At 64.9% G+C, this 57426-nt stretch carries 48 protein-coding genes and 4 pseudogenes (2 of these 52 cut by a window edge); 33 read left to right on the top strand and 19 right to left on the bottom strand.

Features of this window, described 5'->3' with window-relative positions; translation table 11 throughout:
• Positions 1-605, top strand: the 3' portion of a protein-coding gene (locus tag ACAM57_RS34505; RefSeq protein WP_369662681.1) for an acyl-CoA dehydrogenase family protein. 562 nt of this gene lie to the left of the window's left edge; 605 of the gene's 1167 nt are visible here — the last part of the coding sequence; its start codon lies off the left edge, out of view; it ends in the stop codon at positions 603-605.
• A gap of 63 nt (positions 606-668) precedes the next feature.
• On the opposite strand, the gene ACAM57_RS34500 is transcribed toward ACAM57_RS34505, so the two are convergent.
• Together ACAM57_RS34500 and ACAM57_RS34495 are read right to left on the bottom strand one after the other, a co-directional pair.
• A complete protein-coding gene (locus ACAM57_RS34500) occupies positions 669-1877 on the bottom strand; it encodes a CaiB/BaiF CoA transferase family protein (protein WP_369662680.1) in 1209 nt (402 codons plus the stop codon).
• A gap of 20 nt (positions 1878-1897) precedes the next feature.
• A complete protein-coding gene (locus ACAM57_RS34495; RefSeq protein WP_369662679.1) occupies positions 1898-2854 on the bottom strand; it encodes a Bug family tripartite tricarboxylate transporter substrate binding protein in 957 nt (318 codons plus the stop codon).
• Between the two features lie 138 nt (positions 2855-2992).
• On the opposite strand from ACAM57_RS34495, the gene ACAM57_RS34490 reads away from it, so the two are divergent.
• Positions 2993-3874: an SMP-30/gluconolactonase/LRE family protein gene (locus ACAM57_RS34490; RefSeq protein ID WP_369662678.1), complete on the top strand. Its 882-nt coding sequence runs from the start codon at positions 2993-2995 to the stop codon at positions 3872-3874.
• A gap of 19 nt (positions 3875-3893) precedes the next feature.
• Here the strand turns inward: ACAM57_RS34490 and ACAM57_RS34485 are convergent, their stop codons facing one another.
• Positions 3894-4805 carry a LysR family transcriptional regulator gene (locus ACAM57_RS34485; RefSeq protein ID WP_369662677.1) on the bottom strand — a complete coding sequence of 304 codons (912 nt, stop codon included), beginning with the start codon at positions 4803-4805 and terminating at the stop codon, positions 3894-3896.
• A gap of 102 nt (positions 4806-4907) precedes the next feature.
• On the opposite strand from ACAM57_RS34485, the gene ACAM57_RS34480 reads away from it, so the two are divergent.
• The 10 genes and pseudogenes from ACAM57_RS34480 to ACAM57_RS34435 all read left to right on the top strand — a co-directional run bounded on the left by ACAM57_RS34480 (position 4908) and on the right by ACAM57_RS34435 (position 15314).
• Positions 4908-5999 carry an LLM class flavin-dependent oxidoreductase gene (locus tag ACAM57_RS34480; protein WP_369662676.1) on the top strand — a complete coding sequence of 364 codons (1092 nt, stop codon included), beginning with the start codon at positions 4908-4910 and terminating at the stop codon, positions 5997-5999.
• 25 nt (positions 6000-6024) lie between these two features.
• Complete coding sequence (locus ACAM57_RS34475; protein WP_369662675.1) at positions 6025-6963, top strand: flavin reductase; 939 nt, start codon at positions 6025-6027, stop codon at positions 6961-6963.
• Between the two features lie 38 nt (positions 6964-7001).
• Complete coding sequence (locus ACAM57_RS34470) at positions 7002-8162, top strand: acyl-CoA dehydrogenase family protein (protein ID WP_369662674.1); 1161 nt, start codon at positions 7002-7004, stop codon at positions 8160-8162.
• A 5-nt stretch (positions 8163-8167) separates the two neighbouring features.
• Positions 8168-9280: an acyl-CoA dehydrogenase family protein gene (locus ACAM57_RS34465; RefSeq protein WP_369662673.1), complete on the top strand. Its 1113-nt coding sequence runs from the start codon at positions 8168-8170 to the stop codon at positions 9278-9280.
• Positions 9277-10038: an enoyl-CoA hydratase/isomerase family protein gene (locus ACAM57_RS34460; protein ID WP_369662672.1), complete on the top strand. Its 762-nt coding sequence runs from the start codon at positions 9277-9279 to the stop codon at positions 10036-10038. Before ACAM57_RS34465 ends, ACAM57_RS34460 begins: the two co-directional genes overlap by 4 nt.
• Position 10039: 1 nt before the next feature.
• On the top strand, positions 10040-12172 hold the full coding sequence (locus ACAM57_RS34455) for an acetate--CoA ligase family protein (protein ID WP_369662671.1): 2133 nt from the start codon (positions 10040-10042) through the stop codon (positions 12170-12172).
• Positions 12169-12927 carry an SDR family NAD(P)-dependent oxidoreductase gene (locus ACAM57_RS34450; protein ID WP_369662670.1) on the top strand — a complete coding sequence of 253 codons (759 nt, stop codon included), beginning with the start codon at positions 12169-12171 and terminating at the stop codon, positions 12925-12927. Before ACAM57_RS34455 ends, ACAM57_RS34450 begins: the two co-directional genes overlap by 4 nt.
• Positions 12924-13307 carry a VOC family protein gene (locus ACAM57_RS34445; protein ID WP_184642367.1) on the top strand — a complete coding sequence of 128 codons (384 nt, stop codon included), beginning with the start codon at positions 12924-12926 and terminating at the stop codon, positions 13305-13307. Before ACAM57_RS34450 ends, ACAM57_RS34445 begins: the two co-directional genes overlap by 4 nt.
• A pseudogene (locus ACAM57_RS34440) lies at positions 13304-13858 on the top strand (nuclear transport factor 2 family protein). The gene ACAM57_RS34445 and the pseudogene ACAM57_RS34440 overlap by 4 nt, the downstream one beginning before the upstream one ends.
• A 148-nt stretch (positions 13859-14006) precedes the next feature.
• The gene (locus ACAM57_RS34435; RefSeq protein WP_369662669.1) at positions 14007-15314 is read left to right on the top strand and encodes a M20 family metallopeptidase; all 1308 of its coding nucleotides are present in this window, start codon (positions 14007-14009) and stop codon (positions 15312-15314) included.
• A 174-nt stretch (positions 15315-15488) separates the two neighbouring features.
• Here ACAM57_RS34435 and pilQ read toward each other — a convergent pair whose 3' ends face one another.
• Positions 15489-17633 (bottom strand): type IV pilus secretin PilQ, encoded by a 2145-nt coding sequence (pilQ, locus tag ACAM57_RS34430; RefSeq protein WP_369662668.1) that lies wholly within the window; start codon positions 17631-17633, stop codon positions 15489-15491.
• A gap of 162 nt (positions 17634-17795) precedes the next feature.
• The gene (locus tag ACAM57_RS34425; RefSeq protein WP_369662667.1) at positions 17796-18425 is read right to left on the bottom strand and encodes an ABC transporter ATP-binding protein; all 630 of its coding nucleotides are present in this window, start codon (positions 18423-18425) and stop codon (positions 17796-17798) included.
• A 793-nt stretch (positions 18426-19218) separates the two neighbouring features.
• On the opposite strand from ACAM57_RS34425, the gene ACAM57_RS34420 reads away from it, so the two are divergent.
• The 3 genes from ACAM57_RS34420 to ACAM57_RS34410 all read left to right on the top strand — a co-directional run bounded on the left by ACAM57_RS34420 (position 19219) and on the right by ACAM57_RS34410 (position 22961).
• The gene (locus ACAM57_RS34420) at positions 19219-20778 is read left to right on the top strand and encodes an ArnT family glycosyltransferase (RefSeq protein ID WP_369662666.1); all 1560 of its coding nucleotides are present in this window, start codon (positions 19219-19221) and stop codon (positions 20776-20778) included.
• Positions 20765-21850 (top strand): glycosyltransferase family 2 protein, encoded by a 1086-nt coding sequence (locus ACAM57_RS34415; RefSeq protein WP_369662665.1) that lies wholly within the window; start codon positions 20765-20767, stop codon positions 21848-21850. The genes ACAM57_RS34420 and ACAM57_RS34415 overlap by 14 nt, the downstream gene beginning before the upstream one ends.
• 157 nt (positions 21851-22007) lie before the next feature.
• The gene (locus ACAM57_RS34410; RefSeq protein ID WP_369662664.1) at positions 22008-22961 is read left to right on the top strand and encodes a ChbG/HpnK family deacetylase; all 954 of its coding nucleotides are present in this window, start codon (positions 22008-22010) and stop codon (positions 22959-22961) included.
• A 442-nt stretch (positions 22962-23403) separates the two neighbouring features.
• Here ACAM57_RS34410 and ACAM57_RS34405 read toward each other — a convergent pair whose 3' ends face one another.
• The 4 genes from ACAM57_RS34405 to ACAM57_RS34390 form a co-directional block, all read right to left on the bottom strand.
• Positions 23404-24828, bottom strand: a complete 1425-nt coding sequence (locus ACAM57_RS34405; protein ID WP_369662663.1) for an efflux transporter outer membrane subunit — start codon at positions 24826-24828, stop codon at positions 23404-23406.
• A 35-nt stretch (positions 24829-24863) separates the two neighbouring features.
• Entirely contained in the window at positions 24864-26813 is a 1950-nt protein-coding gene (locus ACAM57_RS34400) for a MacB family efflux pump subunit (RefSeq protein ID WP_369662662.1), read from the bottom strand.
• 2 nt (positions 26814-26815) lie between these two features.
• The gene (locus ACAM57_RS34395; RefSeq protein ID WP_369662661.1) at positions 26816-28018 is read right to left on the bottom strand and encodes an efflux RND transporter periplasmic adaptor subunit; all 1203 of its coding nucleotides are present in this window, start codon (positions 28016-28018) and stop codon (positions 26816-26818) included.
• 345 nt (positions 28019-28363) lie between these two features.
• On the bottom strand, positions 28364-29401 hold the full coding sequence (locus ACAM57_RS34390; protein ID WP_369662660.1) for a tyrosine-type recombinase/integrase: 1038 nt from the start codon (positions 29399-29401) through the stop codon (positions 28364-28366).
• Between the two features lie 585 nt (positions 29402-29986).
• Between ACAM57_RS34390 and ACAM57_RS34385 the strand changes: the two genes are divergently transcribed.
• Positions 29987-30637: a YkgJ family cysteine cluster protein gene (locus ACAM57_RS34385; protein WP_369662659.1), complete on the top strand. Its 651-nt coding sequence runs from the start codon at positions 29987-29989 to the stop codon at positions 30635-30637.
• Between the two features lie 123 nt (positions 30638-30760).
• Here the strand turns inward: ACAM57_RS34385 and norR are convergent, their stop codons facing one another.
• Positions 30761-32365: a nitric oxide reductase transcriptional regulator NorR gene (gene norR, locus ACAM57_RS34380; protein ID WP_369662658.1), complete on the bottom strand. Its 1605-nt coding sequence runs from the start codon at positions 32363-32365 to the stop codon at positions 30761-30763.
• A gap of 132 nt (positions 32366-32497) precedes the next feature.
• Here norR and hmpA point away from each other — a divergent pair, with 132 nt between their 5' ends.
• Positions 32498-33682, top strand: coding sequence for an NO-inducible flavohemoprotein (hmpA, locus tag ACAM57_RS34375; protein ID WP_369662657.1), 1185 nt, complete (start codon positions 32498-32500; stop codon positions 33680-33682).
• Between the two features lie 112 nt (positions 33683-33794).
• Here hmpA and ACAM57_RS34370 read toward each other — a convergent pair whose 3' ends face one another.
• The 4 genes from ACAM57_RS34370 to ACAM57_RS34355 all read right to left on the bottom strand — a co-directional run bounded on the left by ACAM57_RS34370 (position 33795) and on the right by ACAM57_RS34355 (position 36390).
• Positions 33795-34052 (bottom strand): hypothetical protein, encoded by a 258-nt coding sequence (locus tag ACAM57_RS34370; RefSeq protein ID WP_369662656.1) that lies wholly within the window; start codon positions 34050-34052, stop codon positions 33795-33797.
• Entirely contained in the window at positions 34030-34344 is a 315-nt protein-coding gene (locus ACAM57_RS34365; RefSeq protein ID WP_369662655.1) for a hypothetical protein, read from the bottom strand. The genes ACAM57_RS34370 and ACAM57_RS34365 overlap by 23 nt, the downstream gene beginning before the upstream one ends.
• A 157-nt stretch (positions 34345-34501) precedes the next feature.
• The gene (locus ACAM57_RS34360) at positions 34502-35647 is read right to left on the bottom strand and encodes an ATP-binding protein (protein ID WP_369662654.1); all 1146 of its coding nucleotides are present in this window, start codon (positions 35645-35647) and stop codon (positions 34502-34504) included.
• Positions 35648-35700: 53 nt separating this feature from the next.
• Positions 35701-36390, bottom strand: coding sequence for a response regulator (locus tag ACAM57_RS34355; protein ID WP_369662653.1), 690 nt, complete (start codon positions 36388-36390; stop codon positions 35701-35703).
• A 127-nt stretch (positions 36391-36517) separates the two neighbouring features.
• Here ACAM57_RS34355 and ACAM57_RS34350 point away from each other — a divergent pair, with 127 nt between their 5' ends.
• Both ACAM57_RS34350 and ACAM57_RS34345 read left to right on the top strand, forming a co-directional pair.
• Positions 36518-36718, top strand: coding sequence for a hypothetical protein (locus ACAM57_RS34350; protein WP_369662652.1), 201 nt, complete (start codon positions 36518-36520; stop codon positions 36716-36718).
• Between the two features lie 164 nt (positions 36719-36882).
• Entirely contained in the window at positions 36883-38022 is a 1140-nt protein-coding gene (locus ACAM57_RS34345) for an ABC transporter substrate-binding protein (RefSeq protein ID WP_369662651.1), read from the top strand.
• A 46-nt stretch (positions 38023-38068) separates the two neighbouring features.
• Here ACAM57_RS34345 and ACAM57_RS34340 read toward each other — a convergent pair.
• A pseudogene (locus tag ACAM57_RS34340) lies at positions 38069-38370 on the bottom strand (MarR family winged helix-turn-helix transcriptional regulator); the annotation flags it as partial.
• Between ACAM57_RS34340 and ACAM57_RS34335 the strand changes: the two are divergent.
• The 7 genes from ACAM57_RS34335 to ACAM57_RS34305 all read left to right on the top strand — a co-directional run bounded on the left by ACAM57_RS34335 (position 38269) and on the right by ACAM57_RS34305 (position 47837).
• Positions 38269-38487, top strand: coding sequence for a hypothetical protein (locus tag ACAM57_RS34335; protein WP_369662920.1), 219 nt, complete (start codon positions 38269-38271; stop codon positions 38485-38487). The pseudogene ACAM57_RS34340 and the gene ACAM57_RS34335 sit on opposite strands and share 102 nt — an antisense overlap.
• Before the next feature lie 166 nt (positions 38488-38653).
• Positions 38654-39994, top strand: coding sequence for a S41 family peptidase (locus tag ACAM57_RS34330; RefSeq protein WP_369662650.1), 1341 nt, complete (start codon positions 38654-38656; stop codon positions 39992-39994).
• Between the two features lie 540 nt (positions 39995-40534).
• Entirely contained in the window at positions 40535-41239 is a 705-nt protein-coding gene (locus tag ACAM57_RS34325) for a response regulator transcription factor (RefSeq protein WP_369662649.1), read from the top strand.
• Positions 41224-43368, top strand: coding sequence for a sensor histidine kinase (locus ACAM57_RS34320; protein ID WP_369662648.1), 2145 nt, complete (start codon positions 41224-41226; stop codon positions 43366-43368). Before ACAM57_RS34325 ends, ACAM57_RS34320 begins: the two co-directional genes overlap by 16 nt.
• A 132-nt stretch (positions 43369-43500) precedes the next feature.
• Positions 43501-44679 (top strand): hypothetical protein, encoded by a 1179-nt coding sequence (locus ACAM57_RS34315; protein WP_369662647.1) that lies wholly within the window; start codon positions 43501-43503, stop codon positions 44677-44679.
• 1 nt (position 44680) lies between these two features.
• The gene (locus tag ACAM57_RS34310; RefSeq protein ID WP_369662646.1) at positions 44681-46936 is read left to right on the top strand and encodes a ThiF family adenylyltransferase; all 2256 of its coding nucleotides are present in this window, start codon (positions 44681-44683) and stop codon (positions 46934-46936) included.
• A gap of 91 nt (positions 46937-47027) precedes the next feature.
• Positions 47028-47837 carry a hypothetical protein gene (locus ACAM57_RS34305; protein ID WP_369662645.1) on the top strand — a complete coding sequence of 270 codons (810 nt, stop codon included), beginning with the start codon at positions 47028-47030 and terminating at the stop codon, positions 47835-47837.
• A 90-nt stretch (positions 47838-47927) separates the two neighbouring features.
• On the opposite strand, the gene ACAM57_RS34300 is transcribed toward ACAM57_RS34305, so the two are convergent.
• Positions 47928-48260: a DUF2845 domain-containing protein gene (locus ACAM57_RS34300; protein WP_369662644.1), complete on the bottom strand. Its 333-nt coding sequence runs from the start codon at positions 48258-48260 to the stop codon at positions 47928-47930.
• 877 nt (positions 48261-49137) lie between these two features.
• On the opposite strand from ACAM57_RS34300, the gene ACAM57_RS34295 reads away from it, so the two are divergent.
• Positions 49138-49317, top strand: a complete 180-nt coding sequence (locus tag ACAM57_RS34295) for a hypothetical protein (RefSeq protein WP_369662643.1) — start codon at positions 49138-49140, stop codon at positions 49315-49317.
• Positions 49318-49380: 63 nt separating this feature from the next.
• On the opposite strand, the gene ACAM57_RS34290 is transcribed toward ACAM57_RS34295, so the two are convergent.
• From ACAM57_RS34290 to ACAM57_RS34280, 3 genes and pseudogenes are all read right to left on the bottom strand, one after another.
• A complete protein-coding gene (locus ACAM57_RS34290) occupies positions 49381-49656 on the bottom strand; it encodes a hypothetical protein (RefSeq protein ID WP_369662642.1) in 276 nt (91 codons plus the stop codon).
• A 153-nt stretch (positions 49657-49809) separates the two neighbouring features.
• Positions 49810-50507, bottom strand: a pseudogene (locus ACAM57_RS34285) (ISNCY family transposase); the annotation flags it as partial.
• Positions 50508-50777: 270 nt separating this feature from the next.
• Positions 50778-51377 (bottom strand): hypothetical protein, encoded by a 600-nt coding sequence (locus tag ACAM57_RS34280; protein ID WP_369662919.1) that lies wholly within the window; start codon positions 51375-51377, stop codon positions 50778-50780.
• A gap of 23 nt (positions 51378-51400) precedes the next feature.
• On the opposite strand from ACAM57_RS34280, the pseudogene ACAM57_RS34275 reads away from it, so the two are divergent.
• The 6 genes and pseudogenes from ACAM57_RS34275 to ACAM57_RS34250 form a co-directional block, all read left to right on the top strand.
• A pseudogene (locus ACAM57_RS34275) lies at positions 51401-52126 on the top strand (IS3 family transposase); the annotation flags it as partial.
• Between the two features lie 307 nt (positions 52127-52433).
• Positions 52434-52838 (top strand): hypothetical protein, encoded by a 405-nt coding sequence (locus ACAM57_RS34270; protein ID WP_369662641.1) that lies wholly within the window; start codon positions 52434-52436, stop codon positions 52836-52838.
• Positions 52839-52901: 63 nt separating this feature from the next.
• The gene (locus ACAM57_RS34265) at positions 52902-53960 is read left to right on the top strand and encodes a glycosyltransferase family 4 protein (protein WP_369662640.1); all 1059 of its coding nucleotides are present in this window, start codon (positions 52902-52904) and stop codon (positions 53958-53960) included.
• Between the two features lie 56 nt (positions 53961-54016).
• Positions 54017-56119, top strand: a complete 2103-nt coding sequence (locus tag ACAM57_RS34260; RefSeq protein WP_369662639.1) for a glycogen debranching N-terminal domain-containing protein — start codon at positions 54017-54019, stop codon at positions 56117-56119.
• Between the two features lie 179 nt (positions 56120-56298).
• Positions 56299-56646 (top strand): hypothetical protein, encoded by a 348-nt coding sequence (locus ACAM57_RS34255; protein WP_369662638.1) that lies wholly within the window; start codon positions 56299-56301, stop codon positions 56644-56646.
• A gap of 225 nt (positions 56647-56871) precedes the next feature.
• Positions 56872-57426, top strand: partial view of a putative zinc-binding metallopeptidase gene (locus tag ACAM57_RS34250; RefSeq protein ID WP_369662915.1) — the 5' portion only. 507 nt of this gene lie beyond the right edge of the window; the window shows 555 of its 1062 coding nt (coding positions 1-555); it begins with the start codon at positions 56872-56874; the stop codon falls past the right edge of the window.

Raw genomic sequence — 57426 nt, 5'->3', positions numbered from 1 at the left:
GTGGCACGCCGGGGCTGTCCACCGGCGAGCCCTACCGCAAGATGGGGCAGTCCGGCTCGCCGGTGTCGGAAGTGCACCTGCGGAACTGCCGCGTGCCGGCTGACAACCTCATCGGCGGGCGCGAGGGCATGGGCTTCAAGACCGCGATGAAGGTGCTGAACAAGCAGCGCATCCATCTGGCGGCGCTGTGCACCGGCCCGGCCATCCGCATGCTGGACGAAGCGGTCGCATGGACCTGCCAGCGGCGCCAGTTCGGTCAGCCGGTGGCCGGCTTCCAGCTGGTGCAGGCGCTGATCGCCGATTGCCAGACCGAGATCCAGGCCGCCCGCGCGCTGATCCTGCAGACCGCGCGCCAGCGCGACGACGGCGAGGACGTGGCGATGCAGGCCTCGATCTGCAAGTACTTCGCCTCCGAGATGTGCGGGCGCGTGGCCGACCGCTGCGTGCAGATGCTGGGCGGCACGGGGTTCATCCAGGGCCATGCGATCGAACGCTTCTACCGGGACGTCCGGTTGTTCCGCCTCTACGAGGGCACCAGCCAGATCCACCAGCTCAACATCGCCAAGCGCACCATCGCCGCGGCGGGCTACCGGCTGGACGACTGAGGCGGGTATCGCAAGCCTGCGTGCGTTCGCGCGTGCCAGTGCGCGGGACGATGCGGTACCGCGCTACCGGATGACGTGCTTCTCGCCGAGGGCCTGCAGCCGCTCCTGCGGCAGCCCGAGCAGCTCGCCCAGCACCTCGGCCGTGTGCTCGCCCAGGTGCGGCGGCGGGTGGCGCACGCCCGTGCGCGTGCCATCGATGACATAGGGCGGCGCATGCACGGCCTGCGGGCCCGCCTCGGCATCCTCGAAGCGGTGCCATACCTGCGCCTGCTGCGTGCGCTGCGACTGCAGGGCTTCGTACAGCCCCAGCACCTCGCCGCAGGGAATGCCCGCGCGGTCCATGCGTTCGATGAGCTCGGCCCGCGTGTGCCGCCGGATCTGCGCCAGCAGGATGGGCAGCAGCTCGCCGCGGTTCTTCGAGCGCTCGGTGTTCTTCTCGAAGCGCGGGTCGCGCGCAAGCTCGGCGCAGAAGATGACTTCCTCGCAGAACTTGCGGAACTGGCTGTTATTGCCCACCGCGATCACCACCGGTCCGTCCGCGGCGTCGAACACGCCGTAGGGGACGATCGAGGGATGCGAGTTGCCGAACTTGGCGGGGTCGCCCTTGTTCAGCCAGGCGGTCAGGCCATAGTAGGAGGTGATCATCATGCCGCTGTCGTACAGCGACATCTGGACATGGCGTCCCACGCCGGTGCGCGTGCGCGCGTACAGCACGGCCAGGATTGCCTGCGCCGCGTACATGCCGGTGAACATGTCGACCGCGGCGACGCCGAACTTCAGCGGCCCCTGGCCTTCCTCGCCGTTCATCGCCATCAGTCCGGTCTCGCCCTGGACCACGAGGTCGTAGCCGGGGCGGGCCTTCTCGGGCCCGAGGACCGGATAGCCGGAGATCGAGCAGTACACGATACCGGGGTTGACCTTCTTCAGGTCGTCGTAGCCCAGGCCCATCTTCTGCGCGCCGCCGTACTTGAAGTTCTGGATCACCACGTCGCAGCGCTCGGCCAGCTCGCGCACGAGGTCGCGGCCTTCCTCGGCTTGCAGGTCCACGCAGATGGAGCGCTTGTTGCGGTTGCAGCTGTTGAAGTAGGAGGTGTTGTGGCTGCCGATGCGAACGCCCCAGTCCCGCGTGTCGTCGCCGCGCTCGGGATGCTCCACCTTGATGACCTCGGCGCCGAGGTCCGCCAGCGCCATCGCGCACAGCGGCCCTGCCATGACCCGGGACAGGTCCAGGACGCGAACACCGGACAGGGGCAGCGGGTTGGGATGGTTCATGTGCGGGGCGGGGCCTTCTTTCATTGCGACTGCTTGGGCAGGTTCAGGCTTTGCAGCACCGGCAGCCAGCGGTCCGACTCGGCCTTGATGAACCTGTCGAGGTCCTCGGGGCTACCGCCGCGCGGCTCCATGCCGATGGCGCGGGCCCGCGCCACGAAGTCGGGATCGGCGATCACCTGGTTGACGGCCTTGTTGAGGCGCTCGATCGCGGGCTTGGGTGTGCCGGCCGGCACGGACAGCGAATACCACAGCGTGGCTTCCATGTCGAAGCCTTGCTCCTTGAAGGTCGGCACGTCGGGCACTTGCGGCAGGCGCCGCGAATCCATCACGCCCAGCACGCGCAGCTTGCCTGCCTTGACGTAGGGCAGCGCCCCGGTGATGGATGTGCCGTGGATATCGATCTGGCTGCCGAGCAACGCCTGCAAGGCCGGCGCGTCACCGTTGAACGGGATGTGGGTGGTGCTGAAACCTTGGGCCTTCTCGAAGGCGATTGGTGCCAGGTTGGTGAGGATCGCCGCGCCCGGCGAGGCCCGGTTGATCTTGCCCGGATGCTGCTTGGCGTAGGCGACCATCTCCTTGATGTTCTTGTACGGCAGGTCGGTGCGTCCCACGATGATGGCCGGCTGGTAGGCGATCTGCGTGACCGGCGCGAAATCCTTCGCCGCGTCGTAGGGCAATTTATCGTAGAGCACGCTGTTGTTCGCCAGCGTGCCCAGAGAGGACACGAGCACGGTCTGCCCGTCGGGCTTCGCGCGGGCGACGTGGTCGGCCGCGAGGATGCCGCTGGCGCCGGGCTTGTTCTCGATGATGACGTTCAGCCCGTGCTTGTTGAGCTCCTGCGCGAGGATGCGGCAGTACTGGTCGGTGCCGCCGCCGGCGGCGAACGGCACGACGATGCGCGTGACCTGCTGCGCGAAGGCGCTGCCGAGGGCGCACGCGCCGATCACCAGCCCGACGATGGTGTTGCGAAAGCTCACGTTGTCTCCTTGTTCTGATCCGGAATCGGATTCGCGAATCAGTCTAGATGGCCGCCGTCGGGCCGGTGCTGCAGGGAGTGAAAAGATGCTTTGCACGCCGCGTCGCGACCGGCTAGGACCGGTCGGCACACTTCATCCATGGACGCACGGATTCGCCGAATCGGAAAAACCAGGGACCGGCTTGGAGAAAGCCCCTGCTGGGATGCCGATGCACAGGCCGTATGCTGGATCGATGCGCTGGCAGGCATCCTCTGGCGCCTGCGTCCGCAGTCCGGCGTGCTCGAGCAGCACAGCCTCCCGGCGCCCGTGGGGGCCATCGCGCCATGCCGCGGCGACGCCGTCGTGGTCGCGCTGCGCAACAGCTTCGCCCTCTACGACTTCGCCACGCGCGGGCTGGAGATCCTGGCGCACATCACGGTGGATCATCCCCGCGTGCGCTTCAACGACGGCAAGTGCGATCCGGCCGGCAACTTCATTGCCGGGACGATGCACATGGAGCGCCAACCCGGCGAGGCTGTCCTGGGCGGGCTGTACCGGCTGCGACCCGACGCCCGGGTGGAGCAACTGGCCGACGACATCGGCTTCGCCAACGGCCCCTGCTTCAGTCCCGACGGCCACACGCTCTATCTGGCCGACAGCCTGGAGCGCACGATCTGGGCCTACGACTACGACCCGTGCGGGCCGCTGCGCCACAAGCGCAAGTTCGTGGACACCGGACGCTTCGAGTCCGGACCGGACGGCGCGACGGTGGACGCGCAGGGCTTTTTCTGGACGGTGCTGACCCGCGCGGGCCAACTCGCGCGCTTTGCACCGGACGGCGAGCTCGAGCGCCTCGTGGCGCTGCCTGCGACCTACCCGACCAGCCTGTGCTTCGGGGGCGCGCGCCTCGACCGGATCTACCTGACGTCGATATCGCGCAGCGCCCGCCTCGAAGGCCCGAAGCCGCACGATGGCGGGCTGTTCGTGATCGAAGGCCTGCCCGCCTCAGGACGCCTGCCGCATCGCTTCGCCCGAGGCTAGAGGACCCGGCCGGCAGGCTCTAGCGCTGATCCTCGTCCTTCAGCGCTTCGGCCACGAAATCGACGAAGGCGCGGACTTTCAGCGGCAGGGTGCGGTTTTGGCGGAAGACGGCGAAGATGCCGTTGGAGTACGCCCGCACCGCGAAGCGGTAGTCCGGCAGCAGCCGCACCAGCGTGCCCGAGCGCAGGTCGCCGCGCACCGTGGCCTCCGACAGCAGCGCGATGCCCATGCCCCCGATGGCCGCCAGCCGCAGCAGTTCGCCGTTGTTGGCGCTGAGCACGCCCTGGATCGCCAACTCCTGCTGCTCGCCGGCCTCGTCGATGTACTTCCAGATGGTGGCCTCGCGCTCGCGCTTGTAGGTCAGGCAGCGCACCTGCGGCAAGTCGGTGGGGTGCTTGATGCGCGAGTAGGTCTTCACGAAGGTGGGGCTGGCCACCAGCACCTCGTCGCTGGACAGCAGCCGCTTGATCACGAAGCCGGAGTCGTTCGACTCGCCGGTGCGGATGTCGACGTCGAAGTCGTGCTCCACGAGGTTGACCGGATGCTCCGACAGCTCGACTTCCACGTGGATGTCCGGGTAGAGCTGGGCGAAGCGCGGCAGCAGCGGCGCCACCACCCGCAGCCCGATGTGGGTGCGCGAATGCACCCGCAAACGACCTTCGGGCCGCTGGCGGGCGTCGCGTGCGGCCTGCTCCGCCTCCGCCATGGACTCGAGCACGACCTCGGCGCGTTCCAGGAAGGCCTGTCCCGCCTCGGTCATGCGGAGGTTGCGGCTGGTGCGGTCCACCAGCTGCACGCCCAGCTCCTCTTCGAGCGCACTGATGCGCCGCGAAATGGTCGCAGGTGACAGGCTCAGGCTGCGCGCCGCGGCCGAGAGGCTGCCCTTCCTCTGGGTGGTGACGAAGATGCGCAGCGAATCGAGGGCCTTCATTTCAAAAGATGCAAACAAGCTGTGCGCACGTTGGCGATCCGCAGGCGGCTCCCGTTCCTACGATTCGTGCACATAGGCACCAACCACACAGGAGCACCGGCAATGGATTTCGGAATCTTCATTCTGATGCAGCAGCGAAACAAGCACAAAACCTCCCACCAGATCCTGCGCGACGCCGTGGAGCAGACGCGCCTGGCGGACGAGCTGGGGTTCGGCGCGGCATGGTTCGCGGAGCATCATTTCAGCAACTACGGCATGTGCTCGTCGCCGCTGACCATGATCGCGCACTGCGCCGCAGCCACCCGCAGGATCCGGCTGGGTACCGGCATTGTCGTCGCACCGCTGTACACGCCCGCGCGGCTGATCGCCGACGTGGCCATGGTGGACCAATTGTCCAACGGCCGCCTCAACCTGGGCATCGGCTCGGGCTACCAGCACTTCGAGTTCGAGCGCTTCGGCGTCTCGCTGGAGTCGGCCAAGGCCCGCACCTTCGAGATGCTCGACATGCTCGAGCTGGGCCTGAAGCAGCCCAAGTTCAGCTACGAGGGCGAGTACTACCGCCAGCCCATGAGCGCGATCAGCCAGCGCGCGGTCCAGCAGCCGATGCCGCCGATGTGGATCACCAGCGTGGACCCGGCCTTCGTCTCGCGCGCGGTGAAGTCGGACCACCACGTGTTCGTCTCCGGCGGCGATGGTGGCGTGGAGAAGATGCATGCCCATCGCGTGCTGATCGACAAGGTGGCGAGAGCCGAAGGCAAGGATCCGACCGGCGTGAAGGTGGGCCTGCTGCGCGCCGCCTATGCCAGCAATGACAAGGCCGAGGTCGACGCCTACTTGGACTGCGCCCGCTACCAGCGCCGCGTGGCCTTGAGCCTGAAGCGCCGCACCGCGCAGATCGCCGACGACTACCAGGTCGAAGAGGGCATCGTCGAGGGCGAGCCCACGCTCGAGGAGATGCGCGCGCTGCTGCCCGTGGGCAGCATCGACACCGTGATCGAACGCGTGGTCAGGGAGATCCGCGCCCTGAAGCCGGTGCACTACTGCTTCCAGACGCAGATGGGCGATTTCGACCATCCCACCATGCTGCGCCAACTGCAGACCTGGTCGAAGGTGATCATTCCTGCGGTGCAGCAGGAGATCGCCAACGACCCGCCGCACGCCAGCACAGCCGAGCGCGAGGTCGCTGCCGCCTGAGGCGCCGCAGCGAAGGAGAACGCCCATGTCCGAGGTCGCCGAAGAACGCACCCGCCCCGTTGTCGAACCCGCGCTGTTTCGCCAGCTGCTGGGCTGCTTTCCGACCGGCGTGGCGGTCATCACGACGCGCACGCCCGACGGACGGCCCGCGGGGCTGACCTGCAACTCGTTCAGCTCGGTGTCGCTCGAGCCGCCGCTGGTGCTGTTCAGCCTGCGCAACGCCAGCCGGTTGCGCGACACCTTCCTGGGGGCCGAGAGCTTCGCCATCAACATCCTGGCCGAGCGCCAGGACGCGCTGTCGGGACGTTTCGCCTCCAGCAAGATCGAGGACAAGTTCGAAGGCGTGGGCTGGCAGCCTGGCTTGCTGGGCATGCCGCTGATCGACGATTGCCTGGCGAGCTTCGAGTGCAGCGTGTTCGCCCGCCACGAGGCGGGCGATCACACCGTCTTCATCGGCGAGGTGCGGCACATGGCGGCCGGCGGTGGCGACCATGCGCTGGTCTTCTACAAGGGCGCCTACATGATGCTGGCCGAGTCGCTGCGCAAGCTGGTGGTGCAAGGCCAGCTGGGCGACGCGGACGTCGACGAGGCCTACCGCACGCTCTACGGCACCTTGCTGCGCCTGGCCTGCGAGCGTGCCGACGATGCCGAACTGGCAGCAGTGGAGGACGCCGTGGACGCCATCGAGGCCCACCCCGGCGACGCCTCGCGCCAGGACCGCATCGAATCGGCCAGCCGCTTCTTCCGCGCCATTGCCGCCGCCGGCCATAACCAGGCGCTGATGCTGATGGCACAGACCATGACCGGCGTGCTGCGCGAGCGCATGACGCACGTGCTGCCGGTGCGCGCGCGCCCGGACCTTTATCCCCTGCGCCGCAACGTCGCGCGCGGCCTGCGCCGGCGCGATGCCGACGCCGCCGTCGCGGCGCTCGACGAGCTGATTGCCCAGCTGCGCAAGGGCTGAAAAAACCCCATCGAATCGAATCCCTGGAGACAACGAGAATGTCCATCGACTACGCCGGCTTTCGGCGCGAACTGGAGGAGTTCGCCCGCAAGTCCTGCCCTTCCGAGATCCGTGCCGTCGTCGCCGCGGGCCAGAAGATCACCAAGCGCGAATACCAGGCGTGGCAGAAGATCCTCAACGCCCAGGGCTGGGGCGCGCCGAGCTGGCCCGCCGAGGTCGGCGGCACCGGCTGGGACATCCGCCAGCGCCTGATCTTCGAGGAGGTGATGGCCGACAACGACTGCCCGCCGCTGTACCACCATGGCCTGGGTCACATCGGGCCGGTCATCATCCGCTTCGGCACGCCTGAGCAGAAGGCGCGCTTTCTCCCGCGCATCCTGGACGGCTCCGACTGGTGGTGCCAGGGCTATTCCGAGCCAGGCTCGGGCTCGGACCTGGCTTCGCTGTCCACCAGTGCGCGCCTGGATGGGGGCGAGTGGGTCATCAATGGCCAGAAGATCTGGACCTCGCATGCGCACGAGGCCAGCATGATCTACATGCTGGTGCGCACCTCCAGGGAGGCGAAGAAACAGGAAGGCATCTCGCTGATCCTGGTGCCGATGGATGCGCCGGGCGTCACCGTGCGCCCGATCCGCACCATCGACGGATGGCACCACCTCAACGAGGTCTTCTTCGAAGAGGTGCGCGTGCGCGCCGACAACCTGGTCGGCGAGGTGGGCAAGGGCTGGACCTGCGCGAAGTACCTGCTGGAGCGCGAGCGCCTGCCGCCGGCCAATGTGGCCCGTCTGGAGCTGCTGCGTCGCCAGGTGGTGCGGCTGGTCGAGGAGGCCGCAACGGCCGCGCACGGGCGACGCGATTTCAGCGGCCTGCACCACAAGCTGCTGCTGTGCGAAGCCGAAGCAAAGGGCGCGCGCGTGATGATGGCGCAGGCGACCGACGATCTGATCCACCAGCGTGGGCTGGGCGTGCAGCCGTCCGCGATCAAGATGACGTGCGCCGATGTCGCCCAGCGGCTGACCACGATCGCGCTCGATGCCGTCGGGCCCGAGGCCGCGCATCGCTTCCTCGCCGATGCGGATCCCGAGGTGCCCGCCGCCACCTGGATCCAGAACTACATGTTCACACGCGCCCGCACGATCGCCGGCGGCACTTCCGAAGTGCAGCGCAACGTGATCGCCAACGAACTTCTGGGAGCCTGACAAGCATGTCCACCTCTTTCCCGTCCCTCTTTCCGGGCATGCTGCTCGACGCGGCGAGCCGCTATGCGCAGGACCACGCCGCCGTGCCGGAACTGCCCGGCGACCCGGTGCGCGAGCTGGGCTGGACCGCCACCCTGGTGCCCGAGGAAGCCGGCGGCGTGGGCGGCAGCCTGGCCGACCTGGCATCGATCGTCGAAGGACTCGCCACGCATGGCATGCACCTTCCGGTGGTCGAGACCTGCGCGGTCGTGCCTCTGCTGCTGCAGGCGGCCGCGCCCGAGGTCGGAAACCGTTGGCTCGGGGCCGTGGCCGAGGGCTCGGCGCAGCTCGCGCCGCTGATCGCCCTGTCCGCCATGCCTGAGGAGATGGCGCTGCGGGCGCGTCACCTCGGCATCGGCTACGAGTTGAATGGCTTCGTGCAGGGTGTCGATGTCTCGCTGCCCGCGACGCATTGGCTTGTTCCAGCCGAGGTGGACGGCGAGGCGGCGATCTTCCTCGTCGACGCCGAGCGCGTCGGTGTGCCCGTGGCGCGCTACCGCACGATGGAAGGCCGACGCGGTGCCGACTTCGCACTCGCCCGGCTCACCGTGCCGCAGGGCAGCTGCATCGCGCGCGGCGGCCAGGCCCGCAATGCACTGGCTGCCGCCAGCGATGCCGCGCTGCTGCTCACTGCCGTCGACACGGTGGCCGCGCTTGCCGCGCTGACCCAGCAGACGCTCGGCCACCTCAAGGAGCGGCGGCAGTTCGGTGTGGCGCTTTCCACTTTCCAGGTGCTGCGCCACCGCGTGGCCGACATGTACGTGAAGTACCTCGGCGCCAAGGGGCTGACGATCCACTGCTTCCATGCGCACGAACAGAAGGGCTCCGACCTGCGCCGGAGCCTGCGACTGGCCAAGGTGTCGCTCGCCGAGACGGCGCGCGGCTGCGCCGAAGCCGCGATCCAGATGCATGGCGGCATGGGCCTGAGCGAAGAGGTGCTCGCCACGCGCCTCGCGCAGCGCCTGATCGCCTCCGAGTTCCGCTACGGCGACCGCCTCTTGCATGCCGCCCACCTGAAGGCATCGCAGGGCGATGCCGGTCCCTCATCCCTTTCCAACCTCGCCAGGAGTGCGCAATGAGCGTCAGCCTTGAAGTTTCCGAATATGTCGCGGTCGTCCGCCTGGACAAGCCGCCGGTCAATGCGCTCGATCGCGAGACGCGTCGCGGCCTCATCGAAGCCTTCGACGAAATCTCCGAGCGCACCGACATCCGGGTTGCGATCCTCACCGGGATCGGCAAGCACTTCTGCGCCGGTGCCGACCTCAAGGACCGGCCTGACCCTGGCAAGGCCGGCGACTTCCTCGGCCACAACCGCCTGACGCGCGAGACCGGCAATGCGATCCGCGAGTGCGCCAAGCCGGTGATCGCTGCCATCAACGGTCCGGCGCTCGGCGCCGGCTTCGGGCTCATGGCCGCCTGCGACATCTTCCTGGCCAGCGAGGACGCGACCTTCGCCATGCCGGAGATCAACGTGGGCCTGGCCGGCGGCGTCTCGATGCTGCGCACCATGTTTGGCCGTTCCTTCACACGCCGCCTGTTCTTCACCGGCATGCGCGCGTCGGCAGCAGAGCTGTATCGCCGCGGCGTGCTCGACGAGGTGGTGCCGGCCGACCAGCTGATGCCGGTGGCCTTGCAGCTCGCGCAGGAGATCGCGGCGAAGGCGCCGCTGGCCATGGCCTATGCCAAGCAGGCGGCCAACATGATGGATCTGATGCCGCAGCGCGATGGCTACCGCTTCGAGCAGAACTTCACCATGGCGCTGTCGAAGACCGAGGATGCGCAGGAAGCGCGCCGCGCCTTCCTCGAGAAGCGCTCGCCTGTCTACAAGGGGCGCTGAGATGCAGGCGCTGGTGGAAGTGGGATGCGGCCTCGAGGCGCTGTTCAGTCCGCGCTCGATCGCGATACTCGGTGCCTCTGACGATGTCACCAAGATCGGCGGACGCCCGCTGCAGTTCCTTCGCAAGTACGGCTATGCGGGCCGGATCTACCCCGTCAATCGCAAGGCCGGCGTCGTGCAGACGCTGCAGGCTCATGCGAGCGTCGCCGACCTGCCGGAGGCGCCCGAGCTCGCCGTGATCGCCGTGCCGCCGGAGGGTGTGCTCGACGCCGTGGAGGACTGCGCCGGGCGCGGCGTGCGCGCGGCGGTGGTGCTCTCCGCCGGCTTCTCCGAGATGGGCGAGGAGGGCGGCAGGCTGCAGGCCCGGATCGCACAGGTGGCCAGGCGCAGCGGGATGCGCATCGTTGGGCCGAACTGCCTCGGTGCGATCGGCGTGCCGGACAGGAGCATCGCGACCTTTTCGGTGGCGCTGGAAGATACCTTCCCCGCCGCGGGCCCGGTGGGCATCGTCTCCCAGAGCGGCAATCTCGGCAGCTACACGCTGCGCCTCGCATCCGAGCGGGGCCTTGGCATCAGCCGGATGCTGACCACCGGCAACGAGTGCGATGTCGACATCGCCGATGCGATCGCCTCGCTGGCAACGGATCCGGGCACCTCGGTCATCCTTTGCTGCATGGAGACCTGCCGCGATGGCGCCAGGCTGCACAAAGCCATGGCAATGGCCCGCAAGGCGGGCAAGCCGCTGGTGGTTCTGAAGGTGGGTGTGTCCGAAGCGGGCAGTGCCGCCGCCGCTTCTCACACGGGCGCGCTCTCCGGCTCGGACGCCGTGTTCGACGTGGTGCTGCGCAATGGCGGCGCGATCCGCGTGCCGAGCATCGAACAGCTCCTGGAGGTGGGTCATGCGCTCGCCGTGCTCGGGCCGGATCGCTTGCCCCGTGGCAACAAGGTGGCGGTGCTCACGGCCTCTGGTGGTTTCGGCGTGCTGCTGGCGGATGCCGCCAGTGCGCAGGGTCTGGCGCTGCCCAGGCTGGCTGCGCAGACCCGCGAGCGGATCCTGCAGGTGGTGCCCTTCGCATCACCGTCGAATCCGGTGGACATGACGGCGCAGGTGTCCAGCCGCCCGGAGGTGTTGGCCAAGGTGCTGGCCGCCGTGGCCGAGGACGACAGTTGCGATGCGCTGATGCTCCAGTCGGCCAATGCCTTCCATGTACCTCGGCTGCGAGAAGTGTTCCTGACGGCCCTCGCGCAGGTGCGCAAGGAACACCCGTCGCGCCTGATCGTCCTGTGCGCACGCGCGCCGCAGGAGGTGCGCGCGCGGCTCAATGCGATGGGTTTCCCGGTGGTGGAGGGCATCGATGCGGCCTGCGCGACGCTCGCGGCACTGGTGCACTTCGGTGCGCGCGCCGAACCGGCCCCCGCGGGCGCGCTCGTCGAGCGGGAAACCCTGCCTGCGGAGGCCTTCGCGACCGAAGCCAGCGCCAAGGCAGCGCTCGCCCGTGCCGGGCTGCCGGTGCTCAAGGAGGCCATCGCGGCCAGCCGCGACGAGGCACTGGCCGCCGCGCGCGACATCGGCTTTCCGCTGGTGCTCAAGATCGTCTCGCCCGACATCGCGCACAAGACCGAGGTCGGCGGCGTGGTGGTGGATGTGCGCTCCGAAGGCCAGCTGATCGAGGCTTACGAGAGCCTGCTCGCCCGCGTGGCGCACAAGGCGCCCCAGGCCCGCGTCACCGGCGTGCTGGTGGCGCAGATGGCGCAAGGCGGCGTCGAGCTGATCCTCGGGACCCGGAAGGATCCGGTGTTCGGCCCGATGGTCATGGTGGGGCTGGGCGGCATCTTTGCCGAGGTCCTCAAGGACGTGGCGCTGCAGAGCGCGCCGGTCGACGAGGCGCAGGCCACGGCAATGCTGCGTTCGCTCAAGGCATTCCCGCTGCTCGACGGTGCGCGCGGTCGGCCGAAGGCCGACGTGCAGGCGGCCGCACGTGCCGTTGCAGCGCTGTCGTGCTTTGCCGCGCGGCATGCCGGCGAAGTGGCCGAGATCGACATCAATCCGCTGGTGGTGCTGGAGGCGGGAAAGGGCGCCTTCGCGCTCGATGCGCTGCTCATTCCCGAACAGGCAGAGAAAGGCAAGCAATGAATGCATCCCTCGAAGGCCGCGTGGCCTTCATCAGCGGTGCCGGCCATGGCATCGGCCGGGCCACTGCGCTGGCGATGGCCCGGCTGGGCGCCACCGTCGGCGTCAACGACCTCAAGCAGGAGTTCGTCGAGGAGGCCTGCGCACAGATCCGTGCGCTCGGCGGCAAGGCCATTGCACTGCCGCGGGACGTGTCCAGCCGCGAGGGCATGCGCGAGGCCGTCATGCAACTGGCGCGCGAGGCGGGGCGGCTCGACATCATGGTCAACAATGCCGCCTGGGTGCGCTACCAGCCCCTGGCCGAGATCACGCCCGAGGTCATGGACCGGATGGTGGAAATCGGCTTCAAGTCGGTGATCTGGGGCATCCAGGCCGCGGCCGAGGCAATGGATGCCGAGCGCGGGGGGACCATCGTCAATGTGGCGTCCATCGCGGGCTTCAAGTCACCGACGCGCTCGGTGGTCTACAGCGGCATCAAGGCGGGGGTGCTGGGCATCACGCGCGCGGCGGCCGCCGACCTCGGTGGACGCAACATCCGGGTGAATGCGGTTGCGCCGGGTGCAGTACCCACCGAGGGAACGGCCAAGCACCGCAATGCGGAGCTCGATGCCAGGCGCATCGCGCGCACGCCGCTGCGGCGCCTGGGCACGGTGGAGGAGATCGCCGATGCCATCTGCTTCCTGGCGGGCGATGCGGCGCGCTTCCTCAACGCGGAAGTGCTGCGCCTGGACGGCGGCGCCTCGGAGACCTCGCTGTGAGCGCCGCGCAGCCAGCGGCCCCGCGACGACTGCAGAACGTCTATGTCGCCGCGAAGCAGCCGCGGCAACTGCACGCCTTCTACGCATCGGCGCTCGGCCTGCCTTTGAAGTTCAACGACGGGGACCGCTGGTTCCAGTATGGCGTGGGCAACACCAACGTTTCGCTGGCCTGCCTCGAGGAGGCGGCACCCGCTGCCTCTGGCCTGGTGATGGTGTTCGAGGTCGATGATTTCGACGGTGCGCAGGAGCGGATCGCCGACGCGGGCGGCGAGGTGCTCGGCATGCGCGACATGGGCGACCACGGCATGGTGCTGTCGTTGCGCGACCCCGAGGGCAACATCGTGCAGTTGTTCCGGCGGTCACCGCCCGGCGCCACATGAGCGGCCAGGCATCGTTGGAGGCACTGCTGGATCGCGAAGCGATCCGGGACTGCCTGTACCGCTACTGCCGCGGCATCGACCGCTGCGACGAGGCCGCCCTGCGCTCGGCCTATTGGGAGGATGCCACCGACTGCCACGGCGCCTGGAAGGGCAGCGCCGAGGGTTTCATCGCCCAGGCCCTGGACAAGCTGCGCCAGGGCGGGTGACGCGTGCACCAGATCACGAACGTGCTGATCGAGTTGCATGGCGACGCGGCCGCGGTGGAGAGCAGCTTCTTCGCGTTGCAGTCCACGGCCGCGCTGCCGCAAGGACAGACCTTTCTCTGCGGGCGCTATGTCGACCGCTTCGAGCGCCGGGCAGGGCAGTGGCGTGTGGCTGCGCGCACCGTGGTCTACGACTGGATCGAGGAGCGCGCGCGGCCCGAGCTTGCGCAGGACGACGCGGCCCTGTTCGGGCCGCGGCAGCCGAATGGACGCGCGGCGCCGGACGACCTGGTCTATCGATTGCTAGAGGACATTCACCGCGACGAATCCGCTGCGTCGCGCCGGTGACTCTGCAAGGCGCTCGACGCGAGGCAGCGCACTGCCGGGCGATAGAGTGCGACAACGCACGCTTCATTCAACTCCTTTTTCCGCAACGCTTGCGATCACCATGAACCTTCGACGCCATTTTTGCGCTTTCCTTCTCGGAGCCTCTTTCATGGGGGCGCACGCGCAGAGCGCCGCGCCTGCCACGGCGGCCTCTCTGCTCTCGCAGGCTCTGGCCCTGTCCGATGGCGCGCAGCCTCAGGTGGTCGAATGGCGCCGGCACATCCACCAGAACCCCGAACTGGCCTACCAGGAGGTCGGCACCGCGAAGTACATCGCCCAGGCCCTGGCTGGCATGCCGGGTCTGGAGGTGCGCACCGGCATCGCCGGCACGGGCATCAAGGCCGTGCTTCGCGGTGGACGGCCCGGACCCGTGGTGGCGCTGCGCGCGGACATGGATGCCTTGCCCGTGGAAGAGCGCAACGACCTGCCCTTCAAGTCCGTGGCCAAGGCCGACTGGCTCGGCAAGCCGGTCGCGGTCTCGCACGTCTGCGGACATGACGCGCACATCGCCATGCTGCTGGGGGCGGCCAAGGTGCTGTCCTCGCTGCGCGAGCAACTGGCGGGCACGGTGGTCTTCATCTTCCAGCCGGCCGAGGAGATCGGCCCGGGCCTGGGCAAGTCCAGCGGCGCCATGGCCATGGTGCGCGAGGGCGTGCTCGACAACCCCAAGGTCGACGTGGTGCTCGGCCAGCACATCAGCAACCAGGCGCCTTCCGGCGCGATCCGCTACAGGCCGGGCCCGATGCTTGCGAGCATCGACGTGTTCCGGATCCTGTTCAAGGGCACGGGTGGCCATGGCGCGGCACCCTGGGTCTCCAACACGCCCATGCTGGCTGCGGCCGAGACCGTGCTGGGCTTGCAGAACATCGTCAGCCATCGGCTCAACCCGACCATTGACGGCGGGCCGACGATCGTGACCACCGGCATGCTGCAAAGCGGGAATCGCTTCAATGTGCTTCCCGAGACGGCCGAGATCGCCGGTACGATCCGCGCGCTCTCGACGACGAACCAGAAGATCGCCCAGGAGGAGATCCGCCGCCGGGCCACGGGTATCGCGGCGAGCTACGGGGTGCAGGCGGAGGTGACGATCGACAGCGGAGACGGCTACGAGGTGCTGGTCAACGACCGCGACGCCACGCTTTCGATGGTGGGGGCCTTCGATGCTGCCGCTGGCGGTGCCGCGAAGGTGAGCCAAATGTCTGCTTCCATGGGCTCGGAAGACTTCGGTGCCTTTGGTTCGACCGGAGTGCCCGTCGTGTTCTGGATGCTGAATGCTTCGCCGCTGGGCGACAAGGACGCACCGGTGAATCACTCGCCGCTGTTTCAGATCGACGAATCCGCCATGCGCGTCGGTGTTCGCGCACTGACCGCGACGACACTGTCCCAACTGGCCAGTGCGCGGTTCCAGGGGCGCTGAGCGCTTGGTGCCGGCGCCTGGCATCGGGATGGTCGGGCGGGCTTGACCGCCAGCACTCGCACGGCGTCCTCGAACTCTGCGGTCGAAGCCGAATCCGGATCGAGCGTCAGCACAGACCACTCCACGCGGGACAGGTCCCAACAGGGAGCGTTCGCCATCAAGCCTTGACGCAGGTCATCCCATCATCTTCGGGGTGATAAACACCAGCATCTCGACCTTGTTCAAGGTGCGTGTGCGCTTGCGAAACAGTGCGCCCAAATAGGGGACCTCGCCCAATACCGGCACGCGCGACTCGTCGTTGATCTCGGTCACCTCGAAGATGCCGCCGATGACGACGGTGCCACCGTTTTCGACCAGTACGTCGGTCTTTACGTGCTTGGTATTGATCGCCGGACCGGCAGATGTATTCACTCCGCGCGCGTCCTTGCTCACGTCCAGTGCGAGGTTGATGTTGCCCTCGGGAGTGATCTGCGGTGTCACTTCCAACTTCAGCACGGCCTTGCGAAACGAGACGGAGGTGGCGCCGCTGGATGTGGCCTGCTGGTACGGGATCTGTTCGCCTTGCTCGATCAAGGCCTTGGTCTGGTCGGCGGTGACCACGCGAGGGCTGGATACGAGCTTGCCCCTGCCTTCGGCCTCGAGTGCCGAGATTTCCAGGTTCAACATCCGCGTGTACCCTGCGCTGAACAGGGAGACCGCAAACACCCCCGGGGCACTCCCTCTACCGGCACTCCCGGCTGGCAGATTCACAAAGTTGCGGTTGGTGTAAGGCGCGAAAGCGCGACTGCTGCCTGCAGGAGTGGTGCCGACAGAGCTGTTCCCATCGACAATCCCGCCGCCCAGCCTGGCACCCAATGACTTGCCGAAGGTATCCGACGCCTCGACGATCTTCGCCTCGATCAGCACCTGCCGCACCGGCACGTCGAGCTTGCGAATGAGTTCGCTCACCTCGGTCAGGCGTGCGGGGGTGTCGGTGACAAAGAGTTGGTTGGTGCGGGCCTCGGACATCGCGCTGCCGCGCGCACTCAACAGCCGCGTGACCGAGCTGCCGCCACTGCCGGAAGTACCGCCGCCACCCCTGAGGTTCTGTACCACCGTCGCGGCCTTTGCGTAGTTGAGCTGGAACGACTGCGTCTGCAGTGTCGTCATGTTCTCCAGCAAGGCCTGGGCCTCGAGGTCGGACTTTTCCCTGGCGTTGATCTCCTCGAGCGGCGCGATCCAGAGAACGCTGCCATTCTTGCGCATGCCCAGGTTCTTGGCCTGCAGGATGACATCCAGCGCCTGGTCCCACGGCACGTCCTTGAGCCGCAGGGTGAGGGTGCCGGAGACGGTATCCGAGGTCACCACGTTGAAGCCGGTGAAGTCCGCGATCACCTGCAGCAGCGCCCGCATGTCGACGTTCTGGAAGTTGAGTGTGAGTTTCTCGCCCGCATAGCCCGCGCCGGGTGTGAGCTTGCCCGGATCGGCCTTGCGCGGACGCACCTCGATGACGAATTGCTCGTCCGTCTGGTAGGCGCTCTGCTCCCAGTCGCCGTGAGCGCCGATGGAGAGGCGGACCCGGTCCGCCAGTTGCTGCGGCTGCACTGTGTCGACGGTGGTCCCGAAGTCCGACACGTCCAGCCGGCGTCGCAATCCCTCGGGCAGCGACGCCCGCATGAAATCGGCCACCAGCGTCGCGCCCTGGCGGCGCACATCCACCCCCATCTGGCGGCTGCCCATGGCCACGATGATGCGGCCGGCACCGTCCTCGCCACGCCGAAAGTCGATCTCCTGCAGCGGCGTGATGCTGCGGACACGGTGCTCTGCAAAATCGCCATATGGCGGCGTGCGCGGCGGCTGGCCCGTGCTCGATTGCAGCGAGACCAGCAGCGATCGCCCCTGGATCTCGGCCTGGTAGGTGGCCGCATGCCGCAGGTTCAGCACCACGCGGGTGCGCTCTTCCGCCTGGACCACATTGGCGGCGCGAAGATGGCCCAGCTTGAAGGCGATGGTCGATCGCCCCACGGCGCTGGTGATCCCTGGGAAGTCGAGCGCGATGCGCGCGGGGGATTGCATCACGAAACCCGCGGGCAGCGCGGTGAGCGCGCGGGTGAAGTCGATGCGCACCAAATCCACGTCGGCACGGGTCGAGCCGGTGATGGATTCGATGGCGTTGGGCGGTGTCGATGGCGCCCGCGGCCCTTCCACCTGGGCCTGCGCGTTGGTCTGTGTCGCTATCGACAGCAACACCGTGGACACGGCGCCAATCCATCGGCGCAGATAAAGGCGCAGATAGGGACGCAGGTGCGGGGCGCTGGGCAGGCGCGCGCGTGGCTTCATGATTTTCCCTCTCTCCGTTGATGATCTGCGGCGCCGGAGTCGTCTCAATCCGCTGAGGCCGTGCAGATCCGCGCGATGGTCTTGCTTGTTCGTGGAGAAACTCTTCACTGAATGTCCAGGTACTGTGAAGATGAAGCGCTGCACCGCAGCGAACCACTGGCGTCAAGGACGGTAGTGGTAGGAGAACAGCAGGCCTGCGGTCCCGAGGGCCGATACCTGGAGGCTGTTTCGGGAGTCGAGCCTGTAGCCGATGGCAGGCACCACCAGGGGTGACCATCCGTTGCGGTTGAACGGCACCTTGTCCTTGTGCTCTCCGACATAGCCGTACATGACGCCGGCTGTCAGCTTGAGGTAGAGCCTCGGTTGACCGAACAGCCCACTCCACTGGTAGCCGCCGTAGGCATAGGCGGAGGGTTGGCCGAACGAGTTGCTGAACACGCCCGCGCCCACCAGCCAGTTTTCGGTCTGATACCGCTCCACGCCGATGAGGTATACGTTGCGGTGTTCACTGCTGCGGCGGAAATGATGGGCGTAGGGCGAGAACATCCACTCCCATTTCATCTCGTTCGAGTCCAGAGGCCGTGCGGCGATGTCCTGCGCAGCAACTGTCGATGCACCGGCCAGCCAGCAGCATGCGGCAGCTAGCACAGCCAACATGTGGCGGCGAGCAGCGCGACCCGAGAGGTCTTCTGCGCCTTGCAGGCAATCGCATCGATGCGTGAGGCACCAGAGGTGTGATCCACCGGAGTAGGGCTCGCGCGTGCGGGCGTCGCGCTCAACGAGACGCGTCATCACGCAGGCTGCGACGCAGGCGACTGCCGATCGATGCGTACCAGCATCAGGCGTTGCGCCGTGGCGAAGTCTTCGCATGCCCAGATGAGGGCTGTTCGACAGGCGATGGCTGCGCCCCGCAGGCGCATCAGCTGCGCGCTCCATCCGTTGGATGGGCCAGGCGAAATCGCCCCTGGTGGGTGAAGGTGCGCATCCTCACGGGGGAGGAGAACGGATTGGGTTTTCTTCATCAATTGACGACGTGCAGGGCTGGAAAAAAGGAGGCGGGAGTGCATGCCTCGGAATGGGCGAGCGAACCAGCCAGTTGGATTTGCGTGGACTCGAACGGGCCGCGCGCTCGAGGGTGAACGCATGCAGCACCCTCGGGGCGGTCATCGCTGAGGCGAGAGAAGCTGCTGCATCGAGAACCTGCCAAGCCAGCGGCCTGACGACGATCCTTGTGAAAACCCGTGGAGAACGGGCTTGCGCTTGATCCAGATCTGATGGAGATGCTGAAGGCGCGCTCTTCCTCAACGGGGCGCCACCCAGGAGGGCCGCGCCATCGCTCATGGCTGCGATATGCGGCCAGCCGGGCGACGACAGCGCATATCAATCTGCACCAATGGCAGGGATTCGTACGTCGCTTGATCGAATGTTGATGGAAATTGCAGCACTTCTGAACGATGGCGAACGAGCATGGCGCCTTCGTCCACCCATGAAGCTCCTTCCAGCTTGCGCGCCCCGAATGCATTCCCCGCCTGCAGACACCGCTTCAACTCCATCCCTGTCAGAAGCTGCGGATCCCTCGGTCCCGGTGTCTCGCATCGGCGCGGCGCGTCCCGACGGCGCCCACCTGGCAGCCGTCCTGCGCCATGCGATGGCGGCGTGCTCGCCTCGCCCCGACGGCGTCTGGCTCACCTTGTTGCTGGTCCTGTTTGCCGCCGTCTGGCTGCCGCATCTGGCTCATTCGAGCCTCGTGCCACCCACGGACAACATCGAGCAGCTCACCTGGGTACGCAGTCTCGAATGGGGCTACTACAAACACCCGCCGCTGCCCACCTGGGTGCTTTGGCTGCCGGTGCAGGCCCTGGGGCTGTCGGGCGCCACCACCTATGTTCTGGGCGCGATATTCGCGCTGGCAGCCATGGGCGTGCTCTGGCGGTTCCTTGCGGCTCTGCGGGGACCCGTGCACGCGACCATCGCTGTCCTCGCGGCACTTTGCATCACTTACTACAACGGGCGCCTCTATTACTACAACCACGAAGTGGTGCTGATGCCCTTTGCGGTCGCCAGCGCCGCGTTCACCTGGAAGGCGTTTTGTACACGGCAATCGCGCTGGTGGCTTGCCCTGGGTGTGTGCCTGGGTCTGGGCGCCCTTGCCAAGTACCACATCGCGGTGATGGCCCTGGCAATCATCGTGTTCTGGGGTTGGCAGCGTGGTTGGCGAGACACGAGCCATCGGCGTGGCTTGCTGCTGGCGATGGTGACCGCCCTGGCATTGGTGTCTCCGCATCTGTACTGGCTTTGGTACAACGACCTGGGGCCCATCCGCTATGCCATGGAGTCGTCGCTGGGGCTCGACCTGCAGGGCGCGAGTCGATGGAGCGGCAGCGCACGCTGGTTGGTGGATCAGCTTCTGAACCGCGCGCTTCCCGCATGGCTCTTTCTGCTGCTGGCGCTGTGGGTGTTCGAGCGCGCAGCGCGGCCGGAGCCCGCGCACCAACCCACGGCTGTGGTGGTCGATGCAGGCATGAGCCGATGCCTGCTGCTGTGCTTCGGCGCCACGCCGCTGGTCTTCACCTGTGCGCTGGGACTCTTCGTCGGCGCGGACCTCCAACTGCATTGGGGCGCGCCGTTCCTTCTGCTGGCCGTCCCGGCGGCCATGGAACTGGGCCGCTGGAGGCGGTTGTGGTCCGCCATCTCGCTGAGGTCCGCCCTCAAGGCCTTTGGCCTGGTTCAGTTGCTGCTGCTGCTTTGGGGGCAAATGATCTCCGCCAATGGAGAGGTGCGATGGCAGCGGCATCATTGGCGCAACTTCGACGCGCAGGGGCTGGCTGACGCGGTAGCGCCAGCGGCTCGCATCGAACTCGGAGGTCCGATCCGCGTGGTGGCGGGGCCGCCGGCCGAAGCCGGTGCGCTGGCATTGCGACTTCCCGAGCAACCCTTGGTACTGATCCACGGTCGCTTCGACATCAGTCCATGGGTGGACAAGAAATTGGTCGAGGAATGCGGCGTTCTGGAACTCAGCAGGGCTGCAGCTCCGGACGTCGGCTATCGCCCGGTGGGGGACAACTTTCCGGGCTTGCACTGGCGCGTGATCGCGCCGGCTTCCATCTCGGCACGGTGCACTGGACAGCCCAATGTCACCCATTGATTCACGCGCGGTGCGCCCGAGAAAGCGCGACACGGGAGCCTCCGACACCCTGTCCCCGACCCTCATGCCGCGCGCGTGCGCCGGCAACCTTGCGCAGGACTCGCTTGCCGAGCGGACTTCCAGAGCCCGCGTGGCCTTTCTCAGTTGCGTCATTCCCTGCCGCAACGAAGCGAGGAATCTTGCGTTGCTCTTGCCGCAACTCGTGGTCGTGCTCTCGAGCCTCGCTCGCGAGTGGGAGATCGTCGTCGTCGACGACGGAAGCACGGATGCCACCGCTGAGGTGGCGCTGCGCTGGCGGGACCATGGCGTTCGGTCGCTGGAACTCTCCCGCAACTTCGGCAAGGAAGCTGCACTGAGCGCCGGGCTGGACGTGGCGCGGGGAGATCTCGTTGTCCTGATGGACGGTGACGGCCAGCATCCGCCCGAGTTGATTCCCGACATGGTCGCGCGCTGGGCTCAGGGGGCCGACATGGTCTGCATGGTGCGCACCGACCGGAAGACCGAAAGCTGGATGAAGCGCTTTGGCACCCGCCTGTTCTATGGCCTCATCGACCGGGACCGGCGCTATCGGGTTCCGGCGGGCGCGGGCGACTTTCGTCTGCTGGACCGCCAGGTGGTTGAAGCCTTGCGTGCGCTTCCCGAGCGCAGTCGGTTCATGAAGGGTCTGTTCGCCTGGGTCGGCTTCCGCGTGGAACAGATCGTCTATGTTCCGCCGCCCCGACCTCATGGGCGCAGCCACTACAGCTTGCGCGCACTGTGCAGCCTGTCCTTGACCGGCATCACCATGTTCACCAGCTGGCCGTTGCGTGCCGCGAGCGTGGTGGGAGGCGCGCTTGCACTTGTCTCGTTCGGCTACGGCGTTGGATTGGCCGTGTCGTACATGCTCTGGGGCAACGAAGTATCGGGCTGGACCACGATCGTTGTTGCCATGCTGCTGCTGGCCGGCGTGCAACTGATCTCGCTCGGCGTGATCGGCGAGTACCTGGCGCGGGTGTTCGATGAAGTGAAGGGACGGCCTCTCTATCTCGTCAAGCGATCCCGTGAAGCCGCCTCGACGGAGCGCCAGCCATGAGGATGCCCGTGCTGAAGCCGAGCCGGCTCTGCATCCCTGGACCCGGGGCGACCTCGGTGCGCCAGTACGTCACCCGCGCCCAGCAGAGGCCAGGCGCTCGACCTGCCTCACTGCCGCCGCAGGGTCGGCAACAGGTCTTGATCAGAAAGGTTGCCGGATGAGCCACCAAGCTGCACGCAACGGTCCGTCGGCATCCAGTGGCCTGTACGGGCCTGCCGCTGCAAGGCCGCCCTCCGTCGACGATGGGTTGTCCCGCCCCGAGCAACGAAGCATTGCTGTTTGCGTGGACGACTTCGGCCTGAACCAAGGTGTCAACGCGGCGGCATTGCAGTTGGCCGAGATGCGGCGCGTGAGCGCTTTGAGCGCCATGACGCAGGCGCCGGACTGGGAGGAGGGCGCCGCGCGTGCGCGCTACCTCGACGTCCACCACGTCGACATCGGCCTGCATTTCAATTTGACCCTGCCGTTCAATGGCGCGCCAGCGCTGGGGTCGGTGCGAACGCTCATCGCGGCCGCCCATCTGCGGCTGCTGCCTCTGCGGCGCATACGCGAAGCCTTGCTGGATCAGCTCGATGCCTTCGAGGAGGAAATGTTCCGCGCACCGGCCCACCTCGACAGTCACGAGCACGTGCACCACTTGCCGGAAATACGTGACATCGTGCTCGATGTACTGATGCGACGCTACGGAAGTTCCCTGCCGTGGGTGCGTGTGAGTGCCGCGCCGACCTCGTCTCTGATGGATTCGGTGCGGCGTCCCGACGGCCGCAAGGCGTGGCTTATCGATCGCCTGGTGGGGGCGGAGGATTTCCGCCGCCGTGCGCGCTCGCTCGGCTTCCTCGCGAATCGCCGCCTGCTTGGCGTCTACGACTTCAAGGCCACCGAGAGTGGATACGGTTCGCTGTTGCGGCATTGGCTCAGGCACGCCCGAAACGGTGACCTTCTGATGTGTCATCCGGGCACGCCAAGAATGGGTGACCTCATTCGCCACGGACGCGGCGTCGAATTCATGGTGTGGGCTGATCCTGGCTTGCCCGACTTGCTGCGGACTGTGGGTGTCCGCGTCGCGCCGATGTCAGGCCTTGGCGCAACGCTGGCCGAGCGAATGCCCTGAGTGCCGATGATTGAAGGCATCTCCAGGATGGCGACACCTATCCGCTCGAAGCGCATCGCTGCGTCATTGCCGCGCCGCGCTCCACGAGCCGCCTCGCCCTTGATCGACGGTGCCGCTTGCCGCCATGGGCCATCTCGCGCCGCCGCGTAGAACCCGCCGTGAGAATGGCATAGCGCGTCGGGTCGGTCCGTCGGGAGTCTTCGCGCGAGGCAAGACCGCGATCGGGCGTTGGAAGGCGAAATGCTCTGGCTGGCTGCGCCGAAAAGCCGAGACGCTCCTGCTGCTCGCCACGCTCGGGGCCGTCGCCCTGTGGCTTGTCTTCTGGTTCGGGCCATGAACACGTGCATGCGAAGACTTCGGGTAAGGTGGAGCAGTCGCACGGAATTGGGCTCAGGCTCCGAGGGGCGCATGGGAAGGGCCGAGGTTGCAAGCGAGAGGTTCTTCAGGGCGATCGCGTCACGCGATTCAGGCCCCCGTCACTCGGCATTTCCCCGATTTGGTCCATGGGAGGAACGGCGCCGCCCAGCACCTGATTCAGCGTCATATGGTTCTGCAGCAAGGCCAGGCGAATCGACGCATGAGCCACTTCTGCCACGCGCCTGCGCTCCTGCGCATCGAGCCAGGCGCGCAGGGCAACCTGCCCCTTGCGATATCGAACTTCGTAGAGCATCTCGCTCTCGGTTGCTTCGTCCCGGGCGCGCCGGCGTGCGAGCGCCTGCAGTGACAGTTGCGTGCGCGCTGAAAGCGCCCGCTCGACTTCTGCGAGCGCCGCGTAGAGCGATTTCCTGAAACTCAGGATCGCTTCCTCATGGCGTGTCCGGGCGACGGCATTGCTCAGTTGCATCCCGCGCAGGTTGAGGAAGGGCAGCGCCATCTCGGAACCCAAGGTGGCGACCGGATTGCGCAGCACCTCCAGCAGCGACGCGCTGGAAGTTCCCAGGCTGCCCGTGAGCGAGAACGTCGGATAAAAGCGCGCGGCTGTGGCATCGCGGCTGGCCAGCGAGGCGCGCAGGCGGAGCTCGGCTGCGCGCAGGTCGGGGCGCCGTCCGAGCAACTCTGCGGGGAGGCCTGCACCGACAGGCGCGGGCATTGCGTCTGGCAAATGCAGGGGTTCCGGACCGGGCGGCAGCGACCCGTCGAACAAGACCATCAGCGCCTGACGCAGTTCGTTGCTTGTCTGTACGAGCTGGCTCAGCAGGGCTTGCTGCTCAGCCACCGATTGCTCGACTTCGCGCAGTTCGAGGCGGGAGACCGAGCCTGCCCGGTACTGCGCGTCGATCAGCTCGCGTGTGCGATGGCTGTACGCCAGGCTCTGCATTGCGGACGCGATGCGCTCGTTGGCAAATCCGATTTGCCAATACAGGTTCGCGACTGCCGCGACGAGGGACAGGGCGATCGCCTCGCGATCCTGCGCGCTGGCCCGTGCCTCGAAGCCGGTCGCATCCCGCTGCGCACCGAGGCGATCGAACAGGTCGATCTCCCAGCGCACGCCGATCTGGGCATTGACGGTCTCGTTGGTGCGTCGGTTCTCTCCCGACAAAGCGCGGCTTGCGCTGCTCGAAAGGGCACCATCCCACACCGGCCGCAGGGCATTGCCGGCCAGTTGCGCTTCCAGCGAGGCGCGGCGCGCCCGGAAGCCTGCGATTGCCAGGTCGGGATTGCGCTGGAGCGCCAGATCGATCCATCCGTTGAGTTGCGGGTCGTCGAATGAGCGCCACCATGCCTCATTGCGCGGGACACCGGCGGCGATATCCGAGTGTTCGAAGTGCGCCGGCAGGGGCACGGCCGGCTGCTGGTACGGCGTGCGGGCGAGGGCCGCGCAACCTGCAAGGACCAGCAAGACGCTCACCGCCGCCGCGGCAGTCATGCTCCTCTTGGCGTGACATGGGATGGGAAAACGCATCAGTCCCTCGCCAGCGCTTGGACCGGATCCAGCCGGGCCGCATTGCGCGCCGGCAGGAAACCAAAGGTGATCCCGATCAGGGAGGAGCAGGCGACAGCCAGCACGATGGATGCGACGGAGAAGGACATCTGGAGGCCGAGCCCCATCAGGTCGGCCGCCAGGCCCAGGCCCAACGCAATCAGCACGCCCAGGACGCCGCCGATGAGGCATACCAGCATCGCCTCGATCAGGAACTGCTGAAGGATGTCGGATTGACGGGCACCGATCGCCATGCGCACGCCGATTTCCTGGGTGCGCTCGGTCACGGACACCAGCATGATGTTCATCACGCCGATGCCACCCACGAGCAACGCGATCATGGCGATGCCTGAGATCAACGCCGTGAGCGTGGTGCTGGTGCGGGTGACGGCCTGTCGGATCTGGTCGGAGCTGAAGATGAAGAAGTCCTTTCGGCCGTGTCGCTCGCTCAGCATCGCGGTCACTGCCTGCTGCACGGCCTGGCTGGAGACGGCGTCGCGCACGCGCAGGCTGATGCTGTCGAGATGGGATTGTCCGGACAGGCGCGTTGCCACCGCCGCATAGGGTACGTAGAAGGTCGGGGTGGAAGTGTTGGCGCTGCTTTGCACAGGCTGGAGCACTCCGATGATTTCGACCGGCATGTTGCCCAGCAGCACGATCTCGCCGATGGCCCGGGTCGCGGACTTGAACAGGGTCGTGGCCGCTTTCGGATCGATCACGGCGACCTGGCCGTGACGTTCGACGTCGAGGGCATCGAAGAAGCGGCCCGATGCAAGCTTCAGCCCACGCACGCGGAAATGCCCGGCACCCACGCCAGTGACCTGGCCGGCGACCGCGAGCTCGCGATAAAGCGCGGTGACGTTGATCGAGAGGTTCGGCGTGGCACTGTCCACGTAGGGCTGATCGGCAAGTGCCTCTGCATCGGCGGCGACCAGCGTCTCGATCGCCGCGGCATGGGTGTCGCCAAAATCCTTGCCGGGGAAGACATCGAGCGTGTTGGTCCCCAGCTCGCGGACCTGCGCCATCACCTGCGCCTGCGCGCCCCGGCCGAGCGCGACCACCGAGACGACCGCTGCGATGCCGATGATGATGCTGAGCATGGTGAGGAAGGTGCGCAGCCGGTGCGCGTTCATCGCCCGGAGGGCCATACGGAACGCCTGAGCGAAACGATCCGCGCCCGTTCGCATCGGGGCGGCGGCGGGCGAGGGCGAAGCCAGTCCCGCGGGCTTCACTGCGGTGCGGGCTGCGGTTTGCCGGTCGGCGACGATGACACCATCGCTGATCTCGATCACCCGTGCGGCATGAGACGCGACCGACATGTCGTGGGTGACAAGGATGATCGTGTGGCCGTCGGCGTGCAATTCCTGCAGGATGCGCATGACCTCTTCGCCACTGGCGCTGTCGAGTGCGCCCGTCGGTTCATCGGCCAGGATGACCGCGCCCCCGTTCATCAGCGCGCGTGCAATGGAAACGCGCTGCTGCTGGCCGCCCGAGAGCTGGCCTGGGCGGTGGTTCATGCGCTCCTGCAGCCCGAGGCGCGTGAGCAGCGACCGCGCGCGTGCCTGCCGCGCCGAGGCGGCCAGCCCGGTGTAGATCGCCGGCAGCTCGACGTTCGCTGCGGCGCAGAGATCCGTGAGCAGCTGATAGCGCTGGAAGATGAAGCCGAAGTGCTCGCGCCGAAGGGCGGCCAGCTCGTCGGGGCCCAGCTCCCCTGTTTCCGTGCCGGCGACCCTGTAGCTGCCTGCCGTGGGTCGATCGAGGCAGCCGAGGATGTTCATCAGGGTCGATTTGCCCGACCCGGACGCGCCGACGATGGCCACCATCTCTCCCGCGTCGATCTTCAGGTCGATGTCCTTCAGGATCACCACGGTGCCGTCCCCGGAAGGAAATTCCCGGCGCAGCGCGCGCAACTCCAACAGCGGCTGGCCCATGCTCAGAACCCCAGCAGCCCTGGGCCACCCGGCGCCGTGGTGGGCACCGTCTCGCCGATCAGCACGGCGTCGCCGGATTGGAGGCCCGACAGGACCTGTGCAGTCGCGTTGGTCCGCACGCCGATGCGCACCTGGCGCGCCGAGACCCGTCCTCGCGGGTCGACCACGCGCACCGTGTAGGCGTCATGCGCATCGCGCTCGCCCAGCGCGGCAGTGGGAACCAGCAGCGTCTGCCTGAGATGGGAGATCAGCACGGAGACCTGCGCGGTCATGGAGGGGCGCAGCTGACCCTTCGGATTGGGGACGTCGAAGACGGCGTTGTAGTAGATCGCGCGCGAGGAGGTCGGCGTGCCCGATGAGCCCCCTGCGCCGGCTGAACCTGCGCCGCCCACCTCGTTCACGATGGACGTGGGTGCGATCTCGACCCGCTCGATCTGCGCGACGTACTTGTCCCGCTTGTCACCCAGGGTGGTGAAGGTCACCTGCTGGCCACGCTCGACCTTCTGTACGTCGGCTTCTGCGATTTCGGCGCGCACCGTCATGACGTCCAGCTTGGCGAGCATGACGATCGTGGGCGTTGTCTGAAAGGAATTGAGCGTCTGGCCCTGCTTGGTGACGATGGCCACGACGACGCCATCCATCGGGGCCAGGATGCGGGTGTATCCAAGGTTGATGCGTGCGGTCTCGATCTGGGTGTGCGCCTGTTCGATCTGGGCCTCCAGCGAGCGGGCCTCGGCGCGTGCGGTTTCCAATGCTGCCTTGGCGGCCTCCTGGTCGGACCTTGCCGTGGCTTCTGCCGCGAGCAAGGCCTCCTGGCGCTCGAAGGCGAGTTCAGCCTGCGCCAGGGCCGCGCGCCTTGCGGCCAGCTGCGCCTGCAGCGAGGTCGCTGCGGCCTGCGCGTTGCGCATCGAGATCCGCTGCGGCTGGTCGTCAACCTCTGCGATGAGATCGCCGGTCTTCACCGGCTGTCCCAGCGCCACATGCAGTCGCTTGACCTGCCCGGAAACCTGAGCGCCGACGGCGACCAGTTCCTTGGGATGCAATCGGCCTACGGCCAGTACCGTCTGCTCCAGATCACCGATGGTCACGCTCGCCGTGGCCAGCTCGGGGCCCGAGTTCGGCTGCGCAACGCCTATCCAGATTCCCGTGACCGCCGCTGCGAGGAGCAGGCCGAGCAGCGCATATCGTCGAAACACCAACCTCATTCATCCCCTTCTGAAACCGATCGAATCCTTGCTCCGCGCAGATCACGGACGAGAGGTGAATGTTGCGCGGACCTGTTCAGAATCCTTGGGGTCTTCATGGAGAACGTGTCGAGACGGCATCGCACGTGGCGACGAGGCAGGTCCGGCATGCGCGAAGCCGTGCCTCCATTTCCGCACTGCCGTCCGGTGTCGGCACTGCCTTGAACCATGCAGCGGCGTCGAAGTGAAGTGCGCGGAAGTAGCGCACCCAGGCGGGGGGGCGTGGCGCAGGCTTGGTTCAGAGGAGTTGGCAACTTCGCTGCGCGAGGCACCGAGGATGAGCCCCTCGGTACAGTTGCTTGCCAATCACACGACGTCGATCACGCCCGGCAGCACGCGTTCGTAGCGCTTCATCTTCGCGGGCTCGATGCCGAGCCATCCCGCAATCTGCTCTGGCGACGTCCCTCGTCGCAACTGCCGAAGAGCGAACGTGTGTCGCAAGCGGAAGGACCCTCCTTCGCGTGAGTCGGCCCCGGCTTCCTCGAGCACTCGCTTCGCGCATTCGTACTGTGAGGGCTTTTGCCATTGTTTACCGGTGCGCGTGGAAGGGAACAGGAAGGGCCCTGCGATGCCAGTTTCGGCGCGCACGCTCAGCCAGTGCTGCAGCAACTCCGCGGCCCATGGCGCCACGGGCGTTTCGCGTGGTGGCGAATTGCCATTTCCGGGTACCTGGAGCTTCCACGGCCGTTCCCGCACGCGACCGCCTTGTGAGACGGGCGAGTCCAGCGTCAGGGCACGGACATCGCCGGGCGTGAGGCCGGCGCCGAGCTGCAAGGCCACCGAGGCGCGATTGCGCACCTCCTGCCAGGTCAGCGGCATTTGGGCATTGCGGGATTTTCCGGGCCGCGGCCGTGCGGTCGAGAGAAACGCAATGAGCTGCCGGGCCTCGCTCACTGAGAGGTAGTCAGGCAGGGGATCGGCATGTGCAGCGTCGGCATAGCGAATCTCAGGATTGGCCGCAATCCAGTCCGCCGCCGCCGAGTTGGCCATGGTGTCCGTTCGGGATGCATGGTGACGCAGCACCCGGTCGATCAGCCGCATCAAGCGCAATGCGTAGCGCGGCGTCAAGGACAAATCGGAGTTCTTGCGTCCGAACCGGGCCGCTTGGAAGGCCTGCAGGTCAGCCAGTTCAAGGGTCGACAAGGTCGCCGCAGGCGATTGCCCCAGACACCACGTCGAGAACGCCTCCCACATGTCTTCGTAGACCGATACCGAGCCATCGCGACGCAACAACCCCGAGCCGCGCTGGTCGCCAAGCCAAGCTTCGAAGGCTTCGCGGAAAGCGTTCACATGGCCTGAAGCGGGCGATTCATCGAAAAGGGGCAATGTCGAATCGGATGCCATTGGCAAAGAAAACATACTAACGGCACGGATTATGACTTGGAGGCGGATGTTTTGTATGTCCCTCTGGCAGGAAACTGTTTGCCGTTAGTCTATTTATTAGGCTACGGAAACCTTGTCCGCGGCAAGATCGTCGTAAATCAGGTTTCCTCCTCGCGGTCCTCCCGCAAGAGCTGGACGCCGAGCGCCTCTAGGGCAGCATGTCTTCTGCACGGTTGGAGGCCTTATACGCGCCAGCGGCCTGCAGATGCGAGGACGAGCCGTCGACCCAGGCCCTTCGGCCGCTTCGTCTTGCGTCTGCGGCCGCTCATGCGTCGCGCGCGATGCGTCGAGAAACCGCCCGCCGCATGGACAGCGCAGAGGCATGCCGTCTTGGCTTCAGCGCGGTCGACAAAGCACCCAGACTTGAATGCTGGAGGACCGATTGGAAGATCGGCCCGTTGCCTCGGTCACGGCAGGAATCCAGCGACTGCGCCTGCGACAGTGCTCAGCGACGGGACTTCTGAGGCTTTCAGCGCTGAACGGGGGCAAGCAACTCCGACGCAGGTGGTAGGCTAGTCGATCAACAACTTGCGTCGGATCGAATTCATGAGTTTGGCGGCGGGCGCTGCAGCAGTGGACTTGGCCCAGCGGCAGCGCGACCGCCTGCCATTGGCCATGCAGCGTGCACAGGAGAAGCTTGCCGGTCTTGCGCCCTCCGGGGAGGCCACGCCTTTGCTGAAGGCCTCCCAAAAAGCACAGACGGTGGCACAGCGGGTGATCTGGCTGCAGCGAGCTGCATCGGCCTGGGCTCGACCGATGGAGGCACTCTCAGCTTGCCGAGCAGGGTGCAGTCATTGTTGTCAGATCCCGGTGACGATCTCTCTGATCGAGGCCCGTCTGCTGGGTCGCGCCAGCGGCAGGGCGCCGAGCGTGCCAAGACGCAGCCTGCGCGTCGCAGATCACGCGCAGGCCGAAAACCTGTCCGAGATGGAACGGCAGTTGCAAACGGGTCCGCTGACGCCTTGCCCGTTTCTTCGTGCAGACCGTTGCACCGTCTACGAGGCTCGCCCGGTGGCATGCCGCACCTTGCTCAACCTGGATGACGACGATCTGCTGTGCCGGCATTCGGGCGGAGGGAGCTCCCAGGCTCCCTATGCCGACGCCACAAAGCTCAAGGCCTTTGCACTGATGGCGCAGGCTGACACGCAATACGCGGATATCCGGGACTTCTTTCCAAGCATGCGGGATGGACTCTAGCCCTCTCCACGGTGCGTGCTTGGGAGGAAGAAACAGACAGGCAAAGCTCGGGATGCGCAGCTGGAATCGGCATCCGGCCCCTTTTGCAACGCCCGGCTTGCTGAACGCAGGCGCGCGGGGCCTTCACAGGTTCGCGCCGGACTGATTGCGGGCGTCCGCATCATCGGCTTGCAGCAGGCCGAGTTTGCGCAGTGTCCGGTGGAAGTTGCTGCGGTCCATCTCAGCTTCGCGCGCGGCGTTGGCCAGGTGACCCTGATGCCGCGTCAACACCTCATCGAGCCAGGCTCGCTGGAACGCCAGCGTGGCTTCACGCAATGTGCTGCGCACCGCAACCGGAGGGACCTGGCCCTCTGCCGGTAAGGACACGGCCTTCCCCCTCAGGTCAGCCGGAGCGCCAACTGCGGAACTCTCTAACGCCAGGTGGCGTGGTTCGATGGCCGTCCAGCGTGCCCCGCGGGGCTGCTCCCTGACGGCCCGCAGTGATGCGCGACTGATCACATGCTCAAGCTCGCGCACGTTGCCTGGCCAGACGTGCGCCAACAAGGCAGACTTCGACGCCGGCGAGAGCCGTAGGTTGCGCGCGCCCAAGCGATGCTGGTTTTCCTCCAGGAAGCCGCCGGCGAGCGCGAGCACATCGCGTCCCCGTTCGCGCAGCGGCGCGACGACCAGCGGATAGACCGAAAGCCGGTGGTAGAGATCCGCGCGAAACCGTCCCTGCGCGATCGCCGCGGGCAAGTCACGGTTGGTGGCCGCAATCACGCGGACGTCGACCTTCAATGTGCGATCGCTCCCAGGGCGCTGCACCTCGCCGCTTTGCAGCACGCGCAGCAGCTTGGCTTGCACGCTCAGCGGCAATTCTCCGACCTCGTCCAGAAAGAGCGTGCCACCGTCCGCGATCTCGAACTTGCCATCGCGGTCGTGCATGGCGCCCGTGAACGCGCCGCGCTTGTGGCCGAAGAGCTCGCTGTCCGCCAGCGCCTCGGGCAGTGCCGCACAGTTGACCTGCACGAGCGGCTGCTCGCTGCGACGCGAGCGCGCGTGCAGGCGTTGCGCCACCAGGTCCTTGCCCACGCCCGTCTCGCCCAGCAGCAGCACCGTCAGGTCAGACACGGCGACCGTCTCGATCTCGCTGTAAAGCTGCTTCATGGCCGCGCTGCTGCCCAGCAATTCGCGCGGTGCGCCGCGCCCGGCGCGCAGCGCGTGAGCCACGGCCTGCTCGCGCGCGGCGCGAGCTTCCATCTCGCGGATCGTCTGGACGGCCTCCATGCCCGCTTCGACGAGTGCCACGAGTGCCTCGACCTGGGCCGGGCTCACGGCGTCGAATGTGTGCGGCTCGAGGGCATCGAGTGTCAGCAAGCCCCACGGGATGCCGCGCAGGCGCAGCGGCGCGCCCATGCAGTCGTGCACAGGCAGGATGCCTGGCTGCCCCGCAATCAGGCCATCGTAGGGGTCCGGCAAACCGCAGTCATGGGCGAACCGCAGGCCTCGCGAACTGTCGAGCAGACGCGCAAAACGCGGGTGGGCAGCCACCGGGAACTGGCGTCCGAGTGTCTCCTCGCTCAAGCCGTCCACGGCCATCGGCCGAAGAACATCGCCTTCGAGTTGCAAGAGGGCGGCCGCATCGCATTGAACGAGTCCGCGCGCCGCGGCCAGAAGCGATCGGTATCTGCTCACTTCAGCCGCCGAATGCGGAAGGTCATGGGTCAAACTGACATCATTTGTGGTCATAAATACAACTGTTTGAAGTTGTCAATTTGACCATTGCAAAAAAATCACCAATGGCGACAGGGACTTGGCTCATGGTTGTCGCTGGCACAGATCGTGAGATGTCGACACCGCCAACATCAATTCGGAAAAGCCATGAACCCGCAAACCATCGCCATCGTCAAGTCCACCGTGCCCGCGCTTCAGGTGCACGGCGAGGCCATTACCCGCCACTTCTACCGCCTCATGCTCGAGGGGCATCCTCAGCTGAAGGCATTCTTCAACGAAGCCCACCAAGCGGCCGGCAGCCAGGCTCGGGCGCTGGCAGGTGCGGTCGTCGCTTATGGAGCACACATCGACCGTCTGGAAGCCATTGGCGATGCGCTGCCGCGCATCATCCAGAAGCATGCGGCACTCGGCGTGCTGCCCGAGCACTACCCCATCGTCGGCAGCTACCTGCTGCGTGCCATCAAGGATGTGTTGGGCGCCGCCGCCACCGATGAAGTCATTGCCGCCTGGGGCGAGGCCTACGGCGCACTGGCCGACCTGCTGATTGCCGCTGAGGAAAAGGTCTACAGCACCAACGCAGCACAACCCGGAGGCTGGCGCGGGACGCGCGAGTTTCGCGTCGCGCGTCGCGAGGATGAAAGCGATGTCATCACGTCGTTCTACCTGGAGCCCACCGACGGCGGCGCGCTGCTCGCCTTCTCGCCTGGCCAGTACATCACGCTCGTGCTGGACATCCACGGCCAGCCGGTGCGACGCAACTATTCGCTGTCCGACGCGCCAGGCAAGCCGTGGTACCGCATCAGCGTCAAGAAGGAGGAGGGGGGCCGGGCTTCAAACTGGCTGCACAGCACTGCGACCGTCGGCGCGCGACTGCAGGTCCAGGCACCGTGCGGCGACTTCGTGCTGCAGCCCGCAGGAGAACAAACCCGTCCGCTGGTGCTGGTCACCGGGGGCGTGGGCATCACGCCGGCGATGAGCATGCTGGAATCCATGGCGCACACGGGTCGCCCGGTGCATTTCGTGCATGCGGCCCGTCACGGCGGCGCCCACGCCTTCCGCGCACGCGTGGATGCTCTGGCTGCGACGCATGCGAACGTGAAGCCGCTGTACGTCTACGACACGCCACGCGCCGCCGACCGGCCGCATGCGATCGGCTTCGTGAACCGAGAACTTCTGGCCCGGCTGCTGCCATCCGACCGCGACGTGGACCTGTATTTTCTCGGACCCAAGCCCTTCATGAAGGCCGTCTATGCCGATGGGCTGGCGCTTGGCGTACCGAAGCAGCAGCTGCGCTACGAGTTCTTCGGCCCGCTGGAAACGCTCGAGTCCTAGGACACACGCGAGGCTCACGCACCGCCACCCGTCAGGTGGCCCGCGACGGCCGCAGGACGATCCGCAGCACCCTCGCCTCGACAGAGCGCTGCCTCCGGAAAGGAAGAACGTTTCAGAAGATCTGGCTGTCAGTGGGGGAGGGCGCCCGTCGGAACACGGTCATTGAATCTCGAGCGACTGGGACCAGAGCTTGCGGAAAAAGGACTCCACGGCTCTGTTGAAAACGCTGCTCGAATGCAGACCGACGGTGGACTCGATCATCGCGGGCCTGCCGAAGTCCGCGCTCGATACCCAGCTCGACAAGCACCACCTTGGCATTGCAATCACCGTGCAGGGCGACGCGCACATCAGGGAAGCTGCGCTTGATCACGCTCGCCTCCTTGCGCGCGCTGGCATTCGCGATGGATGGAGATCTTGTGCGGTCGCTTGCCCAGGATCCGCGACACGTAGTCCGGGTCGAGCAGCCTGCCGGTCACGATGTAAATGGAACCGGTGACGCGCGCGATCTGAGACAGTCGCGCGCCCCAACTGCCGGTGCCCATTGAGGTCTTCGCGTCACCGCAGGAAAAAGCAAACCCGCTGCTGTCGTCAAGAAAAACCATTTCAACTCGCCGCTGAAGAATTCGGCTCGCAAGAAAAACTTCACCTTCGACCAAGGCCATGCCGAATCGCCTTCCCCCGGTCTGCGCACGGTGCAAATCGCACACCGAGCTAAGGTCTTGAGCACGGGCAGGGGGAGTCCCCCCGGCACGCGAGGTTGCGCTGGAGGCGGTGCTGCAAGAAATCACGCGCCTCCTGTTCACACCTGCGACCGCATCGCTAGGCCACCAACGTGCCTGAATCCGTCGCCGCTCCCGTGTACGGCAAACAGATGCGCACTTCTGCGCCGCCACCGGCGCGCGCTGAAGCGCTCGCGTGGCCGCCATGGGCCCTGCAGATCGCTTGCACGACCGACAGGCCCAGGCCGGTTCCGCCGGCGTGCCGCGAGCGAGACTGCTCGCTGCGCCAGAAGCGCTCGAAGAAGCGCGAGAAGTCCTTGTCATCGGATGAAACACCCGTGCCCCGGTCGCGAACGATCAGTTCAACGCCCAGGTCTCGCTCCACAAGGTCAATCTCCACGATGCCACCGTCACCTGCGTAGCGCACCGCGTTGTCGATGAGGGCCGACAGAGCCTGACCGAGTCGCGTCCTGTCCGCGCGCACGGTCTGCCCGGCATCGACATGGTTGACGGCCCGCACGCCGCGTGCCTGCAAGGCGGGGCTGGCCCAGTGGATTCTTTCATCGACGAATTGCCGCGCGGCGAACTCGCTGATCTCCAGATGCAGTCGGCCACCTTGCGCGAGCGAAAGAACCTGCAGGTCACCGATGATGCGCTGGATCTGCTCCAGCTGATCCAGAACCGTGGCGATCTGGCCCTCTTCGTACGGGAACACCCGATCCAGAATGCCCTGCAGTCGTCCCATCGCCGCAGTCAAGGGCGTGCGAAGTTCATGCGCGATGGCCGCACTCGAATCGTGGAGCTCCCTGTCGTACGCTTCCAAGCGCTGCGCCATCTTGTTGAAGTGCATCGCGAGGCGCTGGAGTTCAGCGGGCGCCGCTTCGAGCACCGGTGCCCGGGCCGAGAAGCGTCCCGTCGCCACCGACTCTGCGGCCGCGACCACATGCGAGACCGGTCGAACGATGCGGCGCGCCAGAATCAGGCCGAACGCCACCACAAAGGGAACGATGGCCAGGCTCAACAGCGCCTGCACGATCAGATCCTCGGTATCGGACGGCGGCGCGAAAAGCTCACCGTACATGGCATAGATTTCCTGCAACCGCTTTGCGTTCTTTTCCGGCTCGATCTCAAGACGCCGCATCTCTGCGGCCACACCGGGTGGCAGTTTGGACTCAGCCTTTGCTTCCAGGTAGTTGTAGCGCCCCCACATCCCGGCTTGCACCGCTGCGGTCGCAGCAATGGCCAAGACGACCATCCGCCAAGTGAGCCACGCCCAAAGTGATCGACGCGAGCGCATCGCTACGAACCGCCCAGGCGATAGCCGACGCCTCGCACAGCGAGGGGGATGCCCGTGACACCGCGCTCCTCCAGCTTGCGCCGCAGGTTGTGCATGTGCGTGTCAACCACCCGTTCGAGCGCATCGCTTTCAGGCAGACAGGCTTGCAGCAGCTCGAACCGAGTGAAGGCCTTGCGCGGATGCCGCATCATGGTCGACAGCAGCTTGAATTCGGTGATCGTCAATTCAAGCGGATTGGCATCACCGTCGACATGCACCGTCACGGCATCGAGATCGAGCTCGAGCGCTCCATGAGAAAGCCGGGACTTCGCAGCGAACGACGCAGCACGCGAACGCCGAAGGACGACCTGCACGCGTGCGACGACCTCCTTCGGATTGAAGGGTTTGACCACATAGTCGTCCGCACCGTAGCGCAGCGCGCCGAGCTTTTCGGCCTCGTCATTGATGGCCGTCACCATGATGACCGGGACATCGCTCGCGCGGCGCATGGCGGCCAGGACCTCACTGCCACTCAGTCGCGGCAACATGTAGTCCAGCAGCACCAGCGCCGGCTGCCACTGCCCGAACATCCGCAGCGCCTCCTCACCATCACGGCTGTGCGCCGTTTGGAACCCTTCACGCTGCAGGTAGGCAGAAAGCACCTCGGCAATCTGCGGGTCGTCTTCAACAATCAGGATACGTTCGTCGGCCATAGAGCAGTCAATGTGCGCCGCCGGCGGAGTGACGTCTTCTTCTGCAGGGCAGGAGACGCTCGCGGCGGGGTGCGCATTATCTGGCGCCGACGAGAGATTTCGATCTCATAAACACCGCCTTCATGTCATGGAATTCGCATCGCGCTGCGGTCATCTTCACATTGCAGCAGCCTTGATCAAATCTTGGCAATTCGTGGCGCAATCCTCCATGTTGGAACACCAGAATGCTGGAGCACATGCCGAGATTCGCAATATCGTGCGCCCGCAGTCCAAGCTCGAGCCAGCCGAGTTCGCGTTCATCGACCCGCGAAGTAGTCAAAGCTGGTGAAGGAGCGTGGCATCAGGATCGAGCAGTAGCTCTCCGGAGTCGTGGCTGCACCGATGGCTCGGCTATACAGTTCGGTCAGCGCAGCCATCCGTGCTTTCCCTCGGATTACGTATCAAAACGTTGCATATATTGGGCGCGCTTTAAAACAAAAGGAGAAGCCGACCATGTATCAACAGGTACTCACACGCTGGCTCGCAGGCATGGCGATCGCCACGGGGGCAATGGGCAACGCGTCGGCCCTGGAGGTTCTGGTCGCGCAGGTGGCGCCGATGCGCGGCCTCGAGGCCAAGCAGGGGCAGGGCTATGCGGCCGGCATGCGCCTGGCTTTCGATGCTGCGAACCGCAAGGGCGGCGTGAACGGCCACGCCTTCGCGCTCGCGACGGAGGACGACGGCAGCCGGCCCGAATCCACCGTCGAGCAGACCCGCAAGCTGCTCACCGAGAAGCGGCCGCTGGTGCTGGCCGGCTACTTCGGCAGCCAGAATCTGCGCGAGCTGCTGGCCACGCGGCTGCTGGAGCAGCAGCGCATCGCGCTGGTGGGCTACCGCACCACCGACATCGCACCCGCGCATACGCAGCTCTTCAACGTGCGCGCCGACATCCCGAGCGAGCTTGCCAAGCTCACCACCCAGCTGTCGACGGTGGGCATCACCAAGCTGGGGCTGCTCTACGAAGCCGGCCCCGGAAGCGACGCCATCGTCGCGGCGGCCGACCAGGCGGCAGCGCAGGCCAAGGTCCGCTTCGTGACGCGCGCTCCCTACACGGGCAGCAACCGGGGCGCTAACACATCCATCTCCGAAGCGGTGCAGGTGTTCACCAAGGCCGCGCCGCAGGCCATCATCCTGGTCGCCAATGGCGCACCGACCGCAGCCTTCATCGAGGCCTACCGGATCAGCGGCGGCGCGGCGCAGCTCTTCGCGTATTCGGGCGCGGACATCGAGCAGTTGTCGCAGCGCCTGGGCGAGGACCACTTGAGGGGCGTGGTCATCTCCCAGGTCACGCCGAACCCCTACAAGAGCACCAGCCGGCTCGAGCGCGAGTTCACGGAGGCGTTCAACCAGCAGAAGCCCAAGGAGCCGAAGAGCTACCTGATGATGGAGGGCTACATCGCCGGCCGCGTGATCGTGGAGGCCGTGCAGCGCCAGGGCCGCACGCCCACGCGCGAGGGCACTATCGCCGCGCTGAACGGGATGACCGACTACGACCTCGGCGACTACGTCATCGGCTTCGGCGGCGGCGGGCGCAACGGCTCGAAGTTCGTAGAGCTTTCGATCGTGAACGGCAGCGGCAAGGTTCAGCAGTGACCGGAACCCGGCGCTTCTCCTGCTGAACGGAGCGGCGCCTTTTTAGCTATTCACGGGTCTTTCCGACAAGCGCCACGACCTCCGTGAGATCGGCAATCTGCCCCTGGTGCAGAAGCGCGAGCTTTTCCAGCTTCCTGCGCCCGGCTGCCAGCAGATGAACCTCGACCTGGCGCCGATCCGTGGTGCCGGGCTTGCGCTTGACCAAGCCCGCCTCCTCGCCGCGCGAGAGACGAGCGCCACCACTCCGTGAAGCTGGGCCTGCAGCCGTTCAGCGATCTCGCTCACCGTTGCCCACTCGCGACCCGGGGAGATCTGTGCGCGGAGCATCAACTGGTACTGAAGCACTGTCGTGTCGCGCCCGATTCGGCGGGCCTGCTGCTCGCCGCGCTCACCCTGCTGCTGATCGTGCTGCTGCCGTCCATACGCTCCAAGCGCGAGGAGGCTTTCGTCGAGGAGGGTGGGTAACACCGGCGGCGTCCCTTCGGACATCCACTCGCAGGGATTCGCACGCTCCCCGGGGGTATGGGATCATCTGCGCGATCAAACGCATCCTCGGTTGGGGAAACACGGATTGCGCAGATGAACACTGCATACTCTGCTGCCTTCAGCACGGACAACCGATCTCGACAAGATGAAGGTGAATGCAATGGGAGCATCAACCCACTTCGCAGGCGTGCAACGGAAGTGGCGGAATTTCTGGCTGATGAGCGTGGCCATCCTTTCGGCTTCCGCGGGATCGACACTCTGCGCATCCACACATGATGAGGAAGATGCCTATCAGCGTGTGCTGGCTTCGCGCTCGTGGCGGACGTTCTCCCAGCAGGTCTCGAAGAACTATGTCAGGCCGATCAAGGCGGGGGAGCTTGAGGCGAAGTGCAAGGCTTCCATCTCTGGTCTATCCAGTCAGGACCACACAAGCCTGATTGAGCGTTGCATCCGTGCAGCTCTCAAAGGCCTGGATTCAACCTCTGCTTACCTCAACGCGGCTGAATGGCGAGCGCAGCGAGGAGATGCACCGGGCAAATCGGCGGGCATCGGCCTCGAGATGCGGGCACATTCCGGCGACGATGGCCTTATCGAGATCGTCTCACCCATCAAGGGAGCGCCTGGAGAAAAGGCCGGACTGAGGGCAGGGGACTTGATCGTATCGATCGACGGCATGTCGACCAGTTCTCTTTCCCTGGCCCAGTCGGTCAATGCATTGCGAGGCGAGGTAGGCACGCGAACGACACTGCAGGTGCGCAGGTCGGGAACGAACGAGCCGCTCCAGTTCACGGTGACCCGCGAGCCGATCAAGGCAGCTACCGTCAAATCGGCAAAACTGCTATCTGCGGGCGTCGGATATTTTCGGCTGCTTCAATTTCAGGATCGCACACGCAACGAAGTGCTTGCCGACGTTGCGAGACTGGAGGCAGACAACGCTGGCCCCTTGCAAAGCCTTGTGCTTGACCTGCGCGATTCTCCTGGCGGACTCCTGAGTGCCACGGTGGGCCTTACCGCGCTGTTCGTCCAGCCTGGCTCCGTGATCGTTCGGGTGTCCGGGCAGCATGTTGGCGCGAGCCGGGTCTATCGAGCCGTAGCCGGCGACTATGCAAGCGGTACTTCGGTGCAGGCTGATGAGCCAACGCGCCCATCGCTGCTGTCACTGCGACTGGTTGTCCTTGTCAACGCCAAGACGGGTGCCGGTGCCGAGGCGTTGGCCAAGGCATTGCAGGAATTGCGCAAGGCCACGGTGCTAGGACAACCGAGCGCAGGTCTGGCTTCGATTGAAACGATTCTGCCCCTCGACTTCGGTACGGCGCTGAAACTCACCACAGGAGCCATGTCTTCGCCCAAGGGGACGTCATGGCAGGGGCGCGGCGTCGAGCCGGATGTGCTGGTGAATGCCGGTGCGCGTGAAGAGGGAGAGTTTGGAAGCATCCCTGCAGACGCAAATCTCATGGCCGCCATTGCTCGGCTGAGGAGCCCTTGAGCATGGCCCGCTGGCTGTAGCACGCCTCGGCCTCTGGTAAGGGCAGCGGCCATGCTGCCCCTTAAGCCGCCGCCCTGACCACGCCAACTGGATCATGCGCCTTCTCTTGGCATTTCGGAGAAGTAGAAATTTTCTTCGGAATTGCTCATCTTCATGGAAAGTTTCGGTATTTCAGAAAATATTTGCATTCGCGGCATGCGACCTCCAAAATTTCGGATTTTCAGAAACTCCTTATTGAAGTGCAGCAAGCGCCCGCGGGAAATGGCGCGGGACGGCGCCCGGACAGGAATGGTTCGCTACGACTCTCGCGGAGATCGGCGAGATCCCTTCAGTTCGTCGGACCCTGGCAGGGGCCGCAGGGCCCGAGAACGGACAAGATGCCGCGTGGATTCCGCCAGAACCCCTGGGCTCATGTCGCCAACCGGGTGACGATGCGGGCCTGCCACGTACGCCTGACGACTGCTGCCTCAGGTAAGGAAACTCTTACCTTGTACCCCTGCCTCTTGGCTTATCTTCGGTGATCATCCCAGGAGGCCAGACATGCAACAGATCGCCGTGGTGGATGATGACCCTCTCGTCATCGAACTGCTCACCCGCTGGCTCAAAGAAACCGTTCACGATTGCCAGATTTCATCGTTCTCCGAACTCGAACCGGCTTTGCGTGCCATCGACGATACGGATTTCGATTTGGTGGTCTCTGACGTGGATCTTGGCACGGGCTCGGACAAGTTCGGGGGGGTAAAAATTGCCAAGGCCCTGGATACGCGACGCACTCCACTGTTGGTGATCACGGGGTTCACCGTGGAGGAAGGGGTCTTCAAGGCGCTCGACGCATGGGACTATCTCCAGAAACCGGTGGATGAATCTGATTTCAAGTCGGAGGTCAGGCGCGCGCTCACGTTCAGGCGCGCACTGACCGACACGGATTCGGCGCACGATTCGGATGGCGATTTCCCGAAAGTCCCGGATCTCAAGATCAATCGTCGCGGTCGGAACAACATTCAATGGAAGGGGCATCCCCTTCGCATGTCGATGTCGAAAATCGACATCGTTGAAGCTTTGGCCCGAAATGCGGGCACGGCTGTCAATCACAAACAGCTTTACGAATTCATAGTCAGTGGCAAAAATCTCAGGAATCTGCGTGTCAAGGTTTCTGAAATTCGGGACGAATTCCGTTCCGTCGATCCTGAGTTTGATCAAATCCAAGCTGTCGTCATGAATGGCTATTTGTGGCAGTTGGACTGATTGCCGCAGCAAGAGCGCGGGTCGCCGCGGTCGAAGCATTCATCCTGGGTTTCGGCAACCGCGTCGGCGTCTGGTATCGCCGCAGAGCCCTGTGGCTGCGAACGGTTCTGTTCCTCACGGTCCTGTTGGTCGTGACGGCATCCGCTTCGATACATCTGTATTTCCTTTCGTCCGACCGCGCCAAGGAAATTCGGCGGGAGCTCTTCCAGCGCGATCTTCGTGACCTCGTGGGGCGATTCGACGCCGACGAAAGGTTCGTTCTTGAAAACAATACCTCGGAGCTGATCGGGGAAAGGCGGGCGCTGAGGCCGTTGCTGCTGCCCAGGGCCTACTACACCGGTTTGCCGACAACTGCCGCAACGGTTCTTCCTCGCCAGCCGCCTCGCAATTGCTTTGTCTACCTCGAGCCGATTGGCGAAGGGCAACCCTCGGACGATGATCGCTTCTGTTCGTATTTCGGGGAGTCCAAAGCCGCCGGGCGCTACCTGTATGTCGCGGGCACGTTCGCGGAGGACGATGTGGTTCCACTCAAGCCCGGCGACCTCAAGATGGTCGCCGACACCATCAAGATCGACATCGAGGCGAGCGGCCAAAAAGTCACATGGTGGCTGGCGTTTCAGCCCCCGCCGTTCTTTGCCCGCCGCGATCGCTATGAACTGACCGCGTTCCGTCAGGTAGGAGACAACCAGCGGGACCGGGATCGAAAAATCGAGGGGTGGGCCTATCTGCAAAGGCAGGCCCGGAGCTCTCGACTGCATTTCATCGCACGGCTGGACTTTCGGGAATTCATCGAGCCCAAATCCGACGAGGAGTGGCCTCCCAACGGATGGCATGGAACCACCTTCTCTGTTGAGCGAAGGGATGCGTCGGCGAACACGTCAATCATCAGAACGATCAAGTACCGCGGCGACGGCAGGGCCGAACTGTCCCTCTCAAGCCTCGGCACGCAGATCTTCAATGCCTACGGCAGTATCCAGTTGCGCAAGATCGGGGAGACACCCGAACAGGCCTGGTCGATCGATCCGCCGGAAAATCTCCGAGCGAAGTTTGCGCCCGGGTTTCTGGGGGCAAAGCTTGAAAAGGGCGACTTGTTGCTGCCGGCGACTCCCACGAGCCAGTCGGAGTCGATTCCCGACACGAATCTTTCCGTGACAGTGGCGCACCCTTGGAGACTGATCGAGAAGGGGTTCTGGCAGATATTCATCTACCTCCTCGTTCTGCTGACGGGAAGTGGTCTGGTCTTCTGGTACTTCGTGCGAGCCTTGCTCGGGCCGATCGGTGAATGGGCAAAGTACTCGGAACAGTTGGCGGTCACGCGGCGAGACCTGAATGTCAGCCTGCCTTACGGCGACCAGAGGAATGAGATTGGAATGCTCGCCACAGCCATCAACGGGCTGATCAAAAGCCTCAGAGATCAGATGGCGCAGGCGCATGACGAGCGAGAAAAAAGAGCGGCCGAGAGCCGTCGCCAGCGTGACCAGGAAGTCGAGAACAGGATGCAGAACCTCAAGGTCATGGGCCATGAGATCCGATCTCCGCTACAGGCTTTGATGGCAATTCACTCCGGACCCAACGATCCAGGCAGGCGTTATGTAGATCGCATGTTCGCGGCTCTTCCCCACCTGATGGGTGGCGCCTCAGCCGTGGACGCAATCGGCTCCCGAGAAATGGACATCGTTGAGTTTGATCTCGCGCACTTTCTTTCGGAAGTGGCTCGCAATGCCGAGCACGCGGACATCTCGCAGGTCGAGTATGGAGGACCGCCGCAAGGCGTCAGGTGTCTGGCAGACTTGTTCTCGTTTGAAGACGCGTTGACTCACGTGCTGAACAATGCGGACCGCCACCGGGCGCCCGATACGCCGATCCGGCTCGTGCTTGTTGCGCAAGATGAGGCTGCGGGCGTCGAGGTGTGGAATGACGGTCGGAATATCCCCCACGACAATCTCGAGAAAATCTTTGAGTTCGGATTCTCGACCGCAACCACGGCTGAAGGCTACGGTCAGGGAGTAGGTCTCTACGTGGCGCGCGACTATCTTCGACGCATGAGGGGAACGATCACCGCGCGCAACTACGCGAGTGGCGTTGTTTTCACACTGATGCTCCCCATCGCGCCAAGCCTGTTCGCGTAAGAAAAATCTTATATGCGCTAATGCTCGCGCAAGAACTTCGCCATAACCGGTGCCTGTCGAACTTACGCAAAGCTCGACAAACTGGATGCTCTTCACAAAGTGCGGCCTTCGCCGACACAGAAGAACAGCAACATGGCACAAAAACACAACATCATCTTCTACCCCGTAGGCAACGGCGACACGACGCAGATCATCACTGCGAACGGACGCCGCATCCTGTTCGACTTCAATCACTGCAAGGCGGCCGAGGACGCGGCCGACCCGCGCATCGATCTGCACAATCAGCTCAAGCGCGAGCTGAGCGAGGCCAAGCGCGACTACTTCGACATGGTTGCTTTCACCCATGCCGATCTCGACCACATCTGCGGCAGCACCAACTTCTTCGAGCTGCGCCACTCGGGCACTTACCAGGGGGAGGGGCGCACCAAAATCAACGAACTCTGGGTTCCAGCGGCCATGCTCATCGAAGAAGTGCGTCGCGACCAGCTTTCGGACGAATTCGCGCTCTGGCGCAAGGAAGCGCGCCACCGCTTGCTGGAAGGCAAGGGTATCAAGGTGTTCTCCCACCCCGAAGAGGTCGACAAGTGGCTGCACCCGGCCCTCAAGGAGCGCGGAGAGTCGACGGATGCTCGTGACCACCTGTTCGTGGACGCCGGAACGGTGGTGAGCACCTTCAGCCTTGCTGCTGACGGGATCGAATTCTTCACCCATTCTCCGTTCATCGAGCACTGCGAAGACGGCGACTTCGTTCGCAACGACGCGTCGCTCGTCTTCAACGTGCGGTTGGCGGCGGACGGTGCGCACTACGACTTCCTGCAGATCGGCGACAGCAGCTGGGAAGTGCTTGAGGACATCGTTCGCATCACCAAGTACCACGGCAATGAAGATCGTCTGCGCTACGACCTCTTCAACATTCCCCACCACTGCAGCTATCTGTGTCTGAGCGATACGAAGGGGGAGAAGGAGACGATCCCGAAGCCGGGCGTCAAGGAGCTGCTGCTGTCGGGCAAGAAGAACGCGTACATCGTGAGCTCGAGCTACCCGATCCCGAACTCGAAGGACATGTACGAAGAGATCCAGCCTCCGCACATCCAGGCGCGCAACGCGTATGAGTCCCACCTGACGCAAGTCGGTGGCCGGACGTTCATCGTCACCATGGAGGAACCGAACGCAGCAAAGCCGTCGCCCTTGGCGTTCGAGGTGAGCGCGGGCGGCGTTGCATGGATCAAGGCGATCGCTGGCGCTCCGGCCCTCCTGACGTCCTCGCCGCCGCGCGCGGGGCTCTCCGCAAGCACGGTGCGGGTGGGCTGACATGGATGAAGATTGGGGAACCCTGCCGCAGGGTGAGCTGCTGCAGGGACCACAGGACCTTCAGGAACCACGCAGCATCGCGATCGCGACGGCGGTGCAGCGCCATTCCGACTTCGAGTTGGTACGCTGCATGCAACTCGAGCGAGGAGGGCGCCTGGAACTTCTCGTCGTGGACGCAAAGTGCCACGCCGTGCCGCCCAACAATCCTTTCGGGATCGAGTTCATCGAGCGGATCGCGATGATCGTGGGCTCGGACGCGAAGCAACTCGTGGAGGTGCTCGCGGTGCGCCGCGGCTTCCCGCGCCTCATGCACCAGAATGCGCGTCCGCCCGGATGCCCGCCCAGCCTTTGCCTCTATTTCGAGCCGCCGCGATCCGTGACGCGAAGCTGGACGCCTGAGAGCTTTCTCGGGCGTATCAAGTTCTGGCTGGAAAAAACGGCCCGTGGAGAGCTGCATCCCGCGGATCAGCCTGTCGAGCAGATCTTTTTCACCACCTCCAACGAACTGGTCCTGCCGTGGAACGTCGACACCCTTCTGACGGGGAATCCGAAACAGAAATTCGACCTTTTCGAGGGAGTCAAACGCACCGAGCACAGCTCGACCTTCTTGCTCCAGCCGCGCCTGGAGGGCGTCAAGCGCAGCCCGAGCCTTTCGTTGGTGAGTCTTCGGTTGCCTCCCGTCGTACACGGGCGCATCGAGGAAGATCCCCCGACTCTCGGCCTGTTGGCGGATATGCTGAGCTCGCGCAGGGTTGATCTGGTTGCGGCGCTCGAACTTGCAATCAGCGCAGCCGTGGGGAGCGACGGCGCCGCGGCCGCAACGGACAGCACCGGGACCGTCATTCTGCTCGACATGCCGATCACGCGCGCGCCGGACGCCCAGGCGGAGCGTCGTGCAAGGCGCGCGTATCTGGTCAACCACGGCGCGCTCAAGCTCGGCGAGATGATGGGCGAGCTCCATCGGGTCGGCGACAAGTACTGGCGAGTGAAGCTGCTGGAGCCGGCGGCCAAGTCGACGGCGTGGAAGTCGGTTGAGATCGAGGCGATCGAGGTGCTGCAATGCGCCGATCAAGCGGCCGCGCGGCGCCAGGCCGGCACCGTCGGGCCTGGGCTCATGGCAACACTGGTTGGCGCGGGTGCGCTCGGCGCGACGATGCTCGATCTGTGGGTGCGTTCGGGTTGGGGTGAGTGGACAGTCGTCGATAAGGACCACGTCAAGCCACACAACCTGGTGCGTCACCCCGCGGATCTTCGACATCTGGGCCACTACAAGGAACAGGTTGCTGCCGCTCGCGCCGAAGAGATCCGCGATGGTGCCGCACCCGTGACGCCCGTACACGCGGATGCGTGTGATCTGGTCGACGGCGGTCTCCTGCCAGCCCTGCGCAGCGGGAGGCTGGTGGTGGATGCCTCCACGACGTTGGAGTATCCCAGGCTTGCAAGTGCACATGATGACGCCGGGCGTCACACCTCCGTGTTCCTGACACCCTCCGGGTCGGGGTGTGCCCTGTTGTTGGAGGATGCGGCGCGCACGATACGCCTCAGATCGCTGGAGGCACAGTACTACCGCGCCGTCATCACGCAAGATTGGGGTGAACACCACCTTGAAGGAAGCGCTGGCACGTTCTGGAGCGGTGCGAGTTGCCGGGATATTTCGGTGGTGATGCCGTATTCGGCGGTGCAGGTCCACGCCGCGCTACTGGCAGAGCAAGTTCAGAAGCTGACTTCGTCCGACGAGGCCAGTGTCCGCGTCTGGTCACGCGACGCGGGCACTGGCGCGGTCGCGCTTCATGAACTCGCCGTGCACCAGGAGCACAAGATTGCCTTCGATGACATGGATTTGTTCACCGATGCGGGTGTCACCGCAAAGATGCGCGCGCTGCGCGAACACCATCTCCCCAACGAGACGGGAGGAATTCTGCTGGGCTATCACGACTTGAACATCAATGCCGTCGTTGTCGTGGACGCACTCGAAGCGCCTTCCGACAGTCGCTCATCGCCTGGGCATTTCGAGCGGGGAGTGGAGGGCGTCGCGAGTGCGGCGCGGGAAGCTTCCAGGCGGACCGCCGGGATCGTCGGCTACGTGGGGGAGTGGCACAGTCATCCCAAAGGCCATGGCGCCGATCCGAGCGCTGATGACTTCTATCAGCTGGTGTACCTGGCGTTGGGGATGGCGCAGGACGGGCTGCCTGCCGTGTCGCTGATCGTCGGCGACAAGGGTGACCTGCGAGCCATTAAAGCTGCGGTGGGCTCATGAAAGGGGCCGAGCCGATCCAGTCTCTGCGCCATGAGAGCGTGCCGCCGTTCGTCGAGGAAGTTGAACAATGTATGCAAAAGCGGGGGGGGCGATGATTGACCTGTTGAAGGATCCTTACGAGCGCAAAGCGCGCCTTTTCCCGGGTTTGATGGTGGCGCTGCCACTGCTTGTGCCATTGGTTTGCGTCTACGGCCCTCGCCACCCCGTCCTGACGGCGGTCGTCGCCGTGCTCGGTGGGTGCGGCGCGCTCTACACGTTGGCGAGCGTGACGCGCGGCCGCGGCAAGCAACTCCAAAAGAGCCTGCTTGCCGAATGGGGCGGTCTGCCGACCACGATTGCCCTTCGACACTGCGAAACCTCCGCATTGGATGGCGTCAGCAAGCAGCGCTATCACGCGATGATCGGCACGAAGCTGCAGATTGCCATGCCGACTGCTCAAGAGGAACGCGCGGATCCGGCCAGGGCGGACGATGTCTACAACGGGGTCGCGAAACGTCTTCGTGAATTGACTCGGAACAACAAGGGCCTGCTTTTCAAAGAGAACATCGCTTACGGTTTTCACCGAAACATGTTGGCGATGAAGCCCGTGGGCATCGTGACGAGCTTGATGGGCCTGGCCTACGGATTGATCATCGCCAAAGCTCTGCAACTTTCGCCGCTGCAGTTCGCCCCGATCCATCTCGCAGATCCAGGGTTGGCTGCAACGCTGACGCTATTGGTCTCAGTGGCTCTTCTGGCCGCCTGGCTGCTCTACTTCAACAGGAAAGCCGTGCTTCATATCGGATTCTCATATGCGGAGCAGCTGTTTGAGTGCTTGACTGCTCTTCCGGATGTTTCCGTGCGCAAGCGCGCCGCAAAAGCCGTGTCAGTTCACCCACAGGCCGCAGAGCTGGACAAGTAGTTGCATGGCGTGAACGCGTCCTTCAACTCTGCTCCTGTGTTGGGCGGGAACTCGGGGTTGCGATGCGCTCCTGGTCTCTTCAGGGCTGCTTCATTTCTGCTCCCAGCCCACAACTACACCGTTCTCGAGCGTCACACGAAGCAGGTAGCGATTCTTTCCAGCCGGGTGGTACTTCCAGATCTGGCGATGCCTGGTCTTCATGACCCGCGACTCGATGTCCGATGGCTGGCCCAGCGAATCCCCGAGCTGTTCTTCGGTCTGCCCCTGCCAGAAGCTGCAGGACATGATCCCTTCGACGATGTCAGGATCGCCATACTTGGCCAAGAGCGCGGCGCACCGCCGCTTGCGCGCTTCGCTCTTGAGCCAAGCGCGGGCTGCGGCAACGAGTACGACGACGACTATCAGGGCAATCAACACATCCATGCTTCAGCATCCGTTGTAGTTTTTGCGCCCGCTCGCGGTGATCGTGTAAGTACCGCCTCGAGGCCCGACGTAGCAGGTGCGGCCGCCGACCGCGTAGTTGCGACCCGCCGAGAGGGCCGCGCGCGGCTTGGATGGGGGAGTAGAGCGATTGCGGCGCGGCACCGGCGGAGGAGGAACTCGTGTCGAAGGTGCCGCGGGATAGGTCGTTCGCCACGCGCAGGCATTCCAATCGTTTGCGCGCGGGCTCCATGGCATTGCATGCCTCCAGCAGGATCGCTGGCGTCGCGGCGCAAGACGGGCCCAGCGCGGTCAGGGCGCTCAGTGCAAGCAGCGCGTTGAAGACGGCAGGGGCCTTCATGTCAGTTCTCCTCGAGCTTTGCAGGTTTCAGCCTGTCTTATGTCCGTATCAATTTCCGTATCAATCATGCAGTGGACCTTCCGAAGGGAGTTCCAAGAATCCCGTATTCATGGGAGGTGAAGCCAAGCGGTACACCGCCGATTCGAAGCGAAACCGATCGCCTCATCCCATGAATAAGGGATTGGCGTGCGGATTTCTTTCGCTGAACCTACCCGGAAGGGTGAATCTCCGCTTGGAAACCAACTCCAGGCGCAGACTTGCCTTTTCCCACAGGAATGAATGACTGTCACGAGGAGGCCTCATGAAGAAAGCACTCGCGTTCGGGATCTTGTCCATCGCTGTATTCGTCTCGCCCTTGGCTGTCGCCAAAGGAAGCTCAGGCGGCCGAGTCGCGTATGGAGGAGGGCATCACACGGCCAGCCACGGCGGGTCCTACTCCGGCGGGCAGGGCAGTTCGCATCGCGGTGGCACCTACCGCAACACCAGGACCAGCGACCGGTACGGCACGCACAAGTAGTCATGGCAAAGAACGACCCCACAGGCGACAACGCCCGCCGCGGTGCGGTGAAAGACCGTTCGCAGGTGCTCAATCCCAAAACGGGCAACTGGACCAAGCGCAACTCGGACGACGGGCGCTTCATGGATCAGAAGCAGGATGGAACGCCTTTCAAGGGCGTGCGGCGCGAGAAAGGGAAGTGAAGAGGAAGTCGCCAGGCTGTTGAGACCGACCACTGGCGATGACCATCGAGATTTGCCCGATTCTCAGGCCTGATGCTTGAGATCCAGCAGCCCGACTTCGCGCCCGAGCAAATGCCCGGCGAACCGGTCGCGAGCTTGCAGCGCGAGGTCCAGCGCAAGCTGGGGCGTTGCCTGCTTCGCCTGCAGCAATACGAGCGCCTGGTCAAGGCGTTGGCGGTCGACTTCGAGATCGCCGGTCCTTCCGACGAACTCGAGGACATCCGATGCAGGCGTGGCGAAGCCGTCGCAAAGCTCACGCTGGGGCAACTGATCAAACAACTCACCGGCATCTATCTGCAACCGCAAACCGCTTCAGACGCGGCAGGAGGCCGACTGGGAGCCGGTCGACTCGAGCCGCACTGGTTTCGGATGCACACGCGCATGACGCTGGATTAGGCGGACTACGATCGAACGGTCGATGACCTGAAGGAGTTGGTTGCGCTTCGCAATGACGATGTTCAACTCGAACAGTGCACGGCCGTATTGCGTCGTGCCGCGGCCGAAGTCGGTCGAGTCGCGCGCTGAACGGAAGATGGCGGCCTTGTCGCTGTAGAACGCCACGGGCTTGCCATGTTCCTCGAGGTACGACCGCGTGGTTTCGAAGTACGCGAAGGCCGACTCGGTCGGCACGAAGTGCAGCTGCATCAATCGGCTGGTCGCGTCGTCGACGAACACCAGCAGCGTACAGGCCGGCGCGCGGTCTTCGAACCAGGCGTGGTCGCTGCCATCGATCTGGATCAGTTCACCCAGGCAGGACCGGCAGTTGCGCGGCTGGTGGATCTTGGGGGCGCGCTGCTGCGGGGCGTCCATAGGCCTGTCGCCACCATCAGAGCCCGAACGGTTTCCTTGCTGAATACGACGCCATGACATTCCTTCAGCTTCTCGGCGGCCAGTGTCGGGCCGAAGTCGGCGTAGCGCTCGCGAATGAGCTCGACGGCGCGCTCGGCAATCCCTGCGGCCAGCTGGTTATTGCTGGGACGCCCGCACTTGCGTGAGACCAGGCCGGAGGGCCCATCGTCCAGGTAGCGGCTCACCAGCCGCTCGATCTGCCTTCGGCTCATGCCAAGCCGCTGCGCGGCCTGGGCGACCCGCAGCATCCGGTCGACCACCGCCTGAATCGTCTTGAGCCGATCGACCTCGCGCATCGTCATAGTGATCGTCGCAGCAGGTGTCGCCGTGGCTATGCCTCGGAGCTCGGGGCAGCGAGCTTTGCGACATTTGAACTTTGCTGGAATGCGACATTACAACTTTGCTCCCACACGTGAGTTTTATCCAATTTATGTTATGTTAAATAATATTGCTAATTAGCCCGCTGGAGAGCGGGACTCGCGGTGGTTCAGTTCTACTTCGGCGCGGACACTCCGGGTAGCCAAAATCCCTCATGAGATGCATCTCTGGTCCATCCGGTAATCGGTGTTCCGTCAGGGCAACAGCTCCTCGGAGTCGAACCATTCAGCCGATAGCTCTGCCTTGCACTCCCGCAAAATCGAATGCAGGTAGCCAGAGGCTGACGCTCGTCCCGCGTCCCGGCGCCGATCAACACGCAGCCAGCCCCCGGATTGGGCGGCAAAATCGTGAAGCTTCGATAGTCCCCCGCTTGGGACCGGGGCCCTGCCGCTTGTCGCGGGGAGTTGCGCACCGTCCACGTGCAACTCGCAGGGAAAGGCTATTTCGCCTGCCCTCGTCATCGCCTCGAGCAAGAGGAAGTGCCCGTTTTCCCCGTTGGCCGGCGCTACCACCCGAAACACCATGCGGCCGATGGGCGGCGCATCTGCGCGCGCTTGCAGCACCAGCCGCAGCAACGCCTCCTCGAGTGCGTCGGGGTCGACCCACCAGGGCGGACATTCCGAATCGACATGCAAGACCACCGTTAGCCGACGATCAAAGGCATGCCAGAGCAGATCGGCAAACGAGCAGAGGAAAGGCAACACCTCGACGCGCACGAGCGCAAGCACCGGTAGACCTGCCTTCGCATCGGCAAGCGCCAAGCGCAACAACGCATCGGAGACGGTTTCGTACATGGAGAACCACTTCGGTCACCACGGCCAGCCTGAGCACGCGCATCGTCGAGCTGGCGTATGAGCGCCGACGCTTCGGCTACCGGCGCATCCATGACCTGTTGGCCCTGGAAGGCCATCAGGTGAACCACAAGCGCGTGTGGCGCCTGTACAAGCTGGCCAATCTGTCGGTGCGCAAGCGCCGCAAGGTCAAACGCCCCACGGGCGAGCGCCAGCCCCTGGCCGCCAGCCAGCACGTCAATGACACCTGGAGCGCGGACTTTGTGATGGACGCGCTGGCCAACGGCCGGCGCATCAAGTGCCTGACGGTGGTCGATGACTTCAGCCGCGAGTGCGTGGACATCGCGGTGGACCACGGCATGGGTGGCAAGTACGTCGTGCGCTTGCTGGACCAGGCAGCGCAGTTCCGCGGCTACCCGTCGGCCATCCGCACCGACCAGGGGCCGGAGTTCACCAGCCGGGCTTTCATGGCGTGGGCGGCGGCACGCGGCGTTCGGCACCTGCTCAACGATGCAGGCTGTCCGACCCAGAACGCCTACATCGAGAGCTTCAACGGCAAGTTCAGGGATGAGTGCCTGAACGAGCAATGGTTCGAGACGCTGGTGCAGGCTCTCCGGGAGGTGGCCCGATGGCGGCGCGACTACAACGAGGTGCGGCCCCACAGTTCACTGGGGCGCATCTCGCCGGCCCGCTCTGCTGCCTTGCATCGCCAGCGCGCTGGCGATGCAAGGCAATCACCGGAGATCAAGTAGTCTCCACAACCTTGGACTCGCTAACTCAACACTGGCACTTCTAAAGGGGGCAGGTCACATTGGCACCACAGAAGATAGGTCAAAGCAATGCTAGGTGATTAGCGGTTATAGGCGGATGATGATCTGCCGCACGCCATTCGGCATGCCACCCGAAGGAGACAGCAATGTCTCACCAACACCATCGCCGACGATCTTCCCGTGAAGGCTCTCATGGCTTCCCTCTGCTCAAGCTGAGAGGTCCGCAAGCGGTAGTTCGGCCACCTCGGCGTTCTCCGCCGGTGCGAACGCCTACCTTTTGGGAGGTCACATGACCTTGATCACCTATCTCATGTTTGCACTGCTGATCGCAGCATGCATTCCTCTGCTAGACGTCATTGCGAGTTGGTACTACCTGCAATTCACGCAGGGCAGGGCCGCATTCGGTCTGACCTTCCTATGCGGTCGTTCTGCCACTGACAATAGCTCGCCCGAGGCCATTCAGGCCGAAGACTCGCTCCTCGACGAAGGTGGCCGTTCCAACTTCGTGCCTCACAAGCCGAGAGTCGATCTGGCCAGTGAACCCGCGGCTGCGGCTACTCGGATGAAGGAGCTGGCAATCGGCTTCGACGGCCACCAGTACACCTTCGAGAGCTATCGCTACGATCGGTTCTCCGACGCGATCGACTATGCCGAGCTGATCCGCTCGCGCAGGGCGATGGTGAGCCACGCCTGAAACGCATGGGTCTACGATGTTCTTGATCCTCATGCTCGAAAGCGCGGACACAGGAGTGACGGCATGAGGATCGCACAGGTAGCCCCGCTGTTTGAGGCAGTGCCGCCCAAGCTGTACGGCGGCACTGAGCGGGTCGTAGCGCATCTCACCGACGCATTGGTTGACCAGGGACACGAAGTCACGCTGTTCGCCGCAGGTGAGACCCAGACCAAGGCCCGCCTGGTAGCGACACGTGCCCAACCGCTGCGGCTGGATAGCGGGCGCCTTAACTCGGACCTGGCGAGCCACCTCGCGATGATCCATGAGGTGCGGCAGCGGGCCGATGCGTTCGACGTCATTCACTTTCACGTAGACCTGATCCACTTTCCCTTCTTTGAGGGCATGCCGGAACGTACGCTCACGACGCTGCATGGTCGGCTCGACATTGACGATCTGCGCGACGTCTATGCGCGCTGGCCCTTGTACCCGCTGGTATCCATTTCCCGTAGCCAGCGCGCCCCGCTGCCAGATGCCAACTGGTATGCCACGGTGCAGCACGGCATGCTGCCCGACCAATACCGGTTCAGCCCGCAGGCACAGGACGGCTACCTCGCCTTTCTCGGGCGGATCTCGCCGGAGAAGCGGCCCGATCGGGCGATCGAGATAGCGAAGGCCACCGGCGTGTCCCTGAAGATCGCGGCCAAGGTGGACGCCGCTGACCGCATCTACTTCGACACCTGCATCCGACCGATGCTGGATCATCCACTGATCGAGTTCGTGGGCGAGATCGGCGACGCTCAGAAGAGTGCCTTTCTTGGCGGCGCGCGAGCCCTCCTGTTTCCGATCGACTGGCCCGAGCCCTTCGGGCTCGTCATGATCGAGGCGATGGCATGCGGCACGCCGGTCATCGCCTGGCGCTGCGGTTCCGTTCCGGAGGTCGTGCAGCACGGCATTTCGGGCCTCATCGTCGACGACATCGCCGGGGCCGTGAAGGCGGTGCACAGCATCGGTGGCCTGTCTCGCGCGCGTGTGCGTCGGGCGTTCGACGAGCGCTTCACCGCGCAGGCAATGGCCAAGCGTTACGCCCACCTCTACTGGCAATTGGCGCATGCCCGTCGTCTGCACGAGAGCGAGGTGGCATGACCCCACCTCCTCCCGAGTGTACTCAACCCCCTCGGTCCACCACTGCGGACACCTCGGTGCCGCGCACGCCAGACCACCTCTTCGTTCTCAAGGACGGCGACAGCTTTGTGGTGGCCGACACCTATGGTGACATCGCGGGCTCGAGCGATGGCTTCTTTCAGGACGATACGCGGCTGCTGTCGTGCTTCCACCTCCTGCTGGAGGGCGCACGACCGACCCTGCTGTCCAGCGACGTGAGCCGTGACAACGTCTTCTTCACCGCGCACCTCACCAATCGACCGCTGCCTCCTCTCGGCGGCGATTCATTGCCTCAAGGCGTGGTGCACATCGAGCGGCGGCGCCTCCTTTGGGACGGTCTGCTGCGCGAGCGCATCACACTCAGCAACTACAGCACGATGGTCACGCGGCTGCAGCTCGGCCTGGTCTATGGTGCGGATTTCAGCGACACCTTCGAGGTACGCGGAGAGTGTCGTCCGCAGCGGGGGGAGTTTCTCGCGCCTCGAGTGCAAGGCGCGAGCATCGAACTGAGCTACCGGGGGTTGGACGGCCTCACGCGGCGCACTCGGCTGGCTTTCTCGATCCAGCCCACCACCATCGACGAGCGACGCTGCCACTTCGATCTCGTCCTGGGTGGCCGGGAGGATATCGCGCTGTACGTGGACATCGGCCCAGCCGCGTCGGCCCCGGCGCGGGCGCAGTTCAGGGCTGCGGGCGCGGCCGCCCGGCGCAGCATGCGCATCCGCCAGCGCGGCGGTGCGCGGATACGGACCTCGTCCCGACAGTTCCAAGCCTGGCTGGACCGCTCAGGTGCCGACCTCGCGCTGCTGACCACGGCATTGCCGACGGGCCCCTACCCTTACGCAGGCATCCCTTGGTTTTCCACCCCCTTCGGTCGCGATGCCATCATCACCGCGCTGCAAACGCTGTGGCTCAAGCCATTGCTGGCGCGTGGCGTGTTGGCGTACCTCGCCAGCCACCAGGCGCAGGAAACCTCGGCATTCCACGATGCAGAGCCCGGCAAGATCATGCACGAGCTGCGCAAAGGGGAAATGACCGCCATGGGCGAGCTGCCCTTCGGGCGCTACTACGGCGGCGTGGACACGACGCCCCTGTTTGTTACACTGGCCGCGGCGTATGCGCGGCGCACCGCCGACCGTTCTTTCATCGCGGGACTATGGCCCGCGCTGGTGGCGGCGACGGGCTGGATCCAGCGCAACGCCAGCCGTCACGGCGGGTTCCTGTCCTACGCGCGTGCCCAGGCATCCGGCTTGGCCAACCAAGGCTGGAAGGACAGCCACGACGCGATCTTCCACGAAGACGGGCGCACACCCGAAGGCCCCATCGCTCTGGTCGAGGTGCAAGGCTATGCGGTCGCCGCGCTCAGGGGCATGGCGATGCTGGCGAAGTGGCTCGGCAACGACGCGGAAGCCGTACCGTACGCGGAAGCCGCCGAAGCCTGGGCCGAACGGGTGGAATCGCGCTTCTGGCAGGAGGACATGCAGTTCTACGCGCTCGCGCTGGATGGGGCTGGTGCACCCTGCCGTGTCTATACCTCCAATGCAGGCCACCTGCTGTACACCGGGCTGCCCAGCGAGGCGCGCGGGCGCGCCGTGGCACGGCGGCTGCTGGCCTCCGGGCTCGAGTCGGGCTGGGGATTGCGCACGCTGTCATCCAAGGCCATCCGATACAACCCCATGTCGTACCACAACGGCTCAGTCTGGCCGCATGACGTGGCCTTGTGTGCTGCCGGCATGGCGCGTTACGGTGAGCGAGACAGTACGGCGCGGCTGACGAGCGAGATGTTCGAATGCGCCAGCCAGGTCGGCATGCGCCTGCCCGAGTTGTTCTGTGGTTTCGAAAGGGCACGCGGCGAAGCGCCCGTGTCCTATCCGGTGGCTTGCCTGCCGCAGGCTTGGGCCGCCGGCTCGGTATTCATGCTGCTGCAAGGTTGTCTGGGCATCGACATCGATGCCTTGCACGGTCGCATCGTGGTGGCTCAACCGGTGTTTCCCAGCGAGATCGATGAGTTCGTGCTGCGTGACTTGTGGCTGCCCCAGGGGACGGCGGACCTGCGCCTGCATCGCAGAGGCGGCACGGTGCAGGCGGTGGCCTCACGGCGATTGGGGGCGGATAGCCTGCAGATCGATCTTCGCCTGTGATGCACGCCGGCTGCCACCGCGAACGTGCCTTCGCGAGCTCCAAGAGCTCAGCGGTTTTTGAGGTGTGACACGGCGAGCTCCAGGCCCAGATCAATGGCGTCTTGCAGCCCATGGGCCCGATGGGTGGTCGGGCAATCCGTCAAGCGATCAGCACGCCCCTGGTTGTCGTGAATAAGTACATGAAACAGCCACTCGTCCGTATCGATGCTGTAGCCAGCGACAACTTCTATGCGGACTCCTTGGTATGTGCCCTGAATGACATGGCGTGGTCCGGTTTCGACCTGTATGAGATTTTGTATTTGTTCCATCGCCGATCCGTTCGCGAAAGCTTGATTTCATGCATGATGGACCTGCGAGGACACCAGCGCAACGGCACTGGCACCATGGGTGCTGATGGAAAGAGCCGAACGGATTTCTGCACCTTGTCCAACCTGCAGCGCCCAACCGCAGCAGACCGGATGGCACCGCATCCCACATCAACGCGATCCAATTTCTCTGACGTCATCAAGGTTGGGAGCGCAGAATGATTCGCGCGCAAGTACCGAAGATCGAAATCCCCCGCTCCTGGTCGAGGAAGATCCTTTCAGGGGATGAATCACCGCGCAAGCAGGCCGCACAGCCGGGACGACCGCGTCCTCGGCAACCTCGGAACGGAACCCCACTGTGAATCGAAACATGGAAGCCGACGCGCATCAGGAAGCGTCGTTGAAAAGCACGCTCGATGCCGATACCAGGGTGCCCACGTGAAGCAGATGATCTGCTCGGAGTGCGGCAATCGCGTGTTCTTCGAAAACCTCCGCTGCGAAGTTTGCAGCTCGTTCCTTGGCTACGCTCCGGACGCGCAGCGCATGCTTGCTTTCGAGATTTCGGATGAGGATTCATGGCGCCGCCTGGGCTCGGAAGGTCCCGCATACAGGCCTTGCGCCAATCGCAAGGCGAATGGATGCAACTGGATGGCGCGCTCTCTCACCGACCATGGCCTTTGTTTGTCGTGCCGAACAACCCAGACGATTCCTGCGCTGACCAAGTCGGAAAACCATGGCTACTGGGCGGCACTCGAACAGGCCAAGCGCCGGCTCTTCTACACGCTCATCGAACTCGGGCTGCCGACACCCAACAAGCACGAAGACCCCGTCAATGGCTTGTCGTTCGAGTTTCTCGAGCAGATGAACCCGCAGCAGCAGGTGCTCACTGGACATGACGAAGGCGTCATCACGCTCAACATTGCCGAGGCGGACGATGCCTGCCGCGAGCACATCCGCCTTTCGATGCACGAGCCCAGCCGCACGCTGCTGGGTCACTTTCGC

It is taken from the genome of Variovorax sp. V15 (genome assembly GCF_041154425.1).
GTDB lineage: Bacteria > Pseudomonadota > Gammaproteobacteria > Burkholderiales > Burkholderiaceae_C > Variovorax > Variovorax guangxiensis.
Note: the sequence above shows the minus strand (reverse complement) of the source record. Positions and strands in the feature narration are given on the sequence as shown.

What these genes read in the sequence shown, in the direction of transcription:
- ACAM57_RS34500 (WP_369662680.1), bottom strand. Translation starts at nt 1,877, where the DNA reads ATGAACCATCCCAACCCGCTGCCCCTGTCCGGTGTTCGCGTCCTGGAC.
- ACAM57_RS34490 (WP_369662678.1), top strand. Translation starts at nt 2,993, where the DNA reads ATGGACGCACGGATTCGCCGAATCGGAAAAACCAGGGACCGGCTTGGA.
- ACAM57_RS34485 (WP_369662677.1), bottom strand. Translation starts at nt 4,805, where the DNA reads ATGAAGGCCCTCGATTCGCTGCGCATCTTCGTCACCACCCAGAGGAAG.
- ACAM57_RS34480 (WP_369662676.1), top strand. Translation starts at nt 4,908, where the DNA reads ATGGATTTCGGAATCTTCATTCTGATGCAGCAGCGAAACAAGCACAAA.
- ACAM57_RS34475 (WP_369662675.1), top strand. Translation starts at nt 6,025, where the DNA reads ATGTCCGAGGTCGCCGAAGAACGCACCCGCCCCGTTGTCGAACCCGCG.
- ACAM57_RS34470 (WP_369662674.1), top strand. Translation starts at nt 7,002, where the DNA reads ATGTCCATCGACTACGCCGGCTTTCGGCGCGAACTGGAGGAGTTCGCC.
- ACAM57_RS34465 (WP_369662673.1), top strand. Translation starts at nt 8,168, where the DNA reads ATGTCCACCTCTTTCCCGTCCCTCTTTCCGGGCATGCTGCTCGACGCG.
- ACAM57_RS34460 (WP_369662672.1), top strand. Translation starts at nt 9,277, where the DNA reads ATGAGCGTCAGCCTTGAAGTTTCCGAATATGTCGCGGTCGTCCGCCTG.
- ACAM57_RS34455 (WP_369662671.1), top strand. Translation starts at nt 10,040, where the DNA reads ATGCAGGCGCTGGTGGAAGTGGGATGCGGCCTCGAGGCGCTGTTCAGT.
- ACAM57_RS34450 (WP_369662670.1), top strand. Translation starts at nt 12,169, where the DNA reads ATGAATGCATCCCTCGAAGGCCGCGTGGCCTTCATCAGCGGTGCCGGC.
- ACAM57_RS34435 (WP_369662669.1), top strand. Translation starts at nt 14,007, where the DNA reads ATGGGGGCGCACGCGCAGAGCGCCGCGCCTGCCACGGCGGCCTCTCTG.
- pilQ (WP_369662668.1), bottom strand. Translation starts at nt 17,633, where the DNA reads ATGAAGCCACGCGCGCGCCTGCCCAGCGCCCCGCACCTGCGTCCCTAT.
- ACAM57_RS34425 (WP_369662667.1), bottom strand. Translation starts at nt 18,425, where the DNA reads ATGACGCGTCTCGTTGAGCGCGACGCCCGCACGCGCGAGCCCTACTCC.
- ACAM57_RS34415 (WP_369662665.1), top strand. Translation starts at nt 20,765, where the DNA reads ATGTCACCCATTGATTCACGCGCGGTGCGCCCGAGAAAGCGCGACACG.
- ACAM57_RS34410 (WP_369662664.1), top strand. Translation starts at nt 22,008, where the DNA reads ATGAGCCACCAAGCTGCACGCAACGGTCCGTCGGCATCCAGTGGCCTG.
- ACAM57_RS34405 (WP_369662663.1), bottom strand. Translation starts at nt 24,828, where the DNA reads ATGACTGCCGCGGCGGCGGTGAGCGTCTTGCTGGTCCTTGCAGGTTGC.
- ACAM57_RS34400 (WP_369662662.1), bottom strand. Translation starts at nt 26,813, where the DNA reads ATGGGCCAGCCGCTGTTGGAGTTGCGCGCGCTGCGCCGGGAATTTCCT.
- ACAM57_RS34395 (WP_369662661.1), bottom strand. Translation starts at nt 28,018, where the DNA reads ATGAGGTTGGTGTTTCGACGATATGCGCTGCTCGGCCTGCTCCTCGCA.
- ACAM57_RS34390 (WP_369662660.1), bottom strand. Translation starts at nt 29,401, where the DNA reads ATGGCATCCGATTCGACATTGCCCCTTTTCGATGAATCGCCCGCTTCA.
- ACAM57_RS34385 (WP_369662659.1), top strand. Translation starts at nt 29,987, where the DNA reads ATGAGTTTGGCGGCGGGCGCTGCAGCAGTGGACTTGGCCCAGCGGCAG.
- norR (WP_369662658.1), bottom strand. Translation starts at nt 32,365, where the DNA reads ATGACCACAAATGATGTCAGTTTGACCCATGACCTTCCGCATTCGGCG.
- hmpA (WP_369662657.1), top strand. Translation starts at nt 32,498, where the DNA reads ATGAACCCGCAAACCATCGCCATCGTCAAGTCCACCGTGCCCGCGCTT.
- ACAM57_RS34365 (WP_369662655.1), bottom strand. Translation starts at nt 34,344, where the DNA reads ATGGCCTTGGTCGAAGGTGAAGTTTTTCTTGCGAGCCGAATTCTTCAG.
- ACAM57_RS34355 (WP_369662653.1), bottom strand. Translation starts at nt 36,390, where the DNA reads ATGGCCGACGAACGTATCCTGATTGTTGAAGACGACCCGCAGATTGCC.
- ACAM57_RS34350 (WP_369662652.1), top strand. Translation starts at nt 36,518, where the DNA reads ATGGAATTCGCATCGCGCTGCGGTCATCTTCACATTGCAGCAGCCTTG.
- ACAM57_RS34345 (WP_369662651.1), top strand. Translation starts at nt 36,883, where the DNA reads ATGTATCAACAGGTACTCACACGCTGGCTCGCAGGCATGGCGATCGCC.
- ACAM57_RS34330 (WP_369662650.1), top strand. Translation starts at nt 38,654, where the DNA reads ATGAAGGTGAATGCAATGGGAGCATCAACCCACTTCGCAGGCGTGCAA.
- ACAM57_RS34325 (WP_369662649.1), top strand. Translation starts at nt 40,535, where the DNA reads ATGCAACAGATCGCCGTGGTGGATGATGACCCTCTCGTCATCGAACTG.
- ACAM57_RS34315 (WP_369662647.1), top strand. Translation starts at nt 43,501, where the DNA reads ATGGCACAAAAACACAACATCATCTTCTACCCCGTAGGCAACGGCGAC.
- ACAM57_RS34310 (WP_369662646.1), top strand. Translation starts at nt 44,681, where the DNA reads ATGGATGAAGATTGGGGAACCCTGCCGCAGGGTGAGCTGCTGCAGGGA.
- ACAM57_RS34305 (WP_369662645.1), top strand. Translation starts at nt 47,028, where the DNA reads ATGATTGACCTGTTGAAGGATCCTTACGAGCGCAAAGCGCGCCTTTTC.
- ACAM57_RS34300 (WP_369662644.1), bottom strand. Translation starts at nt 48,260, where the DNA reads ATGGATGTGTTGATTGCCCTGATAGTCGTCGTCGTACTCGTTGCCGCA.
- ACAM57_RS34295 (WP_369662643.1), top strand. Translation starts at nt 49,138, where the DNA reads ATGGCAAAGAACGACCCCACAGGCGACAACGCCCGCCGCGGTGCGGTG.
- ACAM57_RS34280 (WP_369662919.1), bottom strand. Translation starts at nt 51,377, where the DNA reads ATGTACGAAACCGTCTCCGATGCGTTGTTGCGCTTGGCGCTTGCCGAT.
- ACAM57_RS34270 (WP_369662641.1), top strand. Translation starts at nt 52,434, where the DNA reads ATGACCTTGATCACCTATCTCATGTTTGCACTGCTGATCGCAGCATGC.
- ACAM57_RS34265 (WP_369662640.1), top strand. Translation starts at nt 52,902, where the DNA reads ATGAGGATCGCACAGGTAGCCCCGCTGTTTGAGGCAGTGCCGCCCAAG.
- ACAM57_RS34255 (WP_369662638.1), top strand. Translation starts at nt 56,299, where the DNA reads ATGAAACAGCCACTCGTCCGTATCGATGCTGTAGCCAGCGACAACTTC.